At 72.7% G+C, this 57,553-nt stretch carries 48 protein-coding genes and 1 pseudogene (1 of these 49 running past the window's edge); 23 read left to right on the top strand and 26 right to left on the bottom strand.

Annotation, left to right across the window (positions count from 1 at the left end):
• Nucleotides 1–30: 30 nt before the first annotated feature.
• Complete coding sequence (locus CXR44_RS25820; protein ID WP_101788717.1) at nucleotides 31–1,863, top strand: S9 family peptidase; 1,833 nt, start codon at nucleotides 31–33, stop codon at nucleotides 1,861–1,863.
• 12 nt (nucleotides 1,864–1,875) lie between these two features.
• Here the strand turns inward: CXR44_RS25820 and CXR44_RS25825 are convergent, their stop codons facing one another.
• From CXR44_RS25825 to CXR44_RS25840, 3 genes are all read right to left on the bottom strand, one after another.
• Nucleotides 1,876–2,676 carry an SDR family oxidoreductase gene (locus CXR44_RS25825; RefSeq protein ID WP_101788718.1) on the bottom strand — a complete coding sequence of 267 codons (801 nt, stop codon included), beginning with the start codon at nucleotides 2,674–2,676 and terminating at the stop codon, nucleotides 1,876–1,878.
• Between the two features lie 97 nt (nucleotides 2,677–2,773).
• Nucleotides 2,774–4,390: a ribonuclease Y gene (rny, locus tag CXR44_RS25830; protein WP_101788719.1), complete on the bottom strand. Its 1,617-nt coding sequence runs from the start codon at nucleotides 4,388–4,390 to the stop codon at nucleotides 2,774–2,776.
• A gap of 532 nt (nucleotides 4,391–4,922) precedes the next feature.
• The gene (locus CXR44_RS25840; RefSeq protein ID WP_245899409.1) at nucleotides 4,923–10,019 is read right to left on the bottom strand and encodes an Lhr family helicase; all 5,097 of its coding nucleotides are present in this window, start codon (nucleotides 10,017–10,019) and stop codon (nucleotides 4,923–4,925) included.
• 87 nt (nucleotides 10,020–10,106) lie between these two features.
• Here CXR44_RS25840 and CXR44_RS25845 point away from each other — a divergent pair, with 87 nt between their 5' ends.
• Nucleotides 10,107–10,595: a VOC family protein gene (locus tag CXR44_RS25845; RefSeq protein WP_101788720.1), complete on the top strand. Its 489-nt coding sequence runs from the start codon at nucleotides 10,107–10,109 to the stop codon at nucleotides 10,593–10,595.
• A 263-nt stretch (nucleotides 10,596–10,858) separates the two neighbouring features.
• On the top strand, nucleotides 10,859–11,053 hold the full coding sequence (locus CXR44_RS25855; protein ID WP_101788918.1) for a DUF3046 domain-containing protein: 195 nt from the start codon (nucleotides 10,859–10,861) through the stop codon (nucleotides 11,051–11,053).
• 12 nt (nucleotides 11,054–11,065) lie between these two features.
• On the opposite strand, the gene CXR44_RS25860 is transcribed toward CXR44_RS25855, so the two are convergent.
• The gene (locus tag CXR44_RS25860; protein ID WP_101788722.1) at nucleotides 11,066–11,341 is read right to left on the bottom strand and encodes a hypothetical protein; all 276 of its coding nucleotides are present in this window, start codon (nucleotides 11,339–11,341) and stop codon (nucleotides 11,066–11,068) included.
• A gap of 556 nt (nucleotides 11,342–11,897) precedes the next feature.
• Between CXR44_RS25860 and recA the strand changes: the two genes are divergently transcribed.
• Nucleotides 11,898–12,989, top strand: a complete 1,092-nt coding sequence (gene recA, locus CXR44_RS25865; protein WP_101788723.1) for a recombinase RecA — start codon at nucleotides 11,898–11,900, stop codon at nucleotides 12,987–12,989.
• Nucleotides 12,990–13,897: 908 nt separating this feature from the next.
• Nucleotides 13,898–14,374, top strand: a complete 477-nt coding sequence (locus CXR44_RS25870) for a regulatory protein RecX (protein ID WP_342748600.1) — start codon at nucleotides 13,898–13,900, stop codon at nucleotides 14,372–14,374.
• A 360-nt stretch (nucleotides 14,375–14,734) separates the two neighbouring features.
• On the opposite strand, the gene CXR44_RS40270 is transcribed toward CXR44_RS25870, so the two are convergent.
• The 3 genes from CXR44_RS40270 to CXR44_RS39675 are packed head-to-tail and all read right to left on the bottom strand — an operon-like array spanning nucleotide 14,735 to nucleotide 17,795.
• Entirely contained in the window at nucleotides 14,735–16,144 is a 1,410-nt protein-coding gene (locus tag CXR44_RS40270; protein WP_219601993.1) for a (Fe-S)-binding protein, read from the bottom strand.
• Entirely contained in the window at nucleotides 16,141–17,544 is a 1,404-nt protein-coding gene (locus CXR44_RS25885) for an FAD-binding oxidoreductase (RefSeq protein ID WP_219601994.1), read from the bottom strand. The genes CXR44_RS40270 and CXR44_RS25885 overlap by 4 nt, the downstream gene beginning before the upstream one ends.
• Complete coding sequence (locus tag CXR44_RS39675) at nucleotides 17,541–17,795, bottom strand: hypothetical protein (RefSeq protein ID WP_180903704.1); 255 nt, start codon at nucleotides 17,793–17,795, stop codon at nucleotides 17,541–17,543. The genes CXR44_RS25885 and CXR44_RS39675 overlap by 4 nt, the downstream gene beginning before the upstream one ends.
• Before the next feature lie 412 nt (nucleotides 17,796–18,207).
• Here CXR44_RS39675 and melA point away from each other — a divergent pair, with 412 nt between their 5' ends.
• Genes melA through CXR44_RS25910 form a run of 4 tightly spaced genes read left to right on the top strand, consistent with a single transcriptional unit; the run spans nucleotide 18,208 to nucleotide 22,524 of the window.
• Entirely contained in the window at nucleotides 18,208–19,497 is a 1,290-nt protein-coding gene (gene melA / locus CXR44_RS25895) for an alpha-glucosidase/alpha-galactosidase (protein WP_101788725.1), read from the top strand.
• Entirely contained in the window at nucleotides 19,494–20,783 is a 1,290-nt protein-coding gene (locus CXR44_RS25900) for an ABC transporter substrate-binding protein (RefSeq protein WP_101788726.1), read from the top strand. The genes melA and CXR44_RS25900 overlap by 4 nt, the downstream gene beginning before the upstream one ends.
• Complete coding sequence (locus CXR44_RS25905) at nucleotides 20,780–21,709, top strand: carbohydrate ABC transporter permease (RefSeq protein WP_101788727.1); 930 nt, start codon at nucleotides 20,780–20,782, stop codon at nucleotides 21,707–21,709. Before CXR44_RS25900 ends, CXR44_RS25905 begins: the two co-directional genes overlap by 4 nt.
• Nucleotides 21,706–22,524, top strand: a complete 819-nt coding sequence (locus tag CXR44_RS25910) for a carbohydrate ABC transporter permease (RefSeq protein WP_219601995.1) — start codon at nucleotides 21,706–21,708, stop codon at nucleotides 22,522–22,524. The genes CXR44_RS25905 and CXR44_RS25910 overlap by 4 nt, the downstream gene beginning before the upstream one ends.
• A gap of 50 nt (nucleotides 22,525–22,574) precedes the next feature.
• Here CXR44_RS25910 and CXR44_RS25915 read toward each other — a convergent pair whose 3' ends face one another.
• The gene (locus CXR44_RS25915; RefSeq protein WP_101788728.1) at nucleotides 22,575–23,339 is read right to left on the bottom strand and encodes an SDR family NAD(P)-dependent oxidoreductase; all 765 of its coding nucleotides are present in this window, start codon (nucleotides 23,337–23,339) and stop codon (nucleotides 22,575–22,577) included.
• 46 nt (nucleotides 23,340–23,385) lie between these two features.
• Nucleotides 23,386–24,483 (bottom strand): alanine racemase, encoded by a 1,098-nt coding sequence (locus CXR44_RS25920; protein ID WP_180903705.1) that lies wholly within the window; start codon nucleotides 24,481–24,483, stop codon nucleotides 23,386–23,388.
• A 260-nt stretch (nucleotides 24,484–24,743) separates the two neighbouring features.
• On the opposite strand from CXR44_RS25920, the gene CXR44_RS25925 reads away from it, so the two are divergent.
• Together CXR44_RS25925 and CXR44_RS25930 are read left to right on the top strand one after the other, a co-directional pair.
• Nucleotides 24,744–25,586, top strand: a complete 843-nt coding sequence (locus CXR44_RS25925; protein ID WP_101788730.1) for a fumarylacetoacetate hydrolase family protein — start codon at nucleotides 24,744–24,746, stop codon at nucleotides 25,584–25,586.
• Nucleotides 25,583–26,533: a zinc-dependent alcohol dehydrogenase gene (locus tag CXR44_RS25930; protein ID WP_180903706.1), complete on the top strand. Its 951-nt coding sequence runs from the start codon at nucleotides 25,583–25,585 to the stop codon at nucleotides 26,531–26,533. Before CXR44_RS25925 ends, CXR44_RS25930 begins: the two co-directional genes overlap by 4 nt.
• Nucleotides 26,534–26,582: 49 nt before the next feature.
• On the opposite strand, the gene CXR44_RS25935 is transcribed toward CXR44_RS25930, so the two are convergent.
• The 7 genes from CXR44_RS25935 to CXR44_RS25970 form a co-directional block, all read right to left on the bottom strand.
• Nucleotides 26,583–27,455, bottom strand: a complete 873-nt coding sequence (locus CXR44_RS25935) for an SMP-30/gluconolactonase/LRE family protein (RefSeq protein ID WP_101788732.1) — start codon at nucleotides 27,453–27,455, stop codon at nucleotides 26,583–26,585.
• A 99-nt stretch (nucleotides 27,456–27,554) separates the two neighbouring features.
• Nucleotides 27,555–28,313 (bottom strand): IclR family transcriptional regulator, encoded by a 759-nt coding sequence (locus tag CXR44_RS25940; RefSeq protein WP_101788733.1) that lies wholly within the window; start codon nucleotides 28,311–28,313, stop codon nucleotides 27,555–27,557.
• 103 nt (nucleotides 28,314–28,416) lie between these two features.
• Complete coding sequence (locus CXR44_RS25945) at nucleotides 28,417–29,493, bottom strand: carboxylate-amine ligase (RefSeq protein ID WP_245899410.1); 1,077 nt, start codon at nucleotides 29,491–29,493, stop codon at nucleotides 28,417–28,419.
• A 404-nt stretch (nucleotides 29,494–29,897) separates the two neighbouring features.
• The gene (locus CXR44_RS25955) at nucleotides 29,898–31,046 is read right to left on the bottom strand and encodes a cation:proton antiporter (protein WP_101788735.1); all 1,149 of its coding nucleotides are present in this window, start codon (nucleotides 31,044–31,046) and stop codon (nucleotides 29,898–29,900) included.
• 4 nt (nucleotides 31,047–31,050) lie between these two features.
• Nucleotides 31,051–31,527, bottom strand: a complete 477-nt coding sequence (locus CXR44_RS25960; protein ID WP_101788736.1) for a cation:proton antiporter regulatory subunit — start codon at nucleotides 31,525–31,527, stop codon at nucleotides 31,051–31,053.
• A gap of 142 nt (nucleotides 31,528–31,669) precedes the next feature.
• Nucleotides 31,670–32,320, bottom strand: a complete 651-nt coding sequence (locus tag CXR44_RS25965; RefSeq protein WP_101788737.1) for a M15 family metallopeptidase — start codon at nucleotides 32,318–32,320, stop codon at nucleotides 31,670–31,672.
• A 149-nt stretch (nucleotides 32,321–32,469) separates the two neighbouring features.
• A complete protein-coding gene (locus CXR44_RS25970) occupies nucleotides 32,470–33,702 on the bottom strand; it encodes an ROK family transcriptional regulator (protein WP_101788738.1) in 1,233 nt (410 codons plus the stop codon).
• A 167-nt stretch (nucleotides 33,703–33,869) separates the two neighbouring features.
• On the opposite strand from CXR44_RS25970, the gene CXR44_RS25975 reads away from it, so the two are divergent.
• From CXR44_RS25975 to CXR44_RS25990, 4 genes are all read left to right on the top strand, one after another.
• On the top strand, nucleotides 33,870–35,189 hold the full coding sequence (locus CXR44_RS25975; protein WP_101788739.1) for an extracellular solute-binding protein: 1,320 nt from the start codon (nucleotides 33,870–33,872) through the stop codon (nucleotides 35,187–35,189).
• 2 nt (nucleotides 35,190–35,191) lie between these two features.
• Nucleotides 35,192–36,202, top strand: a complete 1,011-nt coding sequence (locus CXR44_RS25980; protein ID WP_101788740.1) for a carbohydrate ABC transporter permease — start codon at nucleotides 35,192–35,194, stop codon at nucleotides 36,200–36,202.
• Nucleotides 36,199–37,050 (top strand): carbohydrate ABC transporter permease, encoded by an 852-nt coding sequence (locus CXR44_RS25985; protein WP_101788741.1) that lies wholly within the window; start codon nucleotides 36,199–36,201, stop codon nucleotides 37,048–37,050. Before CXR44_RS25980 ends, CXR44_RS25985 begins: the two co-directional genes overlap by 4 nt.
• Before the next feature lie 110 nt (nucleotides 37,051–37,160).
• Nucleotides 37,161–38,600, top strand: a complete 1,440-nt coding sequence (locus CXR44_RS25990) for a glycoside hydrolase family 3 protein (protein ID WP_101788742.1) — start codon at nucleotides 37,161–37,163, stop codon at nucleotides 38,598–38,600.
• 10 nt (nucleotides 38,601–38,610) lie between these two features.
• Here the strand turns inward: CXR44_RS25990 and CXR44_RS25995 are convergent, their stop codons facing one another.
• Nucleotides 38,611–39,789 carry an ROK family transcriptional regulator gene (locus tag CXR44_RS25995; RefSeq protein ID WP_101788922.1) on the bottom strand — a complete coding sequence of 393 codons (1,179 nt, stop codon included), beginning with the start codon at nucleotides 39,787–39,789 and terminating at the stop codon, nucleotides 38,611–38,613.
• A gap of 234 nt (nucleotides 39,790–40,023) precedes the next feature.
• Here CXR44_RS25995 and CXR44_RS26000 point away from each other — a divergent pair, with 234 nt between their 5' ends.
• The 3 genes from CXR44_RS26000 (at nucleotide 40,024) to CXR44_RS26010 (ending at nucleotide 42,359) form a co-directional block, all read left to right on the top strand.
• A complete protein-coding gene (locus tag CXR44_RS26000; RefSeq protein ID WP_101788743.1) occupies nucleotides 40,024–40,473 on the top strand; it encodes an RrF2 family transcriptional regulator in 450 nt (149 codons plus the stop codon).
• Between the two features lie 42 nt (nucleotides 40,474–40,515).
• Complete coding sequence (locus CXR44_RS26005; protein ID WP_101788744.1) at nucleotides 40,516–41,091, top strand: TetR/AcrR family transcriptional regulator; 576 nt, start codon at nucleotides 40,516–40,518, stop codon at nucleotides 41,089–41,091.
• Between the two features lie 77 nt (nucleotides 41,092–41,168).
• On the top strand, nucleotides 41,169–42,359 hold the full coding sequence (locus CXR44_RS26010) for an MFS transporter (RefSeq protein WP_101788745.1): 1,191 nt from the start codon (nucleotides 41,169–41,171) through the stop codon (nucleotides 42,357–42,359).
• A gap of 16 nt (nucleotides 42,360–42,375) precedes the next feature.
• Here CXR44_RS26010 and CXR44_RS26015 read toward each other — a convergent pair whose 3' ends face one another.
• Entirely contained in the window at nucleotides 42,376–43,563 is a 1,188-nt protein-coding gene (locus CXR44_RS26015; RefSeq protein WP_245899411.1) for an MFS transporter, read from the bottom strand.
• A 79-nt stretch (nucleotides 43,564–43,642) separates the two neighbouring features.
• On the opposite strand from CXR44_RS26015, the pseudogene CXR44_RS41990 reads away from it, so the two are divergent.
• The 3 genes and pseudogenes from CXR44_RS41990 to CXR44_RS26025 form a co-directional block, all read left to right on the top strand.
• Nucleotides 43,643–43,756: pseudogene (locus tag CXR44_RS41990) on the top strand (TetR/AcrR family transcriptional regulator); the annotation flags it as partial.
• Between the two features lie 370 nt (nucleotides 43,757–44,126).
• Nucleotides 44,127–44,285 (top strand): hypothetical protein, encoded by a 159-nt coding sequence (locus CXR44_RS41995; RefSeq protein ID WP_342748603.1) that lies wholly within the window; start codon nucleotides 44,127–44,129, stop codon nucleotides 44,283–44,285.
• Nucleotides 44,286–44,306: 21 nt separating this feature from the next.
• Entirely contained in the window at nucleotides 44,307–45,104 is a 798-nt protein-coding gene (locus CXR44_RS26025; RefSeq protein WP_101788747.1) for a DNA-formamidopyrimidine glycosylase family protein, read from the top strand.
• Here the strand turns inward: CXR44_RS26025 and CXR44_RS26030 are convergent.
• The 6 genes from CXR44_RS26030 to CXR44_RS26055 form a co-directional block, all read right to left on the bottom strand.
• Complete coding sequence (locus CXR44_RS26030; RefSeq protein ID WP_101788923.1) at nucleotides 45,101–45,457, bottom strand: helix-turn-helix domain-containing protein; 357 nt, start codon at nucleotides 45,455–45,457, stop codon at nucleotides 45,101–45,103. The genes CXR44_RS26025 and CXR44_RS26030 overlap by 4 nt on opposite strands.
• 286 nt (nucleotides 45,458–45,743) lie before the next feature.
• Nucleotides 45,744–46,235, bottom strand: a complete 492-nt coding sequence (locus tag CXR44_RS26035; RefSeq protein ID WP_101788748.1) for a CinA family protein — start codon at nucleotides 46,233–46,235, stop codon at nucleotides 45,744–45,746.
• A gap of 37 nt (nucleotides 46,236–46,272) precedes the next feature.
• Complete coding sequence (pgsA, locus tag CXR44_RS26040; RefSeq protein ID WP_101788749.1) at nucleotides 46,273–46,845, bottom strand: CDP-diacylglycerol--glycerol-3-phosphate 3-phosphatidyltransferase; 573 nt, start codon at nucleotides 46,843–46,845, stop codon at nucleotides 46,273–46,275.
• Entirely contained in the window at nucleotides 46,842–48,251 is a 1,410-nt protein-coding gene (rimO, locus tag CXR44_RS26045; RefSeq protein ID WP_101788924.1) for a 30S ribosomal protein S12 methylthiotransferase RimO, read from the bottom strand. Before rimO ends, pgsA begins: the two co-directional genes overlap by 4 nt.
• A gap of 46 nt (nucleotides 48,252–48,297) precedes the next feature.
• Nucleotides 48,298–49,044 carry a helix-turn-helix domain-containing protein gene (locus tag CXR44_RS26050; RefSeq protein ID WP_101788750.1) on the bottom strand — a complete coding sequence of 249 codons (747 nt, stop codon included), beginning with the start codon at nucleotides 49,042–49,044 and terminating at the stop codon, nucleotides 48,298–48,300.
• Nucleotides 49,045–49,122: 78 nt separating this feature from the next.
• Complete coding sequence (locus CXR44_RS26055) at nucleotides 49,123–51,483, bottom strand: DNA translocase FtsK (protein ID WP_245899412.1); 2,361 nt, start codon at nucleotides 51,481–51,483, stop codon at nucleotides 49,123–49,125.
• 419 nt (nucleotides 51,484–51,902) lie between these two features.
• Here CXR44_RS26055 and CXR44_RS26060 point away from each other — a divergent pair, with 419 nt between their 5' ends.
• Nucleotides 51,903–54,689 carry a SpoIIE family protein phosphatase gene (locus tag CXR44_RS26060; protein WP_101788752.1) on the top strand — a complete coding sequence of 929 codons (2,787 nt, stop codon included), beginning with the start codon at nucleotides 51,903–51,905 and terminating at the stop codon, nucleotides 54,687–54,689.
• Between the two features lie 66 nt (nucleotides 54,690–54,755).
• Here CXR44_RS26060 and CXR44_RS26065 read toward each other — a convergent pair whose 3' ends face one another.
• Together CXR44_RS26065 and CXR44_RS26070 are read right to left on the bottom strand one after the other, a co-directional pair.
• Entirely contained in the window at nucleotides 54,756–55,697 is a 942-nt protein-coding gene (locus CXR44_RS26065) for an aldose epimerase family protein (RefSeq protein ID WP_101788753.1), read from the bottom strand.
• The gene (locus tag CXR44_RS26070) at nucleotides 55,694–56,665 is read right to left on the bottom strand and encodes a LacI family DNA-binding transcriptional regulator (RefSeq protein WP_101788754.1); all 972 of its coding nucleotides are present in this window, start codon (nucleotides 56,663–56,665) and stop codon (nucleotides 55,694–55,696) included. Before CXR44_RS26070 ends, CXR44_RS26065 begins: the two co-directional genes overlap by 4 nt.
• A 226-nt stretch (nucleotides 56,666–56,891) precedes the next feature.
• Between CXR44_RS26070 and CXR44_RS26075 the strand changes: the two genes are divergently transcribed.
• Nucleotides 56,892–57,553 carry the 5' portion of an NAD-dependent epimerase/dehydratase family protein gene (locus tag CXR44_RS26075; RefSeq protein WP_101788755.1) on the top strand. It continues 226 nt past the right edge of the window, so the window shows 662 of its 888 coding nt (coding positions 1–662); it begins with the start codon at nucleotides 56,892–56,894; the stop codon falls past the right edge of the window.

The raw sequence follows: 57,553 nt of genomic DNA on the forward strand, positions 1-57,553 counted from the left end.
CTCGCGCCGATCTTCCGGCAGGATTCGTCTATGCCCTTCTGGCCGTCCCCCATCTCCACGACCGACGTCGCCCGCTCCGGTCTCCGCCTGGGCTGGCCCACCGCGCTCGACGGCCAGGTGTGGTGGACGGAGGACCGGCCCGACGAGGGCGGCCGCACGACGGTCATGCGCCGCGCCACCGACGGCACCCGCGCCGAGCTGCTGCCCGCCCCGTGGAACGCCCGCACGCGCGTCCACGAGTACGGCGGACGGCCCTACACGGTGACCCCCGCCGGCGAGGTCGTCTTCGCCAACCTCGCCGACCAGCGCCTCTACCTGCTGCGCGACGCCACGCCCGACCCGCTCACCCCCGACGACGGCTGCCGCTACGCCGACCTGCTCGTCCACGACGGCCACGTGTGGTGCGTCCGCGAGCACCACCACGACGACGGCAAGGTGTCACGCGCCATCGTCTCCATCCCGCTCGACGGCGGCCAGGCGCGCGAGCACGCCGCCGGCGCCGACTTCTACGCCTCCCCCGCGATCTCCCCCGACGGGCGGCATCTCGCCTACGTGTGCTGGAACCATCCGCGCATGCCGTGGAACGGCACCGAGGTGCGCGTCACCCGCCTGGCCGACGGCGCGTCATGGACGGTCAGGGGCGGCACGGCCGAGTCGGTCCTCGCACCGCAGTGGAAGGACGACGACCACCTCTACCTGATCTCCGACTGGTCCGGCTGGTGGAACCTCTACCAGATCGGCGTCCACGGCACCTCTCCCCAGGCGCTCTTCCCCGCCGAGGAGGAGTTCGCCTGGCCGCTGTGGCAACTGGGCGGCCGCCCGTACGCGGTGCTGCCCGACGGGCGGCTCGCGGTGCTGCACGGGCGCGGCGACCTGCGGCTGGGGCTGCTCGATCCGGCCTCCGGCGAGCTGACCGGCCTCGACGTGCCCTACGAGGGCTGGGATCCCGCGCTGGCCGTGGACGGCGCGACCCTCGTCGGGGTGGGGTACGGCCCGGCCGTGCCGCGGTCGGTCGTCCGGGTCGACACCGTGACGGGACGGGTGGAAGGGCTGCGCCGCGATGTGGCCGAGCTGCCCGACATCGCCTATCTGCCCGTGCCGCGCCGGGTGGAGCTCCCCGGGCGGTTCGGGCGCCACGTGCACGCCCGGCTCTACCCTCCGGCCAACCCGGCCGTGAGCCCCTCGGAGCCCCCACCGTACGTGATCTTCGTGCACGGCGGGCCGACCTCGCACGACACCACGGCGCTCGACCTCGGCAAGGCGCTGCTCACCTCGCGCGGCATCGGCGTGCTCAGCGTCGACTACGGCGGGTCCACCGGCTACGGCCGGGCCTACCGCGAACGGCTCAGAGGCCAGTGGGGCGTCGTAGACGTCGAGGACACCATCGCGGCGGCCGAGTGGCTCGCCGCCGAAGGGCTGGCCGACCCGGCCCGCATCGCGGTGCGCGGCGGCAGCGCCGGAGGCTGGACCGTGATGGCGGCCTGCTGCCGGTCCGGTGCGTTCGCGGGCGGCGTGTCCTACTACGGCGTGAGCGCGCTGGCGCCGCTCAACGCCCACACCCACGACTTCGAGTCCCGCTACGTGGAGTGGCTCGTCGGGCCCGAGGACCCGCACCTCTACGCCACCCGCGAACCACTCGCCCTGGTCGACGGCGTGTCCTGCCCGATGCTGCTGTTGCAGGGGCTGGACGATCCGGTCGTGCCGCCCGAGCAGTCGGCCGCCTTCGCCGACGCCCTGTCGGAGCGCGGCGTGCCGTGCACCTACCTGACGTTCGAGGGCGAGTCGCACGGGTTCCGGCGCGCCGAGACCCGGGCCACCGCCCTTGCCGCCGAGCTGGCCTTCTACCAGCAGATCTTCACCTGAGCGTCGCCGGGCCTAGCCCTTGCGCCACTCTCCCGAGCTGAGGGCGCCCGCGGCCTGGGGACCCATCAGCCCGAGGCCGCCGTCCACGAACAGCGACGCCCCTGTCACGTACGAGGCGCCCGGACCGGCCAGGAACGTCACCACCGCCGCCACCTCGCGGGCGTCACCGGCACGCGCGATCGGGTAGCCGGGCCGGGTGCCCGTCTGCGGAGGCAGGTCCTCCTGACCCGTCATCGGTGTGGCGATCTCCCCGGGCGCCACGGTGTTGACCGTGATCCCGAACTCCGCCAGCTCCAGCGCCAGCACCCGGCTCAGCATCCGCAGCCCGCCCTTGGCCGCGCAGTACGGCCCGGACCCCACGCGGGGATACTCCTCGTGCACGCTGGTCACGTTGACGATCCGGCCGCCGCGCCCCGAGCCGATCATGCGCCGGGCGGCCCGCTGCGCGCACAGGAACGGTCCGTCGAGGTCCACCGCGACGACCTCCCGCCACCGGTGGTAGCTCATGTCCAGCACCGGCTCGGCACTGCCGGTGCCGGCGTTGTTGACCAGCACTCCCAGCCCGCCCAGTTCCTCGGCCAGGTCGTCGACCACCGCCGCGGCGCGTTCGGGGTCGGTCAGGTCGTGGCGGCGCAACGCGGCGGCCTTGCCCAGCTCGCGTACCGCGGCGGCCGTGTCCTCGGCCCCGTCGCTGTCCTCGTGGAACGTGATGCCCACGTCGAACCCCTGCTCGGCCAGCGCCACGGCCGTCGCCTTGCCGATGCCGGAGTCGGCGCCCGTGACGATCGCGACCCGGTCGTACCCCTCGCTCATGTCCTCCCCCTTCGGAACGGACGGTCAGATGCGGGGCTCCTGCCCCGGATGCGACCCTCCACCCGTAGGGGGCGGCCTTCCGCGATCCGCTGGACGGTCAGCGGGCGAACTCTGTGGCGCGGGACTCCCTCACCACGGTGATGCGGATCTGGCCGGGGTAGGTCAGCTCCTCCTCCACCTGCTTGGCCACGTCGCGGGCGATGACCTGCGCCTGGATGTCGTCGATCGCGTCGGGCTTGACCATGACGCGGATCTCCCGCCCGGCCTGCATGGCGAAGACCTTGTCGACCCCGTCGTAGGACTGCGCGATCTGCTCCAGCCGCTCCAGCCGCTTGACGTACGCCTCCAGCGACTCACGCCGGGCCCCGGGGCGGCTGCCGCTGACGGCGTCGGCCGCCTGGGTCAGCACCGCCTCGACGGTGCGGACCTCCACCTCGTTGTGGTGGGCCTCGATGGCGTGCACCACGTCCTCCGACTCGCCGTAGCGGCGGGCGATCTCCGCCCCGATGAGCGCGTGGCTGCCCTCCACCTCGTGCGTGAGCGCCTTGCCGATGTCGTGCAGCAGCGCACAGCGCTTCAGCAGCCGCTGGTCCAGCTTGAGCTCGGCCGCCATGATGCCGGCGATGTGGGCCGACTCGATGAGGTGCTTGAGAACGTTCTGCCCGTAGGAGGTGCGGTAGCGGAGCTGGCCGAGCAGCAGCGTCAGCTCCGGATGCATGTCGGTGATGCCGAGCTCGACCAGGGCGTCCTCGCCGGCCCGGGCGCACAGGTCCTGGACCTCGGCCCGGCTGCGCTCGTGGGCCTCCTCGATGCGCTGCGGGTGGATGCGGCCGTCGAGCACCAGCTTCTCGAGGGTCAGCCTGGCCGTCTCCCGTCGTACCGGGTCGAAGCACGACAGCAGCACCGCTTCGGGGGTGTCGTCGATGATCAGGTTGACGCCGGTGGTCGACTCGAACGCCCGGATGTTGCGCCCCTCGCGACCGATGATGCGCCCCTTCATCTCGTCACCCGGCAGGTGCAGCACGCTCACCACCGACTCCGCCGTCTGCTCGGCCGCCAGTCGCTGCATCGCCAACGTCACGATCTTGGTCGCGCGCTTCTCGCCCTCCCGGCGGGCCTCGCCCTCGATCTGCCGGATGATGAGGGCGGCCTCGCGCTTGGCATGGTTCTCGATCTCCATGACCAGCTCGGCCTTGGCCTGCTCCGCCGTCAGCCCGGCGACCCGTTCGAGGATGGCCCGCCGCTCGTCCTCCACCTGCAGCAGCTCGGCCCGCCGGTCGGCCAGCTCGATCTCGGTCTCGGCCAGCTTGCGCTCGCGTTCGGCCTGCCTGCGGGCCTCCTCGTCGAGCCGCTGCTCACGCTCGGCCAGGCGGCCCTCGCGGCGTTCGAGGTCGGCCCGCAGTTCCTTGAGCTCGGACTTGAGTATCCGGCTCTCCCCCTCGACCTCGCGCCGCATCTGCACGGCGCTCTCGGCCGCCGCCTCCGACCGGCGCAGGATCTCCTCGGCGTCGGACCGGGCCTTCCCGCGGATCTCACCGGCCTCCTGGCGGGCCTGCTCCAGCTCCTCGTTGACGGCCTGCACCTGCTCGGGGGTGGGTGTGAACGCCTGGGGAACGCCGCCGGACGTCCGCCGCACCACCACCCACAGCGCGCCGATCATCCCGAACGTGAGCAGGAGCACCGCCACTGAAAGCACCACGACAAGCGGCCCCATGTGCGCCCTGCCCTCCTCGCCTCGTCACACCTCGAAAGGCGGCCGGTCAATTGCGGGAGGGGTCACCTGTGCACAGCGGAAAGCCGGTCGGCGGCAACGCCGCGCCGACACAGCGACGCGTGTCACGCACGCCAAGGCTGACCGGGCGCCGACCTGGGCCACCGGCACCTCGTCTGTCTCGATCGACCAAGCTCGTTCGTCTGTCAGTTCACCGGTATGGCAATCCGCTGCGCGGAGTAACTCCCTCACTGCCGTCGAGGTTATGCGTCGAACAGGTCACGAGCAAGCAAACGCGTTATCAAGCGTGTCTTATGGGTCATCATCTCTTCATTCGACTGGATATTCCCGGCCGCACGAGAATTGCCCACATACATCCGCAAAGGCTCCCGTTCGCGCGTCGCCACTCCCCCGGTCCGCCCACCCCGGCACACCCGGGCCCCCGCACCGCAGTGCCCCGCCTCGGGCGTCCCCGAAGACTCCCAGGCCCTCAGGGACGCCTCCGGAGCCCCGGGTCTCAGCGGGTCGCAGCCGGTCAGGCCCGCAGCCGCAGCCCTCGGGGTGTCGGGTGGAACCCCGCCTCCTCCAGCGCGGCGCCCAACGGCGTGTCCACGATCGAGGCGCCGTCGGCCCGCTCGACCGTCAGCTTGCCCAGCGCCCCGTCACGCACGGCCAGCGCGAGCGCGTCCACGGCGGGCCTGAGCCGCTCGCCGTCGGTGAACGACAGCAGCGTCTTGCCGCCGCGTTCGACGTAGAGCACCAGGAACCCGTCGACCAGCACGACGAGCGCCCCCGCCTTACGGCCGGGCTTGTGCGAGACGTCACCGGGATGCGCCGGCCACGGCAACGCGGCTCCGTACGGGTTCGCGGGATCGGCGGCGGCCAGGACCACCGCCCTGCGGGCCCCGCCGGGACCCGCAGGGCGGTGGTGCTGCCGGGACCCACCGGGACCCGCGCCACGGCTACCGTCATCACGGCCACCGTCATCACGGCCACCGTCGTCACGGCCTGGCACCCGCGGCGACAGGCCGTCCCCGTCGGCCCAGCCCTCCGACGCGCCCGCGCCGCCCCGAGCCCCCGGCGCGATCCCCGGCGCCATGGCGCGCATGCGGTCCACCGCCCCCGGCAGCGCGAACTGCGCTCCCCCGAGCCCTTCCACGAAATAGCCCCGGCGGCACCGCCCGCTCTCCTCATAGGCGCGCAACACCTGGTAGACCGGCGTGAACCCGCCGGGCAACCGCTCGGACGTCACCGCTCCCCGGGTCACCACGCCGTGCCGTTCGAGCAGCACCTCCGCCTGTGCCTGCGCCCGCATCGTCGCGTCGCCGCCCGGCTCGGGCAGCAGCCACCACCGCCCGCCCACGGTCGGCGGCCCGCTCCGCGTGGGCAGCACGGCCCGGCGCCGCCGCGTCGTCGCCGGGCGGTGGGCGGGCCGCCCGGAGCCGAGCGTGGCCCGCAGCGGCGCCAGCGTGTCACCCGACACCCGCCCCGCCCATACCAGGTCCCACAGCGCCGTGGTCAGCGCGCCGTCGTCGAGCGAGCCGAGCCGGTCGGACAGGCCGCGGAAGAACAGCGCCCCGCCCCCGCCGAGCGCCTCCAGCACCTGTTGGTGCAGCGGCGTCATGGTGACCTCGCCCGGCTCGGGCAGCAGCAGCGGCGCCGTGTCGGCGAAGTAGAGGCACACCCATCCGTCACCGCCCGGCAACGACCCCTGCCCCGTCCAGATCACCTCTCCGGAGGAGGTCAGCTCGTCGAGCAGTGCCGGATGGTAGCCGGGCACCCTTGACGGCAGCACCAGCGTCTCCAGTGCCGAAGCCGGCACGGCGGCGCCCTGGAGCTGCTCGATCGCGTGCACCAGCGCGTCCATCGCCCGAGCGGCCCCCACCCCACCGGCGCCAGGCGGCTCACCGTACGGGCCACCGACGGCACCGGCTCTGCCTTGCGGACCGCCCCACGCTCCCACGCCACCTGCCGGACCGCCGCCCGCCAGACCGGCACCTGCCGACCCACCGCCCGCCGGACCGGCACCTGCCGAACCACCACCCGCCGAACCACCACCCGCCGAACCACCACCCGCCGTGCCGGACCCGCCCGGAAGGCCGGAGGCCCCCACGCCGGACACGCCGGTGACGCCGTGCCAGGCGGACAGGAAGACGGCGAGCGTCTCCGCCGGGACTGGCTCCACCTCCTTGCGCAACCGGGCCAGCGACCTGCGCCGCAGCATGCGCAGCACCCCGGCGTCGCACCACTCGGCACCCCGGCCGCCCGGCCTGAACTCGCCGGCGACCAACCGCCCCGAGGCGGCCAGACGGTGCAGCGCGTCGCCGACGACCGCCACCCCCAGCCCGAACCTGGCCGCCGCCGTGCCCGCCTCGAACGGGCCACGCGTCCGGGCGTGCCGGGCGAGCAGGTCGGCCAGCGGGTCGGGCACGGGCTCCAGGAACGCGTGGGGAACCCCGACCGGCGGCGGCACGCCCAGCGCGTCACGCATCCTGGCGGCGTCCTCGATGGCCGCCCACTGCTCCTCACCCGCGATCCGCACCCGGATGGCCCGCCGGGCCCGTTCGAGCTCCTCCAGCCAGGCCGGGTCGCCGCCACGCACGCTCACGTCGGGAGGCAGCAGCGGGCCGTGCGAACGGAGCAGGTCGGCGAGGTCCTCCACGTCGCGCAACGGCCGGTCGAGCCGGGCCAGCTCACGCTCGGCGTCGGAGATCACGTCAGGGTCGAGCAGCTCCCGCAGGTCGGCCTGGCCGAGCAGCTCGGCCAGCAGCGTGGTGTCGAGCGCCAGTGCCTGCGCCCGGCGTTCGGCCAGCGGCGCGTCGCCCTCGTACATGAAGGCGCCCACGTAGTGGAACAGCAGGGACGCCGCGAACGGCGAGGCCTGCGACGTCTCCACCTCGACGACGCGCACGGTGCGCGCGGCGATGTCGCGCATGAGCCGCACCAGCCCCGGCACGTCGAACACGTCCTGCAGGCACTCGCGCATCGTCTCCAGCACGATCGGGAACGAGGCGTAGCGCGAGGCCACCCCCAGCAGGTGAGCCGCCCGCTGGCGCTGCTGCCAGAGCGGGCTGCGCCGCCCGGGCGTGCGGCGGGGCAGCAGCAACGCACGGCCGGCGCACTCCCTGAACCGCGACGCGAACATCGCCGACCCGCCGAGCTCCTCGGTGACGATCTGCTCGATCTCCTCCGGGTCGAACGCCGCCACGTCGGACGGCGGCTCGGCCAGCGTGTCGGGGATGCGCAGCACGATCCCGTCGTCGGAGTGCACGGCCTGCACGTCGACGCCGTAACGCTCGCGCAGCCGCCGGTTGATCGCCAGCGCCCAGGGGGCGTGCACCCGGGCCCCGTACGGGGAGTGGATGACCACGCGCCAGTCGCCCAGCTCATCATGAAAGCGCTCCACGAGCAGGGTCCGGTCGTCTGGCACATAGCCGGTGGCCTCGCGCTGCTCCGCCAGGTAGGACAGCAGGTTGGCCGCGGCGTACGCGTCGAGACCCGCCGCGCGCAGGCGCTCGCCGGAGCCGCCGCCCGCGTGCTCGCGCAGGAAGGAGCCGATGGCGCGGCCCAGCTCGGCGGGACGCCCGGGGGCGTCGCCATGCCAGAAGGGCAGCTTGCCCGGCTGGCCGGGAGCCGGCGAGACCAGCACCCGGTCGGCCGTGATGTCCTCGATGCGCCACGACGTCGCGCCGAGCACGAACACGTCGCCGACCCGCGACTCGTAGACCATCTCCTCGTCCAGCTCGCCGACCCGGGAGGCCTTCTCCCCGACGAGGAACACGCCGAACGTGCCGCGGTCGGGGATCGTGCCGCCGTTGGTGACCGCGAGCCGCTGCGCGCCGGGCCGGCCGCGCAGCGTGCCCGTGACCCGATCCCACACCACGCGCGCCCGCAGCTCGGCGAACTCCTCGCTCGGATAGCGCCCGGCCAGCATGTCGAGGGTGGCCTCCAGCGCGGACCGCGGCAGCGTCGCGTAGGGGGCGGCCCGCTTGACCACGCTCTCCAGCTCGTCGACGGTCCACTCGTCGAGCGCGGTCATCGCCACGATCTGCTGCGCCAGCACGTCGAGGGGGTTGCGCGGATAACGCAGCTCCTCGATCTCGCCGCTCTTCATCCGCTCGGCCACCACGGCCGTCTGCACCAGGTCGCCCCGGTATTTCGGGAAGATGACGCCCTTGGACACGGCACCCACCTGGTGACCGGCACGGCCGATGCGCTGCAGCCCGCTGGCCACGCTCGGCGGAGCCTCGACACAGGCGACCAGGTCGACGGCGCCCATGTCGATGCCGAGCTCCAGGCTGGAGGTGGCGACCACGGCCGGCAGCCGGCCCGACTTGAGCGCCTCCTCGATCTGCGCGCGCTCCTCCTTCGACACCGAGCCGTGGTGGGCGCGGACGATCTCGGAGAGCACTCCCCTGCTCGCGCCTGCCTGGGCCATCATCTCGGCGGGCGTCCGCCGCGCGGGCTCGGACGCCGCCTGCCCGCCGGCCGCACCGCGCCCGCCCGCCGCATCCCTGCCCGCTGCGTCCCTGCCCGCCGGGCGCCCGGTCTCATGGCCAGGGCGCTCGGTCCCCTCACCAGCGCGCTCGGTCTCGCCAGGGCGCTCGGTCTGATGGCCGGTGCGCCACGAGGACCCGTCGGCCGGGGTCTCCCAGATCGACAGGTCGACCTGGTCCGCCCCACCCCGCGCCCGGTCGTAGGCCAGCTCGTTGAGCCGGGCGCACAACCGCTCGGCGAGCCGCCTGGAGTTGGCGAACACGATCGTCGAGTCGTGGGCCGCGATCAGGTCGAACAGGTGCTCCTCGACATGCGGCCAGATGGACCGGTTGACCGGCTCCGCGGCGAACTCCTCGCCGTCGGCGGGGCGGGGCGCCCCCTCGGTCTGCGTCATGTCCTCGACGGGGACGACGACCTCGATCTCGATGCGCTTGTCGGAAGGCGGCTGCACCACGGTCGCCGGCCGCGAGCCGCCGAGGAAGGCGGCGACCTCGCTCACCGGACGGACGGTCGCCGACAGCCCGATGCGCTGCGCCGGCCGGTCGAGCAGCGCGTCGAGCCGCTCCAGGCTCAGCGCCAGATGGGCGCCGCGCTTGGTGGCGGCCACCGCGTGCACCTCGTCCACGATGACCGTGCGCACGCCACGCAGCGCCTCCCGCGCCTGACTCGTGAGCAGCAGGAACAGCGACTCCGGCGTCGTGATGAGGATGTCGGACGGCTTGGCGGCGAAGCGCCTGCGGTGGTCGGCCGGCGTGTCACCGGACCGGATCGCCACCGAGATCTCCGGCACGGGCAGCCCCAGCCGCCTGGCCGTCTGCTCCAGACCGGTCAGCGGGGCGCGCAGGTTGCGCTCGACGTCCACGGCCAGCGCCTTGAGCGGCGAGACGTAGAGCACCTTGGTGCGACTCCTGCCCGGCGCCGCCTCCGTCTCGCCCTCGGCCTGGCCGGTCGCCAGCCGGTCGAGCGACCACAGGAAGGCCGCCAGCGTCTTGCCCGAGCCCGTCGGCGCGACGACCAGCGTGTTGTCCCCACGCGCGATGGACGCCCAGGCGCCCTCCTGCGCGGCGGTGGGCGCGGCGAAGGCCCCGGCGAACCATTGCCTGGTCACCTGGCTGAAGTGGTCGAGCGAGCTCACCTGCCCATAGTGCCTCGCCGTACCGACAGAAAAGCACTGTGCCCCCGGCGGGCGGTTGAGCGCCGGCGCAGCGGACATACAGCCACCGTGGGCATTGACTACGCAGCCATCGAAGCTCGCCGCGAGGGCATCAAGGAGCGCCACCTCTTACCGCGCCGGCCTCCGAGCAGCGCCCGCGGCCTGCACCACGTCGCCCTGCTCTCGTCGGACGTCGAGCGGACGATCAAGTTCTACCAGGAGCTCCTCGAGTTCCCGCTCACGGAGATCTTCGAGAACCGCGACTACCAGGGTTCCAGCCACTTCTTCTTCGACATCGGCAACGGCAACCTGCTCGCCTTCTTCGACTTCCCGGGGCTCGACCTCGGCCCCTACCGGGAGGTGCTCGGCGGGCTGCACCACATCGCGATCTCCGTCGATCCGGCCACCTGGGAGCGGCTGCGCGGGAAGCTGGAGGTGGCCGGCGTGCCGCACCAGATCGAGAGCGGCGCGTCCATCTACTTCCGCGATCCCGACGGCGCCCGTCTGGAGTTGCTCGCCGACCACCTGGGAGAGATGTACGGCTCACGCGTGCTGTGACCCGTCGTGACGGGCCGGGCCCCGGCTAGCGCCGTGACGCCCTGCGAGTCCTCGGCCTGCCCGCCCGCGGCGTGCTGTCGACGGCCGCGTGCCGTTCGGACCTTTCGGCTTTCTCCTTCTGTACGGCGAGGCGCCGGGCGAGCCGCAGCACGCGGCGCCTGGCGCGGTTGGCCTTGATCTTGGCTGTCTTCGGGGGTGAAGGCTTGGACGACTTGGCCATGGGGATGTCCTACCCACGCCGGTCGCCGTTCCATACTTGAGTGATGCGCCTGACCGAGTTCTGGAGACGGATGCGCGCCCACTTCGGCGACACTTATGCCGATTCGTGGGCCCGCGACTACGTGCTGGCCCCGCTCGACGGCCGCACGGTGATGCAGGCGCTGGCCGACGGAGAGAGCGCCAAGAGCGTGTGGCGGGCGGTCTGCCAGGTGGAGGACGTCCCGCCCCGCCTGCGATAGCGGTGTCCGGGCTCATCCCGGCGGCGGCGTGTCCAGGGTGTGCCGCAGCGCGCGGGCGGTGCGATCGAGGTCGTCGGCACGTCCCTGCCCGCCCGACGACCACAGGAAGACCCACCCGCCGGGGGTGAGCGTGGCGAAGATGATCGTCTGGCGGCCCGTGCCCGGATGCCAGACCCGCAGCATCGGATCGTCGCCGCCCATCATGCGGCCCACCAGTCCGTGCTCGGGCAGTATCTCGGCCAGAGCCCGCAGATGGGTGCGCCGTTCCCCGGTGTACGTGCTCGACACGTCGCCGCCTCCAACCCTCAACGGATCTGTCCCCGGCAGGGCGGCGCCCGCCACCTCCGAACACCGAAATAGCGGGAAATATCGGGAATGAACGTCGGCCGCGGCTCCGAACCGGCACAGCGGGTCCGCGCGCACGGAAGGGCGGGCGCCGTCCTGCGCGCCACCGTCCCCGGAGACGAAGCGGGTCCGCGCGCACGATAGGGCGGGCGGGGCGCGGGCCCGCCCCGACGCTCCTCCGGCGAGCCGACCCCGCCGCACGACCTCGCCCGTGAACACAGGGTCCGGCCGACTCCGCGGCACGGCCTCGCCCGTGAGCACGGGATCCGGCTGACGCCGCCGCACGGCCTCAGCGGTGAACACAGGGGCCGGCCGATCCCATGGCAGAGCCTCGACCGGACCCTGTGTTCCGCAGCGTGTTCACGGCGTGATCGAACAGTCGTTCGGCTACCATGGAACGCGCCGGGCCACGTCTTCCTCGGCATCGACGGAAAATGTCGGTGGCAGGCCGTAGCTTTCACTCGACTGACCGAACACGACCCTGCAGGGGGAGTTCCCAATGGCTATCAACGACCGCGAGAAGGCCCTCGAGACCGCCCTCGCACAGATCGAGAGGCAGTTCGGCAAGGGCTCCGTCATGCGCCTCGGCGATGACGCCCGAGCTCCCATCGAGGTGATCCCCACAGGGTCGATCTCCCTTGACGTCGCGCTCGGCATCGGCGGGTTGCCGCGCGGCAGGATCGTGGAGATCTACGGCCCGGAGTCCTCGGGCAAGACCACGATCGCGCTGCACGCGGTGGCCAACGCGCAGCGTGCGGGCGGCATCGCGGCGTTCATCGACGCCGAGCACGCCCTCGACCCGGAGTACGCCAAGAAGCTCGGCGTCGACACCGACGCGCTGCTGGTCTCCCAGCCCGACACCGGTGAGCAGGCGCTCGAGATCGCCGACATGCTGATCAGGTCGGGCGCCGTCGACATCATCGTCATCGACTCGGTCGCCGCGCTGGTGCCCAAGGCCGAGATCGAGGGCGAGATGGGCGACAGCCACGTCGGCCTCCAGGCCCGCCTGATGTCGCAGGCGCTGCGCAAGGTCGCCGGCGCGCTCAGCAGCACCGGCACCACCGCCATCTTCATCAACCAGCTGCGCGAGAAGATCGGCGTGATGTTCGGCTCGCCGGAGACCACGACCGGCGGCAAGGCGCTCAAGTTCTACGCCTCGGTCCGGATGGACATCCGCCGCATCGAGACGCTCAAAGACGGCACGGAGGCGGTCGGCAACCGCACCCGCGTCAAGGTCGTGAAGAACAAGATGGCCCCGCCCTTCCGGGTCGCCGACTTCGACATCCTCTACGGCGTGGGCATCTCGCGCGAGGGCGGCCTGATCGACATGGGCGTCGAGCACGGCTTCGTCCGCAAGTCCGGAGCCTGGTACACCTACGAGGGCGACCAGCTCGGCCAGGGCAAGGAAAACGCCCGCAACTTCCTGAAGAACCACCCCGACATGGCCAACGAGATCGAGAAGAAGATCAAGGACAAGCTCGGCGTGGGCCCGCGTCTCGACGCTCCCGCCGCGGCCCCCGCTCCGGCTCCGGCCGCCGCTCCGTCCGGCCGTGGCTCCAAGGCCGCCACGCCGAAGCCCGGTGACGTCTGATCGATCGCCCCATGAGTGACTCCGATCCGGCAGAGGCGCCTCACAGCCGTGACTGGGGCGCCTGGCCCGACCCCCCTCCCCCGCAGGCCGGCCACTCCCGTCCGTCCCGTGGTGGCAGCCGCCGCCTCCCCTCTCCGGGAGACGACTCATCCGGCACGAAGGGCTCACGCCCCTCGTCCGGCCAGGGTGGTTCCGCTGCGCCGTCCGCGGGTGGCTGGCCGTCGGTGAGCGAGTGGCGCGAACGCAGACGCCAAACGGCGGACAGTCCCGCGCCTCTCGCTCCCCAGGAGCACGACGGGAGCACCGCCTCCACCGGCGCGACCGTTGACCGGGCTCACGGCGGTGTCGTGGCCTCGGGTCACGCCCTGCCCCGAGACGGCGAAGCACCGGCCCACAAAGCACCGGCCCACGAAGCACCGGCCAGCGAGACACCGGCCAGCGAGACACCGGCCAGCGAGACCTCCCTGGCCGGAGCAGCCCCAGGCCAGGAGGCTCGGGAAGCTGATCCCGTCCCGGCCTTCCAGGACACGGGGCCGGGCGACGCACCGGGGTTCACACCGTCCAAGAGCGGTGACAGCCCGGGAGGCGGTTGGCGCATGGCCGCCGGACAAACCTCCGAAGCCGGCAGCGACCGGGGCATGGCTGGTTTCGGCACCGGTGCGCCACCCGCGGGTGCGGAGGCTCCCCCGCAGGCCGACGATGCCCCCTGGTGGTCACCGGCCCCCTTGCTTCCCTCCGATGAGGAGAGCGGGCCGGAGGGCGCACCCAAGCCTCGTCGCGGCCGGCGGCCGGGCAGCCGCGGAGGCGGGAAGCGAAGCCGGGCTACGAGCCGAACCACCGGGCGGCTGCCCGACGCACCTGATGAAGACCCGGCGGCCACCACCGCGCCGGACGCCGACCCCGAGGCGGTGGCCCGAGCCATCTGCCTCCGCCTGCTGACGATGGCCCCCAAGACCCGCGCCCAGCTGGCACAGGCCCTGCGTAAGCGCGACGTGCCGGAGGAGGCGGCCGAGGCGGTCCTCGACCGGTTCTCCGAGCTGGGGCTCATCGACGACGAGGCGTTCGCCGAGGCGTGGGTCGACTCCCGCCACCACGGCCGTGGTCTGGCCAAACGAGCCCTGGCCGCCGAGCTCCGGCACCGCGGGGTCGACTCCGAGACGGTCAACGAGGCCGTCGAGCGGCTCGACCCCGACCAGGAGCTCGAGACGGCCCGCCGCCTCGTGGAGCGCAAGCTCGCCTCCACCCGCACCCTCGACACCCAGGCCCGCACCCGCCGGCTCGCCGCCATGCTCGCCCGCAAGGGCTACGCTCCCGGCCTCGCCTTCCGAGTGGTCAAGGAGGCGCTGGAGCAGGAGGGCCTGGAGATCGACGACGACTACCCCTGACGACGCCGAACCCCTCGCGATCGGCTTTCGGGACGATCCCGCGGGCCAGGACCAAGAGCCTGAGCCCGCAGCCGGGGTTCGGGCGCACCTGTCTGACGGCTGCGAGCGGCGGCATGCCAGGAGATCACGTCAGCCGCAGAGGCAAGGGGCACCCAGGTCCGTACGGACGCCCCGTCAGGGGGTGCGGCAACAAGCGTCGAGCCACACGCCGAACGCCAGACGGCACGGCCACAACATCGCATCGACCCACATGACGAACGCCAGACGGCACGGCAACAACGTCGCGCCGATCCGTACGGACGCTGGTCAGGGGGTGCGGCGACAGCTTGTCGTGAGCAATCACATGGGTGGGCGCGGGTGTCACGGTGGCCATCCGTCGTGATGTTCGCACGGGTGGCTGTCGGCCGTGGTGGTAGAGGCCGTGGTGGTAGAGGCCGTGGTGGTAGAGGCCGTGGTGGTAGAGGCCGTGGTGGTAGAGGCCGTGCCGGTCAGGAGTTCGGCGAGGTGCACGGCTCGCACGGCCGATCTTCTGCGGCGCAGGCCCTGGGCGAGCTGCCGGTAGCAGCCGGGGTTGACCACAGCCACGTAGTCGACTCCCGCCGCCTCGATCTCGTCCAGCTTGGCATCGAGGACGCGTCTGCTGTCGCGGGGCCGGACGAGGGCGTAGCTGCCGGCCGCGCCACAGCAGGTGCCGGCCGACGGCAGTTCGACGTATTCACCGATCCGCTCCAGCAGCGCTCGCGGCTCACGCCACACGCCCAGGCCGTTGCGCAGGTGGCAGGAGTCCTGCAGGCCGATTCGCAGCGGTTTCCCGCGCAACGGCCCAGGGCACATCCCGTGCGCCGCTGAAGGCTCCGCCGGCGGACCAGCGAACGACGCCGGTAGCCGACCAGCCGACGACCCTGCTGGCCGGCCACCAGGAGGCTCCAGCGAACGACCACCCGACGCACCCGGCTCACAGCCGCCCGAAGGCAGCGGCGGACGACCAGCAGGCGGCCCCGGCTGGCGACTGGTTGAAGGCTTCGGTGGGTGATCGGTCGGCGGGGTGGGGGGTGGATCGGCGGGAGGCTTCGGTGGGTGGTCGGTCGGGGGGCGGGAGGTGACGTACTCCGACAGTTCCTTGACCCGGTCGCGGCCGAGGGCGTCGGCGAGGTGGGCCGCGCAGCCGCCGGAGGTGGTGACGATCGTGCCCGGCAGTCGTTCGCCCAGTTCGACGGCCATCCTCCGACCGCGTTCGGAGTCGCCGTTGTGCGCGTGCAGGGCGCCGCAGCAGCCCTGGGACGCGGGAGCGGCCAGCTCGGGCAGCAGCCGCAGCGCCGATCGGCTGACCCGCGGGTAGAGCGCCCGTTCGAAGCAGCCGAGCATCAGGTGCGGACCGGCCGGCTTGGCGCGGGTCCGGGCGTGGCGGCGTAGCAGGCCGAGGAGCCGCACGCGCCAGCGGGCGTTCACCGCGAACATCAGTAGCCGCGCGACGAGCGGCCGGTCGGCGCCCTGCCACTGCCGGTCCCGCCACTCCTCCAGCAGCGCCCCGTACCGGACCCCGGCCGGGCAGACCGTCTCGCACGCGCGGCAGCCCAGGCAGAAGCTCGCCTCCTCCCGCAGTCGCAGGTCGTCGGCGGGCAGGGCGCCCTCGTCCAGTGCGCGCATGAGGTTGATGCGGCCGCGCGGCGAGGACGTCTCGTCCTTGGTCAGCGCGTACGTCGGGCACGCGGGCAGGCAGAAGCCGCAGGAGATGCAGCGGTTGAGCAGGTCGGGGGTGAATCCGGTCACGAGCCCACCTTTCCGGGGTTGAGGACGCCGGCGGGGTCGAACGCCGCCTTGATCCGGCGCAGCAGGTCCAGCTGGGCAGCGCCCAGCCGTTCGGCGAGGTAGGGCAGCTTGGCCGCGCCGACGCCGTGCTCGCCGGTGATGGTGCCGCCCAGGCTCATCGCCGTACGGAAGATCTCCGCGAAGGCGCGGTGGGCGCGCTCGATCGCCTCGTCGTCGCCCGCTTCGACGACGCAGGTCGGGTGCAGGTTGCCGTCGCCGGCGTGCCCGAAGGTGGCGATGGTGACGTCGTGCCGGTCGGCGATCGCGTCGATGTGGTCGACCATCGCGGCGATGCGCGGGCGCGGCACGCCGACGTCCTCCAGGAGGGTGATCGAGCCGAGCCGGGACAGCGCCGGGAGCGTGCACCGGCGCGCGGCCAGCAGCGCCTCCGACTCGGCGGCCCGGCCGGCCACGGTGGCCTCGATCGCGCCCCTGGCCTGGCACAGTTCGGCCATGCGCTCGAGCCGCCGGGCGACGGCCGCGGGCTCGCCGTCGTCGCCGAAGATCAGCAGTGCGCCCGCGTCGTGTCGCAGCCCCAGCCGGGCGAACTCCTCGACCGCCCCGATGCACCTGGCGTCGAGGAACTCCAGTGTCGCCGGGACGATGCCCGCGGCGATGATGTCGGCGACCGCGCGGCCGGCGTCGGCGAGGCCGGGGAAGTACGCCAGGCCGTTGCCGCCGGCGGGCGGGGCGGGCAACAGGGCGAGGGTCACCTCCGTGATGACGCCGAGGGTGCCCTCGGACCCGGTGAGGAGGCGGGTCAGGTCGTAGCCGGCGACGTCCTTCCACAGCCGGCCGCCGGTGCGGATGACCTCGCCGCTGGCCAGCACGGTCTCGGTGCCGAGCACGTAGTTGCGGGTCACGCCGTACTTGAGGCCGCGCAGGCCGCCCGCGCAGGTGGCGACCGTCCCTCCGATGGTGGCCACGCTCCTGCTGCCGGGGTCGGGGGCGTACAGCAGGCCGCGCGCGGCGGCGGCGTCGGCGAGCGCCGCGCAGGTCACGCCGGGTTGGCAGACGGCCAGCAGTTCGTCGGCGCTGAGCTCGAGGATGCGGTCGAGCCGGGTCAGCACCAGCACGATGCCACCGGCCACGGGGACGGTCCCTGAGCACAGGTTGGAGCCCGCGCCGCGTGGCACGACGGGGATGGAGCGCGCGCTGGCCAGCCGGAGCACGGCCGCGACCTCCTCCGTGGAGGCCGGGTGGACGACGGCGCTGGGGCGGGAGTGGAAGAGCGGGGTGGCGTCCTGGGCGTAGGCGGTCACGTCACCGTCGGCGTGCCGTACATGGTCCGCGCCGACGATGGCGCGCAGCTCGCGCAGCACGGCGGCGTCCATGGGCTCCCCGGCTGGGGCTGTCTTCATCGGCGGATCTCCTCTGGAGCGGGCGCAGCGGTGCGGGTCCCGAAGCCGCCGCCGCGACGGTGGTGGTCGCGCGGGTCGCGCGCAGTGCGGGCCGTGAGGGTGCGGATCGCGAGGGTGCGGGCCGCGATGGTGCGGATCGCGATGGTGCGGGCCGCGAGGGTGCGGGCCGCGATGGTGCGGGCCGCGATGGTGGGTCGCAGCGGCGCGGGGGTGGCGGTGGCGCGCCCGCACTCGCCAGGAGAACCTACCAATATTCCTCATAGCGGTCTAGCATTCCATTATTCGGAACAACAGCAGCTTCTTGGTCATCCAGGCTCGGCGTAGCGGCTTCTTGACACGCTCAGGCCGTCATGATGTCCTGTTCCAGATTCAGAACCCTGTTCTGCAATGCGGAATACAAGGGCATGGAGGGAAGATGACGCCGTGCAGGCAGCCCGCCGGGCGCGACGAGGGCGGGACGCCGCCCCCTCGAAGCCCCCGGGCTCCGCGCGCGGGTCAGCGTGAACGACACCGTGAAGAGCGAGCGGCGGTTCGGGGCGCCGCGTCGCCACCCTGTGACAGAGATTCCGCACAGCGGAACGACCGCTGGAAAAACGGACAAAAGGCTATACTCGCCAGTTCAGCGGGCCGCGCGCCCGCCGTGCTCCACAAGGGAAGAGCCCCATGGCACGCATCGTGTTCCTCGGCGCCGGCAGCGTCGAATTCACCAAGAACGTCCTCTCGGACATCCTGACTTTTCCAGAACTAGGGGATTCCACCCTCGTCCTGCACGACATCGACCCCGACCGCCTCGCGACCGCCGAGGCGATGGCCACCTGGATGGCCGGCGCGCTGGGCAGGCCCGCCAAGGTGGAGGCCCGCCTCGACCGGCGTGCCGCGCTCGACGGCGCCGACTACGTCATCAACGAGATCGCCGTCGGCGGTCACGCCGCCACCCAGACCGACTTCGAGATCCCCCGCCGCTACGGCCTGCGCCAGACGATCGGTGACACGCTCGGCATCGGCGGCATCTTCCGCGCCCTGCGCACCATCCCGGTGATGGTGGCCATCGGCGAGGACCTGGCCGAACTCGCGCCGCACGCGCTGCTGCTCACCTACACCAACCCCATGTCGATGATCCCGCGAGCCGTCTACGAGGGCACCTCGTTCCAGCGGGTCGTCGGCCTGTGCCACTCGGTACGCGACACCCAGGCCCGCCTCGCCTCCCTCGTCGGCGTGCCCGAGGAGGAGATCTCGTACGTCACCGCCGGCGTCAATCACCAGGCGTTCGTGCTGCGCTTCGAGCACCGCGGCGAGAGCCTCTACCCGGTGCTGGACGAGGTCATCGCCCGCGACCCCGAACTGCGCAGGACCGTACGGGTGGAGCTGTACCGCCGCCTCGGCCACTTCCCCACCGAGTCCAGCGAACACGGCTCCGAGTACCTGCCGTGGTTCCTGCGCCACGACGACCAGGTCGAGCGGTACCGCATCCCCGTCGAGATCTACCTGCAGTGGTCCCGGGAGAACCTCGACACCTTCGCCGAGACCCGGGCGCGCCTGGCGGCCGGTCAGGGGGTGGAGATCACCCCCGTCATGGAGCTGGCCTCGGAAGTGATCCACTCCATCGAGACGGGCACCCCCCGGGTGGTGCACGGCAACGTCCGCAACGACGGCCTTATCGCCAACCTGCCGGCCGGGGCCTGCGTCGAGGTGCCCTGCCTGGTGGACCGCGCCGGAATGCGGCCCACCCGCGTCGGAGCCCTGCCCCCGCAGCTCGCCGCGCTCAACCAGACCTTCCTGAACGTCGGCGAGCTGACCGTGCGGGCAGCCCTGGAGGGCCGCCGCGACCACGTCTACCACGCCGCCATGCTCGACCCCAACACCTCGGCCACGCTCACGCTCCAGCAGATCCACGACCTCGTCGACGACATGATCGCCGCCCACGGCGACCTGCTTCCGGAGGGCATTCGATGAGAATCAGCACCGTGACCGCGGCGGTGGCCGCCACAGTCCTGCTGGCGGCGGGCTGCGGCGGCGGCGCGAAAGAGCAGGCGGGCGGCCCGGTCGAGATCGTCATGTGGCACGGCCAGGAGGACGCCTCCGCCAAGTCCGTGGAGAAGCTCGTCACCCGCTTCAACGAGACCCACCCGGACATCAGGGTGAAGACCACGTCCGGCGGCGTGACGGCCGACGGCATGCTGCCCAAGATCACGGCGGCGCTGACCTCGGACGCCCACCCCGACATCGCCTACCTGTACGGCTCGTGGGCGCCCAACATCGCACGCAACCCCAAGACCGCCGACCTCACCGAGTTCGTCAAGGACCCCGGCATCCGCTGGGACGACTTCTGGGCCAGTGAGCGGGAGGCGGTCACCGTCGAGGGCAAGGTCATCGGCTTCCCCGCCGTCGTCGACAACATGGTGGTGCTCTACAACGCGAAGCTGCTGGCCGAGGCGGGGCTCGAACCTCCAGGCCCCGACTGGACCTGGGACGACTTCCGCGCCATGGCCAGGAAGACCACCGACGCCAAGGCCGGCGTCTTCGGCGCCACCTGGGCCATCAGCGGCAGCGAGGAGGCCGTGTGGGGGCTGTGGCCGATGCTGTGGCAGGCCGGCGGCGACATCCTCACCCCCGACCGCAAGAAGGCGGCCTTCCACGGCGACGCCGGGCTGCGCGCGCTGGGCCTGCTGCGCGACATGGCGATAACGGATAAGTCCCTCTATCTCGACTCCAGCCCGGCGGAGAAGGGACAGAAGCTCTTCGAGTCGGGCCGGCTGGCGTTCTTCATGTCCGGCCCCTGGGTGCTGCCCGACCTGCAGGCCGCCGGGCTCGACTACGGCGTCGTCCCCCTCCCCGGCACCGGCGGCAACCACGAGACCATCTCCGGACCCGACAACTGGGTGGTCTTCGAGCACGACGAGCGGCGGGTGCGGGCCTCCGCCACCTTCCTCGCCTGGCTGACGGCCGCCGAGCAGCAACTGCAGTGGATGACCGACACCGGGTCGCTGCCGATCCGGGCCTCGATCAGCGAGCTGCCGGGCTACCAGGACTACCTGAAGAAGTACCCCGGCATCGACGTCATCTCGGCCAACCTGGCCAACGCCAAACGGGTGCGGCCGCCGACCACCAAGTATCCGCGCGTCTCGTCGTTCGTCGCCGACGCCATCGCCAAGACCCTGCTGGGCAAGGCCGACGCCAGGGCGGCGCTGACGGAGGCGGCGGCCAAGACCGACGCGGCGCTGGCCGTACCGGGATCATGACGAGCACCGCGCCGGCGCTCGGCCGGGCGACCGGCCGGGCCCAGCCGCGGGACCGGCGCAAGCTGGCCGACAACCTCACCGGGTGGGGGTTCGCCGGCCCCGCGACGCTGATCATCCTCGGTTTCTCGCTGATCCCGATGGTGTGGGCGCTCGCCCTGTCCTTCACCGACTCCGACCTCATGTCGAGCGGCCGCAACGTCGGCCTGGACAACTACCGGGCCCTGGTCGCCGACCCGGTCTTCCACCAGGCGCTGCGCAACACGGGGCTGCTGCTGTTCTGCTACCTGCCGGCGTCGCTGGCGGCGGGGCTGCTCGTGGCGGTGCTGCTGAACCGCAGGGTGCGCGGCATCGGCTTCTACCGGACCTGCTTCCTGGTGCCCTACATCGCCTCGGCCACCTCGGCGGGGCTGCTCATGGGCTACATCTTCGACCGCGACTTCGGGCTGCTCAACGGCATGCTGGTCAAGGTGGGGCTGCCCGCCCAAGGTCTGCTGAGCAGCCCGTCGCAGGCCATGCTGGTGCTGACCGCGATCTTCTTCTGGACCCGGTTCGGGTTCACGGTGGTGATCTACCTGGCGGCGCTGCAGGAGATCAACAAGGAGATCCTGGAGGCGGCCGCCATCGACGGGGCGGGCCGGTGGGCCGTCTTCCGGCACGTCATCGTGCCGTCGGTCCGCCATATGACGGTCTTCCTCGCCATCTGGGGGGTCATCGACGTGCTGCAGTTCTTCGACCTCGTGATGACGACCACCAAGGGCGGACCGGCCAACGCCACCGTCACCATCGTCTACTACATCTGGCAGCTCGCCTTCACGTACTTCACCGCGGGCTACGGCGCGGCCGTCGCCTACACGCTGTTCGCCGGCACGCTGCTGCTCGTCGTCACCGGACTGCTGGTGGCCCGCCGGAGAGGGGCGATGCGGTGAGACGTCGTCTGCTGCCCAGCGGGTGGCACCTGCTGCTGCTCCCGATGTCGATCGTCACCGTGCTGCCGTTCGTGTGGATGGTGCTCAGCTCGCTGATGAGCCAGGCGGAGCTCAACCGCTTCCCGCCGCCGATCTGGCCGGAGGCCGTCGACCTGGGCGGCTACCGCACCGTGCTGGAGGGTTCCGACTTCCCGCGCTGGTTCCTCAACAGCGTGCTGGTCTCGGGCTCCATCGTGGCGGCCCAGGTGGTGCTGTGCGGGATGGCCGGGTACGCCTTCGCCCGCATCCGCTTCGTCGGCTCCCGGCTCGTGCTCGTCCTGGTCATCGCCACGGCGCTGATCCCGTTCCAGCTCACCGTGATCCCGACGTTCCTCATCTTCAACGAGGCCGGGCTGACCGACACCCTGGGCGCGCTGATCGTGCCCCAGCTGAGCTCGGCGGTCGGCATCTACCTGATGACGTCGTTCTTCCAGTCCTTCCCCAGGGAGCTGGAGGAGGCCGGCCGGATCGACGGTTGCTCCAGGTTCGCGGTGTTCTTCCGGGTGGTGTTGCCGGTGGCCAAACCGGCCCTGGCGGCCCTGGCCGTGATCACCTTCATCACGGCATGGAACGACCTGTTCTGGCCGCTCGTCGTGATCAACTCCGAGGAGAAGTACACGGTGCAGGTGGGGCTGACCACCTTCCAGGGGCAGCACCGGGCCGACTGGCCCGCCGTCATGGCGGGCACGGTGCTCACGACGCTGCCGGTGCTCGGCGTGTTCCTGTTCGGCCAGCGCCGCTTCATCCAGGCGCTGACCGGCGCGGTCAAGGGCTGAGCACGGCCGTCCGCGCCGCCCACGCGTGGGCGGCGCGGACGGCGCGCGGGTCACATGACGGCGAGCTGGCCGCCGTCGATCACCAGCTCGGTGCCGTGCACGAACGCCGCGTCGTCGGAGGCCAGGAACGCGTACCCGGCGGCGACCTCCTCGGCCAGCCCGGCCCGGCCGAGCGGGATGTGCTCGCGCTCGTACGCCGAGACGAAGTCGCCGTCCAGCGTGGCGGCGATGGCGGAGTTGAGCGGCGTGCGGATGTAGCCGGGACACAGCGCGTTGACCCGGATGCCGTGCCGGCCGAGTTCGACCGCCATGGTCCGGGTCAGCAGCAGCACGCCGCCCTTGGAGGCGTTGTAGTGGGCGTAGTCGGCCTCGCCGCCGATCCCGTTGGTGGAGGACATGTTGAGGATCACCCCGCCGCGGCCCTGCGCCACCAGGTGGCGGGCGACGGCCTGGGCGACCAGGAACATGCCGCGCAGGTTCACCGAGATCATCGTGTCCCAGTGCTCGGCGGTGATGTCGAGGAACGGCTCCCGCCAGGCGATGCCGGCGTTGTTCACCAGCACGTCGAGCCCGCCCAGGGCGGCGACCGCGCCACCGACCAGGCTCTCCACGTCCGCCTCGGAGCTGACGTCGCCGGCCAGGCCGCTGATCTCGCCCAGGGGGGCCAAATCGGTCACCGTCCGGTCCACCTCGGCGGGGTCGAGCCCGCCGATCACCACCCGGGACCCCTCCTCCAGGAAGCGCCGGGCGGTGGCGGCCCCGATGCCGCTGCTGCCTCCGCTGACCAGCACCCGCTTGCCCACCAGTCCTCGCATGACGATCCCTTTCTCCTTCTCGACAGCCTGGTGCCCCGTCCGGGGCTCAGCGCACGGCGCCGCGGGCGGCCACGCGCAGTTCGGTGGTGACCCGGCCGCCCTCGACACCGTGGGCGACGTCGAAGAGGTTCGTGACGGAGCAGGCGTGGCCGGGGATGAGCTGGACCCGCGTACCGACCGGAAGCTCGCCGTAGCGGGCGTGCTCCGGGTCGAGGCGGGCGACCGCGTGCTCCTCGTTGAGGAAGTCCATCCGCAGCCACGGCAGCCCGGCGGCGCGGATCCAGCCGGGCGTGCCGGCCCCGTCGGAGCTGAGGCACTTGGTGCCGGCGTCGAACACGACCCGGTCCGGCGACGGCCTGGCGACGACGGTCGTCAGCACGCGGGAGGCCGCGGTCTCCTCGGTGGCGACGCCGAGCCGGATCATCGCGGTGTCGTTGAAGATGTACGTGCCGGGCCTGATCTCGGTCACGCCGGCGACCCCGGCGACGTGCCGGGCGGTGGGTGTGCTGCCGACGCTGATCACGGGCAGGTCGATGCCGTCGCGCGCGCACAGCTCGGCGGTGGCGACCAGGTCGGTCCCCTCGCGGCGGGAGATCTCGGCGAGGTGGCCGGGCGTGCGCGCGTGGTAGGCGTGCCCGGCCAGGGTGAGCAGCCCGACGACGTCGATCCCGGGGATCGCGGCGATCTCGGCCACCAGGTCGGCGGTGGGCCGGCCGGGCGGACGGCCCAGCCGGTGCTGGCCGGTGTCCACCTCCACCAGCACCTCGACGGGCGCGCCGGTGCGCAGCCCGAGCCGGCCGAGGCCGGCGGCGACGTCCGGGGAGTCGAGGCTGACCCGCACCTTGGCGCGCTCGCGCAGCGCGGCCAGGCGGCGCAGCTTGGGCTCACCCCAGACCGGATAGGCCAGCAGGACGTCCTCGATGCCGGCGTCGGCCATGATCTCGGCCTCGCCGAGCTTGGCGCAGGTGACGCCGGTCGCGCCGGCCTCCAGCTGCAGGCGGGCCAGTTCGGGCATCTTGTGGGTCTTGATGTGCGGGCGCAGCGCCACGCCGTGCGTGGCGGCCACCTCCGCCATCTCGGCCACGTTGGCGCGGACCACGTCGAGGTCGATCAGCAGGGCCGGGGTGTCCAGCTCGGGGTACATGAGGTCCTCTCGGACGCGCGGCGGATACGGCTCGAAGTTAGCATTTGTTCCGCTCAACGGTCTAGCGTTCCGCATTTCGGAAACCCTCGTCAGGTCGGCTACCTGGGCGGTGACGGTGCGCCGTTGAGCTGCGAGGACGCGACAACACCGGCACCGCCCAGAGGCCCGAGTCGCCATCCGGTCTTGACAGGCGCCGCGAGCGGGTGATGTTCTGTGCGCGTATTCAGAATAGCATTTCGCAATACGGAACGGAGTCAGGAATGAGGCTAGGTACGGTCCGCGTGGGCGACGGGGCCAGGCTCGCCGCCGTGGAAAGGGACGGGCTCTGGCACGCCCTCGACGTCCCGGCCGGGACGGCCCTGGAGACGGTGCTGGCAGCGGGCCCTCAGGAGACGCTGCGCGCGGCCCGCGGCGCGGTCGGGCCGCTGCCCGACGCCGTGCCTCTCGCCCCGCTGCGCCCGGGCAAGATCGTCGCGATCGGCCTGAACTACCTGGACCACATCCGCGAGGCCGGCATGGACAAACCGGCCCGCCCGCTCATGTTCGCCAAGTTCCCCTCCAGCGTGATCGGCCCCGGCGACCCGATCGTCATCGACGGCGAGCTGACCGAGCGCGTCGACTGGGAGGTGGAGCTGGCCGCCGTCATCGGCACGCCGCTCCGGCACGCCGGCCCGGCGCAGGCCCTGGCCGGCGTGGCGGGTTACACCGTGGCCAACGACGTGTCCGCCCGCGACCTGCAGTTCGCCGACGGACAGTGGACGCGCGGCAAGAGCCTCGACACCTTCTGCCCCCTCGGCCCGGCCATCGTGACGCCCGACGAGCTGGGCGACCCGCAGGCGCTACGGCTGCGCACGACCGTCAACGGCGAGACCGTGCAGGACTCCACCACCGCCGAAATGATCTTCGGTGTGGCGGAGCTGCTGGCGTTCTGCTCCCGCTCCTTCACCCTCCAACCGGGGGACGTGGTGCTGACCGGCACCCCGTGGGGCTGCGGCGAGTTCATGGATCCGCGGCGTTCGCTGCGTCCCGGAGACGTCGTCGAGGTGAGCGTCGAGGGCATCGGCGACCTGCGCAACCCCGTCGTGGCCGGGACCTCCCGGTGAAGGCTCTGGTGTTCACCGCACCCGGCACCGTCGAGCTGCGCGAGGTGCCGGAACCCGTCCCGGGCCCCGGCGAGGTGCTGGTCCACGTGGCGGCCTCCGGCATCTGCGGCAGCGAGCTGCACGGAGTGCGCAACCCCGGCTTCCGCGTGCCGCCCCTGGTGATGGGCCACGAGTTCGCCGGCCACACCGACGACGGCACGCGCGTCGTGGTCAACCCGATCCTGTCCTGCGGGCGCTGCGACCTGTGCGCGCTCGGCGGCCGCAACGTCTGCCGGGAGCGGCGCATCATCGGCGTCCACACGCCCGGCGCGTTCGCCGAGCGGGTCGCCGTGCCGGCGGACACGCTCGTGACGCTGCCCGGCGGGCTCGGCTGGACGGCCGCCGGCGTCGTCGAGCCGGCGGCCAACGCGGTGCACGCCTGGGCGCTGGCCGGCGCTCCCGAGGGCGCCCGGGTCGGCGTCATCGGCGCCGGAGCGATCGGCCTGACCTGCATGCTGGTCGCCGCGTCCGGTGGGGCCGCCCGGATCGAGGTCGCCGACCGGTCCGCGGACCGCCGCGAGATCGCGGCCCGGCTCGGCGCCGACGCGGCCGGGCCCGAGCTGACCGGCGAGTACGACGTGATCTTCGACGCGGTGGGGGCCGCCGCCACCCACGAGCAGTCGCTGGCCTGCCTCCGCCCGGGCGGGGTGGCGGTCTGGCTGGGACTGGCCGACAGCACCGCCGGCTTCGACGCGGCCCACCTCGTCCGCGGCGAGAAGCGGGTGCTCGGCTCCTTCGCCTACCAAGGCGCCGACTTCGCCACGGCCGTCGACCTGGTCGGCGGGTGGGACCTGAGCTGGGTCGAGACCTTCCCGCTCACCGAGGGCGCCGAGATCTTCACCGCGCTGATGAACGGCCGCGCCACCCCCGTCAAGGCGCTGCTCGCACCCGGGTCGAGGCACCCGTGACCCCGAGCGCCCGGCCGGGCCAGGTCGGGCGTGCTCGCCGCACGGCCGGTCAGGCGTGGTCGCGGTACGGATGGGACGGCAGGCCCTCGACGGACGTGCGGCAGCGCAGCAGCTCGCCACCGCCCGTGCCGTCCCACGCGGTGGTCACGTACAGCACGTCCAGGTCCGGCCCGCCGAAGGCGCAGCTCGTGACGTTGCGGGCGGGAATGTCCACGGTCAGGTCGACGCCGCCGTCGGGGCGCAGCCGCAGCACCGCGCCGCCACCCCACAGCCCGACCCACACGTGCCCGTGCGCGTCCACGGTGATGCCGTCGGGCATCCCCCGCGTGATCTCGGCGAACGTCCGGCGTCCCGCGATCAGCCCGCTGCCCGGGTCGTAGTCGAAGACGTCCACCCGGCCGGTGGGCGTGTCCACGTAGTAGCACAGCCGCTCGTCGGGACTCCACGCGATGCCGTTGGAGACCGTGACGCCGTCCAGCACCCGCTCGGCCCGGTGGCCGGGTCCCAACCGGTAGAGGGCACCGGCTCCCGGCGTGTCGTCCTCGGCCTTGGTGCCGGCGAAGAACCGCCCGGCACTGTCGCACGCCCCGTCGTTCATCCGGTTGCCCGGCCGCTCGCCGGCGGTCACCGGCGCGACGACCTCGGGAACGGCCGCGGGCGCCGCCCACACGTCGCCGGCGAGCAGCGCGAAGCCGTCACGGACGGCCAGCGCCAGCCCTCCCTCGGCGCGCGGGACGGCCACGCCGACCGGCTGCCCGACGTCGAGGACGCCGTGCGAGTCGTCGGCCGGGTCAAGGCGGTGCACCCGGCCCGCCGGGATGTCCACCCACAGCAGCGTGCCGGTGCGCTCGTCCCAGCGCGGCCCCTCGCCGAGCCGGGCCGCCGGCACGGGGACGGCCTCTGGTGCGGAGACCCTGGTCATCGGGACCTCGCACGGGAGCCGGCAGAAGAGATCGCCACGTGAGCCTCATTCCGTCATACAGAACACGTTTCCCACAAACCGGCCGCCTTGGGCCGCGGGTCAGAACTGCTCGGCGACGGCCTTGCACAGGGCCGCGCCGATCTCCTCCATGCGCGCCGGCGGCATCCGATCCTTCAGGGCCGTCACGCTCACCGCGGCGACGGGGGTCGGCTTGCCCATGAACACCGGGGCGGCCACGCACCGCACGCCCGGCTCGTTCTCCTCGAGGTCGAGGGCGTAGCCGCGCTCGCGCACCAGCGCCAGGTGGGCGGCCAGTTTCACCGGGTTGGTGATGGTGGCGCGGGTGGGCGCGGCGAGCGGGGTGTGGCGCTCCGCCCACGCCCTGATCGCCTCGTCGGTGGGGTAGGTCCACGCCAGCAGCGCCTTGCCGACGCCGGTGGCGTGGGCGGCGTTGCGCCCGCCCACCACGGACGTCATGGTGATCGCCCGCACGGTCTCCACCTTGTCGAGGTAGACCACCTCGGCCCCGTCGAGCGTGGCCATGTGCACCGTCTCGGCGAACTCCTCGCTCAGCCGCAGCAACAGCCGGTGGACCACGGCGCGCACGTCCATGTTCTCGTAGAACCGGAACGCCGTGGCCAGCATCTCCGTGCCGAGGAAGTAGGGCCCGCCGGGCTCGGGCTGCGCGGCGAAGCCACGGTGCTTGAGCGCGCCGAGCAGGCGGTGCAGGGAGCTCTTCGGCAGGCCGAGCCGGGCGGCCAGCTCGTCGATGGTCATCCCCCTGCTGTGTCTGCCGATCTCCTGCAGGATCAGCAGGGCGCGATCGACACTGGTCACCGGCGACTGCGTGCCGCTCACAAGGCCTCCTCGATTTATTCCGAGCTATGGAATGCTATAGCGTTGGACGGAATAAGGCCACTCGGATGGCGGCGTGGAGGAGCGATGTCAGCGGCCGCGCGGGTCAGGCCACGGTCGCCTCGATGAGGTCGTCCACCACCCCCGCCAGGTCGCCGTGGCGGGCGTGTGTCCGGCGTTGGCGCATGGCGCCCGACCCTCTGCCGAGCAGCCGGTCCAGCCCCTCCTCCACGAAGCCCAGGTCGCCCGCGTCCGCGAGCGCCCTCCGTACGTGCTGGAGGAGACGGCGCGCCATCACCGGGGCCGGCACGAGCGTGCCCGAGCGGACGTCCAGGCTGTCGCCCGCCAGCCCGTCACGGGCGGCCCGCCAGTAGGCGGCGCGGAGCACCTCCGTCGGGATGGGCAGCCCTCGATCTCCCCTGGCCACGTCCGCCAGCGCCGTCACCACCAGGGCGCGGATCAGCCCGATGAGGGTGAGGCTGTCGCTGACGTCGAGCGGGACGTCGGCGACCCGCACCTCCACGGTCGGCAGCCGGGGTGACGGACGCGCGTCCCAGTACACCGTCTTCGCGTCCATCAGCGCGCCCGACTCCGTCAGCGCCCGCAGCGCCCCCTCGTAGTCGGCGAAGGACGGGAAGTACGGCGGCGCGCCGGACACCGGCCAGCGTCCCCAGCTGATCACCCGCCACGAGGCGTAGCCGGTGTCCCGGCCGACGAAGAACGGGGAGTTGGCGGCGAGCGCGATCAGGGTGGGCAGCCAGGGGCGCAGGTGGTTGCCGACGTAGACGGCGTGTTCCTCGTCGGGCACGTCCACGTGCACGTGGAGGGCGCAGATGCTGATCTCGTCCTGGAGGGCGCGGTAGAGCACCCGGCCCTGCCGGTAGCGGACGTCGTCGCTGAGCGGCGGCCGCATCACGTCCCCGAGCACGGGGATGCCGCTCGCGACGACGGCCAGCCCGCACGAGCGGGCCGCGCCCGCCACCTCCTTGCGCGCCAGTCGCAGACTCGCGCCCAGCTCGCCGAGGTCCGGGGAGGGCGCCGTACGGGCTTCGATCTGGAAGCGCGTCACCTCCTGCTCCACGTCCAGGACGTCGGTCGCCGCGGCCAGGACGTCGGCGGCCCGGGGGACGACGTGGCGGGTGCGGGGATCGACGACGAGGTACTCCTCTTCAATCCCGATCATCGGAACCACGAACCACCTCGCAGGGTAGTCAGGGAGCATCCGTACGGTTTGTGCCCCTCCGTGCGCCCGCGGGAACTGGCCCTCCCCGCGCACAACTGCTCTCCGCGGGGCAGCAAAACCCGCCGTTTACGGCAGCCGCGGGCCCGCGCTCCTGCACCCTTGCGTGTCTTCCACCCCTCCATGACGGCCGGCACGGAAGGGCCCACCCGCCGCACGGGGCGGATTCCGTCCGGATCCCGCCGATCCGGTCGCGCGGGTCACTGTAGCGGTGCGGGCCGCGGCCCAGCCCGAACACCACGACCACCGACCAGGTGCCGGCGATGAGTTCCAGCGTGCTGCGGGCGGGACAGTCGGCGAGGAACACGTCGTAGTCACTCGTGCCCACCACGCCTTTACGATGTAGATCAAACAGCTGGCCGGGCAGAGGTCGTGCCGGTGAAGCGGGTGATGAACGGCCCGGCGGTGGCCAGCAGGAACACGTAGGCCGCCACCAGGGGCGCCAGGATCGGCTGGCCGACCCCGGCCAGTCCGACGATGACGATGGAGAACTCACCCCGCGCGATCAGGGCGGTGCCCGCCCGGAGCCTGCCTCGGCGGCCGACCCCGTCGCGGGAGGCGGCGTAGCGGCCGGTGAGTACCTTGGTGAAGGCGGTGACCACGGCCAGGGCCAGGGCGGCCGGCAGCACCGGCGGCAGTTCGGCCGGGTCGACCGACAGGCCGATGGCGACGAAGAACACGGCGGCGAACAGGTCGCGCAGCGGCGCGATGACGGCCCGCCCGCGCTCGGCCGTCTCGCCGGTGAGGGTGAGCCCGACGAGGAAGGCGCCGACGGCGGCCGACGCGTGCACGTACTCGGCCAGGGCGGCCACGACGAGGGTGATGCCGAGCAGGCGCAGCATGAGCTGTTCGGCGTCGGGGTGGGAGACGAGCCTGCCGATGTGGTGTCCCCACCGGTAGGAGGCGACGAAGGCGGCCAGCACCGCGCCGACCGCGATGAGCACGCCGGCGACCGCCTGCCACCAGGTGCCGCCCGAGGCCAGCACGGCCAGCACCGGCAGGAAGGCGGCCATCGCGAAGTCCTCCAGGACCAGCACCGACAGCACGGCGGAGGTCTCCCGGTTGCCCAGCCGCCGCAGGTCGGCGAGCAGCCGGGCGATGATGCCGGAGGAGGAGACGAACGTGGCGCCGGCCAGGGCGAGAACCCCGACGGCGTCCAGGCCGAGCAGCAGGCCCGCGGCCGCGCCGGGCAGCGCGTTCAGCACGAAGTCCACGCCCGCCGACGGGACGTGGCGGCGCATCCCGACGGTGAACTCGGCGATGGAGAACTCCAGCCCGAGCGCCAGCAGCAGCAGGACGAGGCCGATGGTGGCCGCGGCGCCGACGAACTCCCCCGCGGCGGGCAGCGGCAGGACCGACCCCTCGCCGAGGGCCAGGCCGACCAGCAGGTAGAGGGGGATGGGCGAGAGGGTGAGGCGGCGGGCCAGCGTGCCCAGCAGGCTGAGGACGGCCAGGACGAGGCCGAGTTCGAGCAGCAGGGCGACGGAGACGTGCACGCGGTCAGCCCTGCAGGATCCGGTTCACGCCCGCGATGCCCTCGTCGGTGCCGATCACCACGAGGACGTCGCCGGAACGCAGGAGCCGGTCGGGGCCCGGCGAGGCGACGACCTCGTCGTCGCGCACGATCGCCACCACGGACGCGCCGGTGCGGGTGCGGGCCCGCGTCTCCCCCAGCAGGCGACCGGCGAAGGGTGAGCCCTCGGGGATGCGCACCCAGCCGGAGCTCAGTCCGGGCACCTCCCTGCTCAGGTCCGCGAAACGCTCGGCGATCCGCGGCGCGCCGAGGATCTGGGCCAGCGCCTCGGCCTCGTCCTCGTTGAGCCGGAAGACCGGCCTGGCCTCGTCGGGGTCGTCGCCGTAGACCACCACCTCGAAGTCACCCGAGCGCAGGGCCACCACGCCGATGCGCTCGCCCTCGTGGTTGGTGAACTCGTAGCGCAGCCCGACACCGGGCAGGAGCACCTCGTTGACGTCCATGTGACCATCATCGCGCCCGGCCGCGCCCGGGGACGGCCGCGAGGATCAATCCGGCGTAACCGCGTGGTCGGCTGTTCGCAAGGTCCCATCAGGAGCCGGGCTCAGAGGACGGCTGTTCGCGAGGCCCCGCCGGGAGCCGGGCTCAGAGGGTGGCGGGGCCGTAGGTGGCGTGGGAGGCGCCGGTGGTGTAGGCCCAGTAGCGGTCGCCGTAGGACCAGTGCCACCATTCCGTCGGGTAGTTGACCAGGCCGGCGGGCTCCAACGCCGCGGCGAGGATCTTGCGGTGCTCGCGGGCGGTGTCGGACAGGCCCGGTGCGGCCGTGTAGCAGGCGCCCTCGCTCTGCTCCGGGGTGTCGTCGACGGCGGTGCCCATGTCGTACTCGGTGCCGTCGGGCGCGCACAGGGTGAGGTCCACCGCGGCGCCGGCGGTGTGCGGCGCGATCTCGACGGGCGAGACGTACCTGCTGGTGGCGGCGGTGAGCTCGGCGGCGTCCAGGCCGGGGAAGCGGGCGGCCAGCTCGGCCCGGTAGCCGTCGAAGATCGCCCGCTGGTCGGCGATCGAGCGGTAGCCCTCCACGATGAGCAGGTGGTAGCCGCCGGGCAGGCTGCGCTCGGCGCGTTCGAGGCGGGCGAGCAGGCCGGCACGCACGTGGGCGTGGTCGCCGTCCCGGTCGCCGGGCCGCACCCGGAGCCTTCCTCGCACGTCGACCAGGGGCTCGCCGCTCTCGTGGACGGGGATCGCCGCCACGCGAGCGTCGGAGATCAGCACGATGTCGCCGGGAGGATGCCACATGTGCAGACATTCTCCCACAACCGTCGCAGGCGGCGGTGCTCCGGCGCCGGCGACCGGTGGCGGGCGGCGGTGCTCCGGCGCCGGCGACCGGTGGCGGGCGGCGGTGCTCCGGCGCCGGCGACCGGTGGCGGGTGCCGGCGCGGCGGGCTTCAGACGGTGTCGGAGAACACCTGCTCCCGGGCCTGCTCCAGCGCGGCCACCAGGGCTCCGCGCAGCACGGGGTTCCCCGTCAGGCCCGTGGTGACGACGCTCGGCCGGCCGGGGCACACCTTGGCCACCGCCTGCTCCACCCGGCCGGCCAGCTCGGCGCCGCCGGCCCGGCCGATGTCGCCCGCGAGGACGACGAGGCCGGGGTCGAGGACGACGGTGACGGCGGCGACGGCCACGGCCAGGCGGGCGGCGAGCGCGTCGAGGAACCCGCCGCAGCCCCCGGCGACGGCCGCGCCGACCAGCTCGGCGGCCGAGCCGCCCGCCGGACCGCCTCCGAGCGGGCCGATCAACGGCGCGCCGGCCTCGGACGCGCCGTCTGCGGCCACGCCCGAGGTCAGGGCGTGCTCGGCGGCGAGCCGTACCACCGCATCGTGCCCGATGAGCCGCTGGTACGAGCCCGACTGCGGCCGGCTGACGTCGGCGGGAAGCGGCTCGCCGGGCACCGGCAGCCAGCCGATCTCGCCCGCGCCGCCGCTGATGCCCCGGTGCAGCCGCCCGCCGAGCATGACGCCGAGCCCCTGCCCCACGCCGGCCCAGACGACCACGAAGTCGTCCTGGCCGGCCGCGGCGCCGTAGCGGTGCTCGGCCAGCGCGACGAGGTTGACGTCGTTCTCGATGGTGACCGACGCGTCGAGCGTTCGGCGCAGGCTGGCGAGCACGCCGGTGTGCCAGGCGGGCAGGTCGTAGGAGAAGCGCACGTCGCCGGTGCCCGGGTCCACCACGCCGCGCGTGCCGATGACGAACGAGCGCAGCCGCGAGATGGTGATGTCGGCCGAGGCGCACGCCCGGCGCACGGCCTCGTGCACGGCGGCGACCGGGTCGGCGTGGCCGGCCGGGTCCACGACGATCTCGACGACCACCCGGCCGGTGATGTCGGCGACGCCCACGGTGATCGCGTCGGGCAGCACCTCCAGGCCGGCGACGTGCGCGCTGGAGGGCACCACGCCGTACAGGGCGGCGTTGGGGCCGCGCCCGCCGGCCCGCTCGCCCGCCACCTCGACGAGGCCGCGCTCCTCCAGCCGGGACAGGAGCTGTCCGGCGGTCACCTTGGACAGGCCGGTGCGCGCGCCCAGCTCGGCCCGGGTGAGCGGCCCCTCCGACAGCAGCAGCTCCAGCGCCGAGCGGTCGTTCAACCGGCGCAGCAGCCTCGGGACACCCGGGTTCCGTGTCACGGGCGCTCTCCCCTCTCGTCACGATCCGCTAACGCCAGTTTCTTTTAAGAAAGTTTCTTGTTAGTTTAGCACCATTCAACCCTGACGATCAGCCTGGTGCGGACCACAGGCCTTGCACCCGACGAGCGCAACCCCCCACGCTTAACAGCCGGGAAGGGAGAACCCTAGTGAGGATCGCGACGATCTCGGTCACCACGGCCGCCTTGGCCCTGGGCCTGGCCGCCTGCGGCTCCAGCGGCGACGAGCCGGACACGAGCAACCCGCAGGCGTCCACCGCGGCCTCCGGGCCCAAGCACGCGGGCCAGAGCCTCACCGTCTGGCGTCTCGGCGACCCCAACGAGCCGTCCCAGAAGTACATGAACGACCTCGTCGCCGCGTTCAAGACGCAGACCGGCGCCGACGCCAAGGTCGAGTGGATCCCGTGGCCGCAGGTCAACGACAAGTTCACCGCCGCCGCGGCGGGCGGCGAGGGCCCCGACGTGACGGAGATCGGCAACGACCAGGTGCCGCTCTGGCAGAGCCAGGACGCCCTCGCGCCGGTGACCACGATCACCACCTCCGGCGAGCACGCCCAGATCCCCAAGAACCTCTTCGGCCTGGAGACCATCGACGGCGAGATCTACGCCATGCCGTGGGGCGCCGGCACCCGCGCGGTCATGTACCGCAAGGACTGGTTCGAGGACCTCAAGATCGAGGTGCCGAAGACCTGGGACGAGGTGCTGGCCGCCGCCAAGAAGATCCAGGACGAGAAGGGCAAGGACGTCGACGGCTTCGCCTTCAACGGCGGTTCCGACGCCAACCACCTGCTCGGCGCGCTGGCCTGGTCGGAGGGCGGCGAGTACGCGGTCAAGGAGGGCGACAAGTGGGTCGGCAAACTGACCGACCCGGCCTTCAAGACCGGCTTCGAGACGTACACGGGCATCGTGACCTCGGGCGCGTCCAGCAAGTCGCGCCTGACGCAGAACACCACCGACATCCGCACCCGCTTCTCCAACGGCAAGGTCGGCATGTACCTCACCGCGTCGTGGGACATCGCCACCATCAAGGAGGAGAGCAAGGGCAAGATCAAGGACGACGCGATGGCGTTCTTCCCGCTGCCGGCCAAGGCGGGCGGTGAGACCCCGGCCTTCTTCGGCGGCAACGACATCGCCGTCTGGAACGACGCCAAGAACAAGGAGCTCGCCACCGAGTTCGTGAAGCTGGCCACCTCCAAGAAGTGGGCCGACCGGTACGCCCTGGACGGCGGCCTGCTGCCCGTCTACCCCGACACGCTCATGGAGCTGGCCAAGGACCCGGCCCAGGCGCCGTTCGCCGCGGCCTTCGCCAAGGCCAAGGCGTTCCCGGCCGACCCGCAGTGGACCGAGGCCAACGAGACCAAGGCGGTCCTGCAGAACGCCGCCCGCTCGGTGATCGAGAGCAAGGCCACGGCGGACGAGGCGCTCGCCAAGGCCAACAAGGAACTCGAAGACATCCTCAACCAGTCGTGACCATGACGAACACCCCAACGCTGGCCAGGGGCGGAGCCGGCACCTCCGCCCCCCGGCGACGCCGTGGCCCGCGCAGGGGCCGGCGCGGCGGCCTGCCGCCCTGGGCCCTGCCGTACCTGCTCCTCGTACCGGGGATCGTGGTCATCGCGGGCCTGCTGCTCTACCCGATGATCCAGATGTTCGTGATGTCGTTCCAGAACATCAACCTCCGGGTGATCCGCGGCGTCGCGGAGCCGGAGTGGGTGGGGCTGGACAACTACACCCAGGTGTTCGGCAACGACGTCTTCTGGTCCTCGCTCCGCAACACGGTCGTCTTCGCCGCCGTCACCGTGACGCTCACGCTCGCGGTCGGCACCGCGGTGGGCGTGCTGCTGCAGCGGCTCGGCAGGGGCATGTCCACCTTCGTGGTCATCGGGATCATGTGCGCGTGGGCCGTCCCGCCGGTGGCGCAGGGCACGATCTGGCGCTGGCTGTTCGACGCCGAGGCGGGCATCATCAACTGGGCGCTCAACCTGCTGCCCGACGGGCTGTCCACCCTGGTCCTCGGCCGCGCCGACTGGACGGGCGAGCCGTGGCTCAACGACGCCTGGTCCGTCTACGTGGTGCTCGTGCTCACCGTGGTCTGGGCGTCGTTCCCGTTCGTCGCGGTGTCGGTGCTCGCGGGGCTGAAGGGCATCCCGGCCGAGCTGTACGAGGCGGCGCGGGTCGATGGCGCGGGCGCGTGGCACACGTTCCGGAAGATCACCGTCCCGTTGCTCAGGCCGGTCTTCGCGGTGCTGACCGTCCTGTCGATCATCTGGGACTTCAAGGTGTTCAGCCAGCTCTACGTGCTCCTCAACGGGCCGACCAACCGCGAGGCGTTCAACCTGTCGCTCTTCTCCTTCGCCGAGGCGTTCAAGGCGCCCCCGAAGATGGGGACGGGCGCGGCGATCGCGGTGGTGCTGACGGTCATCCTGCTCCTCGTCACCGCCGTCTACACCCGCCAGATGGTCAAGCAGGAGGACCTCACATGACCCCCCTGGCCCGCAAGCGGCTCACCCGGATCGCGCTGAACGGGGCCGGCGTCCTGGTCTTCCTGTTCGCGATCTTCCCCGTCTACTGGATGGTCTCGACCTCGTTCAAGGCCAACGACCAGATCTTCACCACGGACTTCATCCCCTTCCCCACCCACTTCACCTTCGAGCACGTCACCAAGGTGCTCACCGACGGCGTGGCGGGCAACTCCATCTGGGTCTACATGCGCAACAGCGCCGTCGTGGCGCTCGGCACCGTGCTCGTCGGGTCGCTGTTCGCCCTGCTGGCGGCGACGGCGGTGGCGCGGTTCCGGTTCAAGGGGCGCACCAGCTTCCTCATCACGCTGCTGGTCGTGCAGATGATCCCCTGCGAGGCGCTGCTCATCCCGCTGTTCCTGAACGTCCGGCGGCTCGGCCTGTACGACCAGCTGCTCGGCCTCATCGTCATCCAGGTGGGCCTCACCCTGCCGTTCGGCATCTGGATGCTGCGCACGTTCGTCGCCGCGGTGCCCAGGTCGCTGGAGGAGGCGGCCTGGATCGACGGGGCGACCCGGTTCACCACGTTCTGGAAGGTGCTCTTCCCGCTGGTGGCGCCCGGCCTCGTGGCGACGAGCATCTTCTCGTTCATCACCGCATGGAACGATCTGATCTTCGCCCTGGTGCTGATGAAGGACACCGCCGGCTACACCATGCCGGTGGCGTTGCAGTTCTTCTTCGGGCAGCGCGGCACCGACTGGGGCGCCATCATGGCCACCTCGACGCTGATGACACTGCCGGTCATCGCCTTCTTCCTGGTGGTGCAGCGCCGCATGGTCTCCGGCCTGGTGGCCGGGGCCGTCAAGGGCTGACCTTTCCCACGCGCGGGCCGTCCGGCCCGTTCCTTCGACGCGGGCCGCGCACGGCCGGCGCCTCCCGCGCCGGCCGTGTCCACGGCCTGCCCTGCACGTGATGAGGAGTCATGGGTCACAGCGATCGGGGGCTGCGGCGTCTCGCGGCCGGCACGCTGCTCGCCGCCTTCGGCGGGACGAGCGCGCCGGACTGGGTGCTGAGAGGGCTGGAGGACGGCCTCGGCGGCGTCACGCTCTTCGGCTTCAACGTCGGCGAGCCCGCCGCCCTGGGCGCGCTCACCGCGGCGCTGCGGGCGGCCGGCGACCCCGTCATCTCCCTGGACGAGGAGGGCGGCGACGTCACCCGGCTCGCCTACCACGTGGGCAGCCCCTATCCGGGCAATGCCGCCCTCGGCGCCGTGGACGACACCGGGCTGACCCGCCGCGTCTACCGGGCGATCGGGTCGGAGCTGGCCGCCTGCGGGGTGACCCTGGACATGGCGCCGGACGCCGACGTCAACACCGCCGCGGACAACCCCGTGATCGGCACCCGGGCGTTCGGCGACGACCCCGCGCTGGTCGCCCGGCACACGATGGCCGCCGTCGAGGGGTTGCAGGCGATGGGCGTGGCGGCCTGCGTCAAGCACTTCCCGGGCCACGGCGCGACCACGGTCGACTCCCACCTGGCGGTCCCCGTCGTGGACGTGCCGCTGGACGTGCTGCGCTCGAGGGAGCTCGTGCCGTTCCAGGCGGCGATCGCCGCCGGCACGAAGTCGATCATGACGGCGCACGTGGCGGTGCCGGTGCTGACCGGTGACCGGCCGGCGACGCTCTCCCCCGCCGCGATCACCGGTCTGCTGCGCGACGACCTCGGCTACCGCGGGGTGGTGATCTCCGACGCGCTCGACATGCAGGCCATCACCGACGGGGTCGGCCTGGCGGGCGGAGCGGTGCTGTCGCTGGCGGCGGGCGCCGACCTGCTGTGCCTGGGGCCCAAGCCCGGCCCGGACGACGTCGAGCGGATCATCGCCGAGATCGTGGCCGCGGTACGCGACGGCAGGCTGGCGGCCGCCCGCCTGGAGGAGGCCGCGGCCCGCACGCAGGCGCTGCGCCTCTGGTCGGGGTCGCGGGCGGGCGCGCCCGCCGAGCCGGTCACGGTCGGGCTGGACGCCGCGCGGCGCGCGGTGCGGCTCGACGGGTCGCCGGGACCGCTGAAGGACCCGCTGGTCGTCGAGCTCGACACGCCACCCACGATCGCGGTCGGCGACGTGCCGTGGGGGGTCGCGCCGTGGCTTCCGCAGGCGGAGGTCGTCCGGGTCCGGCCGGCCGAGGCGAGCGCCGCCGACCTGCTGGGCCGCGCCGTGGACCGCTCGCTGCTGGTGGTCGTCAAGGACGCGCACCGCTACGCCGACAGCCGGGCACTGGTCTCGGAGCTGGTCACCGCCCGGCCGGACGCGATCGTGGTCGAGATGGGGCTGCCGGTCTGGCGGCCGGGCGGCGCCGCCTACATCGCCACGTACGGCGCGGCCCGCGCGAACGCCCAGGCCGCGATGGAGCTGCTGGCCGTCTGAGCGGCGCGGGTCAGGAGCTGAAGAGCTCCTCCCGCGCCTCGTGGAGGGCGGCCAGCACGGCGCCGCGCAGCACGGGATTGCCCTCCACGGTGCTGGTGGCCACCTCGGGCCGTACCGGGGAGATGCGGGCGACGGCCTCCTCCACGCGGGAGGTGAGCGCCCGCCCGCCCGCGTGCCCCACCTCGCCGCCGAGCACGACCAGGCCGGGGTCGAGGATCACGCACACGGCCGCCACGCCCAGCGCCAGCCGCTGGGCCAGCTCGTCGAGCATCGGCTCGCCCTGCTCGCCGGCGGCGACGGCCAGCTGCACGCACTCCCCCGCGGTGCCGGCCGCGAAGCCGTGGGCTCGGGCCAGCTCGGTCACCGCCTCGGCGCTGACCAGCGACTGCAGCCCGCCCGCCAGCGAGGGCAGCCGGCCGGGCGCGGTGCGGATCTCCTCGGGCAGCGGCACGCCCGGGACCGCCAGATAGCCGATCTCCCCCGCGCTGCCCGACCGGCCGCGGTGCAGTTTGCCGCCGAGCATGACGGCGAGGCCGAGGCCGCGGCTGGCCCACAGCAGCACGAAGTCGTCGACGCCCTTGGCCGCCCCGTCGGTGCGCTCGGCGACGGCGGCCAGGTTGACGTCGTTCTCGATGGTCACCGCACGCTTGAGGTCGCCGGCCAGCGCCTCGTGGCTGCCCTCGTGCCAGCCCGGCAGGTCGAAGGCGTAGCGGACGTCTCCGGTGCGCGGGTCGACCACGCCGGGCGTGCCGATCACCACGCCGCGCAGCCTGGCGACGCCGAGCTTGGCGCTGCGGCACGCCTTCATGATCGCGGCGTGGATGACGGGGACGAGGTCGTCGTGGCCGTTGGGGTCGAACGTCACCTCTGCCACCGTGCGCCCGTTGATGTCGGCGACCGCCGCCGAGACCAGGCCCGGCCCCACCTCCAGCCCGGCCACGTAGGCGCTGGACGGCACGACCGAGTAGAGGGCGGCGCTGGGGCCGCGGCCTCCCGCCTGGGTGCCGACCACCTGGACCAGCCCGCGCTCCTCCAGCCTGGCGAGCGTCTGGGAGGCGGTGACCTTCGACAGGCCGGTCAGCTCGCCGATCTGGCCGCGCGTCATCGGGCCGGTGGCGAGCAGCAACTCCAGCGCGGCCCGGTCGTTGATCTCCCTGAGCAGTCTGGGCACACCAGGGCGTCGCTCCACGCTGAATCCCACCGTCTGATCGAAAAGGTTGTTGGCAGTTTAGCGCTCCTCCTGGCGTCGATCAGTGCCGGCTTTCCCCTGCGTACCGGGGCTGGTATCGCTCCCACCCGCGGCTCGCCGCAAACCCGGGCGAAACGACCTTCGTCGCGTCCGCGCAGGCCGCGGGCGGATCATGGCCCCCGACCCGCCACCCGGCAGCCGAACCACTGTTGACCAGGAGGGATAATCGACAACATGCGCCTTTCCGCTCGTGTCGACTACGCCCTCCGTGCCGCCGCCGAACTCGCCGCAGCCGGTGCCGGCCCGACCACCGTGGGCGAGCTCGCCAAGGAGCAGGACATGCCGCCCAAGTACCTGGAGAACATCCTGCTGCAGATGCGCCGGGCCGGTCTCGTACGCGGCCAGCGCGGACCGGAGGGCGGCTACGTGCTGGCCAGGCCGGCCGGGGAGATCTCCCTGGCCGACGTGATCAGGGCCGTCGACGGGCCGCTGGCCAACGTCCGCGGCGAGCGTCCCGAGCACGTCGGCTATCGCGGTCCGGCGGAGTCGCTGCAGCAGGTGTGGATCGCGCTGCGGGCCACCGAGCGGTCCATCCTGGAGGAGGTCACCCTGGAGCAGGTGGCGAACGGTGAGCTGCCCGAGCGCGTCCGCCAGCTCGCCGCCGACCCCGCCGCCTGGGACTGACGGTTCTTGACCGAGCCATACAAAACGGGCTAGCTTCGTCTCGTGGGCAGGCCTCGGGAGTTCGACGACCAGACGGTGCTGGACGCCGCCATGGACGTGTTCTGGGAGAAGGGATATGAGGCCACCACGACCGAAGACCTGTGCACGCGCACCGGGCTCGGCCGCGGCAGCCTCTACAACGCCTTCGGCAGCAAACACCGCCTGTACGCGGAGTCGATCCGCCACTACGGGGCCAGGGCGGGCGCGCAGCTCGCCGTCCTCGACGAGGACCTTCCGGTCCGGGAACGGCTGCGGGCCCTCATGCTGGCCGTGATCGACGCCGACCTGACCGATCCCGGCCGGCGCGGCTGCCTCGCGCTCAACGCCGCGACCGAAGCCGGCGGCCGCAGCGAGGAGGTGGCGGCCCTGCTCCGCCGGCAGTTCGCCGACCTCGAACAGCTGTTCACCGACCTGGTGGCCGTCGGCCAGAGCACGGGCGAGCTGCCCGCCGGCCGCCCGCCCCGGCAGGTGGCGCGCACCCTCCAGAGCACCTACTACGGCCTGCGCACGCTGGCCAAGGTCACCGACGACCGGGATGCCCTGCTGGACGTGGTGGAGGGCGCGATCTCCGCCCTGTGACCGGCGGCGCCGCGTGCCCGCCGGCTTTTTTCGGCCCATATTTTGTACTGGTCCATCAAGAATTTGGGGTGAGCTCCATGCGCACGAGTGGCCCGGGTACCGTCCCGGCTCTGATGGTGTGCGTCTTCGGCATCACGACCGGCGAGTTCGTCGTGGCGGGAATCCTGCCGGACATCGCCGGTGACCTCACCGTCTCGATCCCGGCCGCGGGCCTGCTCGTGACGGCGTACGCGCTCGGGATGATCGTGGGCGGCCCGGTGGTGACCGCGCTGACGGCCCGGTTCCCGCGCCGGCCGCTCATCCTGGCCCTCCTCGGCATCGCCGTCCTGGGCAACGCGGCGTCGGCGCTGGCACCGGCCTACTCCGTGCTCTTCGCGGCCCGGGTCGTCACCGCCCTGGTGACCGCCACGTTCTTCGCCAACGCGATCGTCATCGCGGCCTCGACCGCCCCGCCCGGCAGGCAGGCGTCCACGGTGTCCAAGCTGGCCTTCGGGATGAACCTGTCGATGATCCTCGGCGCGCCCCTGGGCACCTTCATCGGCGACGGTCTCGGCTGGCGCGCCACCTTCGCCGCGGTCGCCGCGTGCTGCGCCCTGGGTCTCGCGCTGGTGCTCCGGCTCGTGCCGGACGTCCGCGACGCGACGCCCGCCACCTCGGCCGTGGCCGAGCTGGGAGTGTTCCGCAGCCGGGACGTGCAGATCGCCATCGCGGTCACCGCCGTCGGCAACGCGGGGCTGCTCATGGTGTTCACCTACTTCGCGCCCCTGCTCACCGGCCTGTCCGGGTTCGCGCCCGGCACGATCGCCGTGCTGCTGCTGGTGTACGGCGTGGGCGCCGCCGTGGGCAACCTCGCCGGGGGGCGGCTGGCCGACCGGGCGCCGATGCCGTCACAGGTGGGCCTGCTCGCACTGCTCGCCGGGGCGCTGCTGCTGATGGGCCTGGCCGGCGGCGGCACGGTGCTGGGCGCGATCATGGTTTTCGTGCTCGGCGCGCTCGGGTTCTCCGTCGTCCCAGGGATGCAGGCCCGGGTGCTCGCCACCGCCGCTTCCGCGCCGACGCTCGCCATGGCCGTGAACGCCTCCGCCTACCAGCTCGCGGCGGCGTTCGCGGCCTGGCTCGGCGGCCGGATCATCGACGGCGGGCTCGGCCTGCCGTCCGTCTACCTCGGCGGGGCGGCGGTGACCGCGGCGGGCATCCTGATGAGCTGCCTCGCCTGGCTCCGGGACCGCAGGGCGGCGAGGGCGGCCCCGGCCACCGTGACGGCCTGACCTGATGCGGAAGCGGTCACGGGCGGAGGCGGCCGGCGGTCCAGAACAGAGCCAGGGCTGCCAGCTCGACCACGGCCGCCGCGGCGGGGAGGACGCCGCTGCCGTACATCTCGAGCACGATCCCGCCCGCGACCCCGCCGGCCGACACGCCGACGTAGACGGCGCTGCTGTTCAGCGCCAGAGCCTGCGGCCCCGCAGGGCCGGCCAGCGCCAGCAGGCGGGTCTGGGCGGGCGGCGGCATCCACCAGGAGACGGCCGCCCACACGAGCAGCGGCGGCAGCAGCGCCACCAGCGCCAGGGGCCGCAGCCACCAGCAGACGGTGAGGGCGCCCATCACCGCGGTGAACCCCCCGACGCCGGCGAGCAGCGCCCGGTCGGCGCCCCACCGGTCGGCGGCGCGTCCGCCGAGCTGCCCACCGACGAATCCGGCCGCTCCCGCCATGACGAACACCCACCCCAGCTCGGCCGGCCCGGCGCCGGCGAGGTCCCGCAGGAACGGCGCGAGGTAGGTCAGCAGCATCATGCTGCCTGTCACGCTGGCCACGATGCCCAGCAGCCCGAGCACCACGGGCGCGGAGGCCAGCGGCCGGAGCGAGACGCGAGGCCGTGCCCCCTCGGGGAGGCCGGGCTCCCGGCCGGGCAGGGTCGCGCGGACCGCCACCAGCGACACCGCCCCGAGCAGGCCACCCAGACCGAACGTGGCCTGCCAGCCCAGCACGCCGCCGACCCAGGTGCCGATCGGCACGCCGAGCACGAGCGAGCCGGTGAGCCCGCCCATCACCAGCGCCATGTAGCGCCCCTGCCGCCCGTCGGGCGCCCGCTGGGCGGCGACGGCGTAAGCGGCGGGCACCACGGACGCGGCGGCCAGCGCGGCCAGCACACGCAGGCCCATCAGCACGGGATAGCTGGTGGTGAACGCGGCCGCGACGTTCGCCACCACGAACAACGACAGCGCGGCAGTGAGCAGCCTGCGGCGCGGCCAGGAGGCGGTCACCACCGAGGCCACCGGAGCGGCCAGGGCGAACGTGAGTGAGAAGCCGGTCACGAGCTGCCCGGCGGCGGCCTCGGTGACGCCGAGGTCGCCCGACAGGGCCGGCAGGATGCCGGCGATCATGTAGTCGTCGGTGGCGAAGGTGAACGTGGTGAACGCCAGGGCCCACAGCCATGCGGGCAGCCGGGGCCTCACCTCGGCGGAGACGGACACGGCACTCCCTTCGTCGGGTGACAGTCGTCGGCCGGATAAGGCAACAGTTGTCACCCTTATGACGTCAAAGGGATTTCGGATGGCCAGTACCGCCGATCCGCGACGCCGAGCCGAGCTGCTCGACCAGATCATCGACTGTCTCGCGGCTCACGGCCTGTCGGCCCTGTCCTTGCGGCCGCTGGCCGAGCACCTCGGCAGGTCCACCCGTGTGCTCACCCACCACTTCGCCGACAAGGAGGAGCTGCTGTCGGCCACGCTGGAACGCCTGGACGAGCGGCACCGCGCATGGCTGCGCGCGCTGCCCGGCCGGGACGGCTCCAGCAGCGTGGGCGCGATCATCCGGCGGACGTGGGAATGGCAGCTCCGCGAGGAGAACCTGCCGATCGTCCGCCTGGTGCACGAGATCGAGGGGCTGGCGGCCGGGGGACGACTCGTGGGCAACGTGCCCCGGCTGCGGGCCGGCCGGTCGGCGCTCGTGGCCGCCGTTCCTGCGCGAGCGCGGGGTGCCGGAGGCCGACGCCCTGGACGTCTCCACGCTGACCAGCTCCACGTACACGGGACTGATGAGCGACTACCTGATCACCGGCGACCGCGAGCGGGTCGAGACGGCCCTCGACCGGCTCGCCATCCTGGTGGACGAGTGGATCGCCGCGTGCTCGGGCCGACCGGCTGAGCGCTCCCTGCCCGGCCCCGGGGTGACCTCGGCGGAGGCGGCCGGCTGAGCGGGTTTCTAGACTGGACGCATGCCCGAGGGAGACGCCGTCTACCGCACCGCCGCGCGCCTGCGGGAGGCGCTGGACGGGCGGGTGCTGACGCGCTCCGACTTCCGGGTGCCCCGCCACGCCACCGCCGACCTGACCGGCCGGACCGTGCTGACGACGGTCTCGCGGGGCAAGCACCTGCTGACGCGGGTGGAGGGCGGGCTGACCGTGCACACGCACCTGCGCATGGACGGGCGCTGGCGGGTCGGCCCGGCGGGGCGGGGGCCGCGCGGGGGGCCGCACGGCGGCGGGGGCGACACGGTGCGGCTGGTGCTGGCCAACGCCGAGTGGGAGGCCGTGGGCATCAGGCTGGGGATGGTCGACCTGCTGAGGACGGACGACGAGTCACGCGTCGTGGGGCACCTCGGCCCCGACCTGCTCGGCGCCGACTGGGACCCGGCCGAGGCCGTGCGACGGCTGCGGGAGGACCCGGCGAGGACGATCGGGGAGGCGCTGCTCGACCAGCGCAACCTGGCCGGCATCGGCACGATCTATCGCGCCGAGACACTCTTTCTGCGCGGTGTCTGGCCGTGGCGGGCGGTCGGGGACATCGCGGACGTGGAAGGGATCGTGACGCTGGCGCACCGGCTGCTGGACGCCAACAAGGCCCACGCGGGCACCGTGACCACGGGAGACCGCCGGCCGGCCGCGCAGACCTGGGTCTACGGCAGGGCAGGACGACCGTGCCGCCGATGCGGGATGCGCATCAGGCGTGGAGAGATGGGGGCGCAGGCACAGGAACGGCTGATCCTGTGGTGCCCGGGCTGCCAGCCGCCCTAGGCGGCCACCATGTCCTTGACTTCGGGGAAGACCGTGTCGGAGATGGAGCCGGGGACCGACTCGGCCAGCGGGATGCGCTCGTGCTCCGGCACGTCGGCGAGCACCGGTGCGGCCTGCAGCTCCGCCAACGCGAACTGGTCGGACACCTCACGCAACACCTGCGACAGCGGCACTCCGAGAGCACCACAGATGGATGCCAGCAGCTCGGAGGATGCCTCCTTCTGGCCACGCTCCACCTCGGACAGGTAACCGAGTGAGACACGCGCCAGCGTGGACACCTCACGGAGAGTGCGCCCCTGCCGCACGCGCAACCGCCTCAGCACGTCACCGAGCAGCTGACGCAGCAAAATCATCTGTCGCTCCCTCCCCGGCGTGGATGTCTTCACCACGCCCCGCGCGATCGGGTCGTGCCGCCCATCCTTCTTCTTGACTTCGTACATGCTCCTCGCCGTCATCATCGGGCGCTGCCGCCCATGGCCCGCAACACGTGGCTCGTCGCGCGACACATCAGGCCCGCCTGCCGGGCGCTCGCTGCTTGCAGTTGGCTCACGGACCTCACTCACAGCTCCACCGTACCCGCATCCACCGACACCGCGTCAGACCGTGCCTGGCATGTTCGCTCGGGACGTAACACGGTAATCACCCGGAATGTTCCCCCTTGCTCGACTTCAGCACACGTGTCAGGAGATCGACTGCCTCGTCCACCGTCTTTACCCGGATACGTTCGCGCGACCCCTGAAGTCTCAGATCACGGGACCATATTTCTCCGTCGGGGCCGCTCACCGCGACGTGCACCGTGCCGACCGGCCGGCCGTCCTGCGGCTCCGGCCCCGCCACCCCCGTCACGGCCAGCCCGTACGTCGCCGCGCACAACCGCGCCACGCCCGTCGCCATCGCCGCCGCGACCTGCGGATGCACCGCCCCCTCGCGCCGCAGCAGCTCGTCGGGCACGGCCAGCAGCGCGTGCTTGAGGTCGGTGGCGTAGGAGATGACCCCGCCCCGGAACGCCTTCGACGAACCCGGCACCGAGGTGAACGCCGCGCCGATCAGCCCGCCCGTCAGCGACTCGGCCACGGCCACCGTCGCCGACCGCCCCGTCAGCAGGGAGATCGCCTCGTCCACCGTCGCCATGCCGTCGCCTCCTTCGTGCCGGGCGTGTGTGATCTGTCTACTCCCCGCGCGCGCGCCGCGCCACCTGGCGCAGCTTGACGGCGCGCACCACGTAGTCGACGCCCGTGGCCACGGTCACGACGAGGGCGGCGCCCATCACGGTCCAGCTGAGCGGGTCGTAGCCGACCGGCAGGATGTAGAGGACGATCGCGGCGATCTGCAGCACGGTCTTGACCTTGCCGCCGTAGCTCGCGGGGATCACGGCCCGCCGGATCAGCACGAACCGCAGCACCGTGATGCCCAGCTCGCGGCCGAGGATCACCAGCGTCACCCACCACGGCAGCTCGCCCAGGACCGACAGCGACACCAGGGCCGCGCCCGTGAGCGCCTTGTCGGCGATCGGGTCGGCGATCTTACCGAAGTCGGTGATGAGCCCGTAGCGCCGGGCCAGCTCGCCGTCGAGATGGTCGGTGATGGACGCCACCGTGAAGACGGCCAGGGCGCCCAGGCGCCAGCCCGTGCCCGGCAGGAAGAGACAGACGACGAAGAAGGGGACGAGCGCCAACCGGAGAACCGTGAGGATGTTGGCGATGTTCCACGGGCTCACCACGCGGCGCTCGTCCTTGGTCATGGACCGGCCTTGATGCGCGCGATCAGGTCGACCCCCTCGGCGTCGACCACGACGGCGCGCACGATCTGCCCGCGGACCAGGCCGATGCCCTGGACCGTGACGGACCCGTCGACCTCCGGACCCTGGTGGGCGGCCCGTCCCTCGTAGCCGCCGTCACCCAGGTCGTCGTCGATGAGCACGTCCACCTCGGTGCCGATGCGCTCCTCGGCCCGCTGCGCGGTCAGCTCCTCGGCCAGCTCGGTCAGGACGCGCACCCGCTCGTCGACCACCTCCTGGTCGAGCTTCCCGTCGAAGCCGGCCGCCTCGGTGCCGTCCTCGTCGGAGTAGCCGAACACGCCGATCACGTCGAGCCTGGCCTGCTCCAGGAAGCCCACGAGCTCGCCGAACTCCTCCTCGGTCTCCCCGGGGAAGCCCACGATGAAGTTGGAGCGCACACCCGCCTCGGGGGCGCGCTCACGGATCGACTCGAGCAGCCCGAGGAAGCGCTCCGGGTCGCCGAAGCGGCGCATCCTGCGCAGCACGGTGCCGCTGGCGTGCTGGAACGACAGGTCGAAGTAGGGGACGACACCCTCGGTGCCCGCGATCACGTCGATCAGCCCGGGCCGCAGCTCGGCCGGCTGGAGATAGCTGACCCGCACCCGCTCGATGCCGTCGACGGCGGCCAGCCGGGGCAGCAGCTTCTCCAGCGCCCTGAGATCGCCCAGGTCCTTACCGTAGGAGGTGGAGTTCTCGCTCACCAGGACCAGCTCGCGGACGCCGCGATGGGCCAGCCAGTCGGCCTCGGCCACCAGCTCCTCGGGGTCGCGGGAGACGTAGGCGCCGCGGAAGGCGGGGATGGCGCAGAACGTGCAGCGCCGGTCGCAGCCGGAGGCCAGCTTGAGCGAGGCCACGGGGCTCTCGTCGAGCCGCTTGCGCAGCACGCGCGGGCCGCTCGCGGGCGCGAGCCCGGCGGGCAGGTCGCCGTGGCCGGGGATGGGCGCCTTGGGGGCGCTGGCACGATCCACCGGCGAGATGGGCAGCAGGGTACGGCGGTCACGCGGCGTGTGCGGCTTGAGCGGCCGGCCCGCGAGCACGTCGTCGAGACGGCCCCCGATCTCGGCGTAGTCGTCGAAGGAGATCACCGCGCTGGCCTCGGGCAGCGCCTCGGCCAGCTCGTTGCCGTAGCGCTCGGCCATGCAGCCGGCGGCGACCACCTTGGCGCCGGAGTCGGCCGCGGCGAGCAGCGTGTCGATGGAGTCCTTCTTCGCCGAGTCGATGAAGCCGCACGTGTTGACGACGACGACGTCGGGGTCGTCGTCGCCGAGCTGCCAACCGGCAGCCTCGAGTCGCGCGGCCAGCTCCTCGGAGTCGACCTCGTTGCGGGCGCAGCCCAGCGTGATCAGCGATGCGGTTCGGCGGGATGACATGGTGAACACTACGGTATCGGGAGTTGGCCACCGCCCGATGCACCGGCTACCGGGCTCGCGACTTGGGCGGCCCGAAGGAGCGCCGCACCGCCTCTCCGTTCGCGCCCGGCCGGCCGAGGTCCTTGCCGTTGACCTGCAGCGTCACGGCGCCGCCGTCGCCGAGAAGCAGATTGATCCGCTTCTTGGCCCGCCAGGTCACGGTCTTGCCGGCCGCCAGCGTGCCGGCGAAGATCCTGCGGCCCTCGGCGTCGCGGACGTCGACGTAGGAGGAACGCTCGGCGCTGGCTTTGACGACGACCTGGCCCTTGACGGCCGTGGCGGGCTTGGCGCGGCCCGCGCCCTGCGCCGCGGGCGCGGTCGGCGCGACCGAGACCTGGACCCCGGCCGAGCGCACCTTCTCCGGCTCGCCGCCCATCACCCTGGCGACGCCGAAGACGACCACGATGGCCAGCGCCACGCCGAGCGCGGTGGTCCAGTTGGGTCCGCGCCGCTCGGCCAGCCTGATCCGGCGGTCGGCCTGGAACACCGCGGCCGCCCGCACCGGGGCGGGCGCCCCGCCGTTCTGCTCGTCGAAGAGATGGGCCATCGCCTCGGGATCGAGCCCGACGGCCCTGGCGAGCGCCTTGACGTGCCCGCGCTCGTAGAAGTCTCCTCCGCACTGCGAGAAGTCGTCACGCTCGATCGCGTAGATGATGGCCTCGCGGATGCGGGTGGCGGCGCTCAGCTGCGCGACCGTCATCCCGGCCGCCGCCCTGGCCGCCGCCAGCCTGGCCCCTATGCTCTGCTCCTCCACGACACGCGCCTCCCAGCCCCCGACGATGCGTAGTTAGTCATATTCAACCAGTAATCATCGGGCAGGGGAGCATCGGGGTCATTCGCCACGCAAGTCGGCCAGCAGCGCCGGCAGATCGTCGGGCTTCACGAGCACCTCACGGGCCTTGGAACCCTCGCTCGGGCCGACCACCTCGCGGCTCTCCAGCAGGTCCATCAGCCGTCCGGCCTTGGCGAAGCCGACGCGCAGCTTGCGCTGCAGCATCGAGGTGGAGCCGAACTGGGTCGTCACGATCAGCTCGGCCGCCTGGACGAGCAGGTCGAGGTCGTCGCCGATGTCCTCGTCGATCTCCCGCTTGGTGGTGGCCGCCGCCGTCACGTCGGGCCGGTATTCGGCCTGCATCTGCGTCTTGCAGTGCATGACGATCTCGGTGATCTCCTTCTCCGACACGAACGCGTTCTGGATGCGGATGGGCTTGCTGGCGCCCATCGGCAGGAACAGCGCGTCGCCCTGGCCGACGAGCTTGTCGGCGCCGGGCTGGTCGAGGATGACCCGCGAGTCGGTGAGCGAGGAGACGGCGAACGCCAGCCGCGACGGCACGTTGGCCTTGATGAGGCCGGTGACGACGTCCACGCTGGGCCGCTGGGTGGCGATGACGAGGTGGATGCCGGCGGCGCGGGCGAGCTGCGTGATGCGCACGATCGAGTCCTCGACGTCGCGCGGGGCGACCATCATGAGGTCGGCCAGCTCGTCCACGATGACGAGGAGGTAGGGGTAGGGCTGGTAGACCCGCTCGCTGCCGGGCGGCGGCTGGAGCTTGCCGGCCCGCACGGCCTTGTTGAACTCGTCGACGTGCCGGAACCCGCTGGCCGCCAGGTCGTCGTAGCGGCGGTCCATCTCGCCCACCACCCATTCGAGGGCCTCGGCGGCCTTCTTCGGGTTGGTGATGATGGGCGTGATCAGGTGCGGGATGCCCTCGTAGACCGACAGCTCCACGCGCTTGGGGTCGACCAGGACCATCCGCACCTCGTCGGGCGTGGCCCGCATGAGAATCGAGGTGATGAGGCCGTTGACGCAGACCGACTTGCCCGCGCCCGTGGCGCCCGCGATCAGCAGGTGGGGCATCTTGGCGAGGTTGGCGACGATGGTGCGACCCTCGACGTCCTTGCCGAGCCCCACGATCATGGGGTGGTGGTCGGCCTGCGCGACCTGCGCCCGCAGCACGTCGCCGAGCGCCACGAGATCCTTGTCGGCGTTGGGGATCTCCACGCCGATGGCGGACTTGCCGGGGATCGGCGACAGGATGCGCACGTCGGCGGACTTGACGGCGTAGGCGATGTTCTTGGTGAGAGCCGTGACCTTCTCCACCTTGACCGCCGGACCGAGCTCGATCTCGTAGCGGGTCACGGTCGGCCCGCGGGTGAACCCGATCACCTGCGCGTCGATGGCGAACTGCTCCAGCACGCTGGTCAGCGCGTTGACCACGACGGTGTTGGCCTTGGTCTGCGGCTTGGGCGGACTGCCCGGCTTGAGGAGCTGCAGGTCGGGCAGGCTGTAGGGCCCCGCCTGCGGCGACAGCACGAGCTGCTCCACCTTACGCGGGGCGGGGGTCGGCTCGGGCGGCTCCGGCGCCTCCGGCCTGCGCTCCGCCGGCGCGGGCGCCTGCGGCGCCGGCGCCTCGTCGACCAGACCGGGCACGATCTCCGGCGAATGGGTGTCGCGCTTGTCCTGGTCGGACAGCACCGGCGTGTCGTACGGCTTGACCAGGTCGCCCGCCTCCGCGTCGGGCTGCTTCTTGGGCCTGGACCGCTTCCTGGCCGGCTGGCCCGGCTCCCCGCCCGGCGCGTGCCGTTCGAAGAGCATGTGCCTGAGCTCCGCCAGCCGTTCGGGGATGCGGTGGACCGGGGTCGCGGTGATCACCAGGACGCCGAACCCGGACAGCAGCAGGAGCAGCGGGATCGTGATCCAGGACGGCAGGATGCTCATCGGCGGCGCCGAGACGATGAAGCCGATGAGGCCGCCCGCCTGCGAGACCCGGTCCATGCCGTCGTTGGCCGTGCCGGCGGGGTTGGGGTAGGGCACGTCGTTGGCCACGTGGATGACGCCGAGCACGCCGACGAGCAGCGCGCTCCAGCCGATGGACATGCGGCCGGTGTCGGCGTTCTGGTCGGGGTGACGCAGGTAGCGCCAGGCCAGCAGGCCGAGCAGCAGGGGCAGGGCCCACGCCAGCGAGCCGAACACGCCGCGCACCACGGTGTTGACCACGGTGGCGACGGTCCCTTCGGAGGTCCGCCAGGTCATCGCGGCCAGCACGATCGCGCCGGCGAGCACGGTCAGCCCCACGCCGTCGCGCCGGTGGGCGGGGTCGAGCTCGCGGGCGTTCTTGCCCAGGGCCCGAGCCATGCTGCCGACGCCGCCCGCGAGCAGCATCCACAGCCCCACGACGAGCTTGCCGATCATGGTGAACACCCAGCTGATCGGGTCGGGGTGGGTCAGGCCCGGCTTGCGGGAGGACGCCGAGCCCCTGGCCGGTCCCTTGGCCCTCGGGCGCGCCGGCGACGCGGATCCCCGCTTGGCGGAGGTCGTGCGAGACGAGGCCGACCGCTTCGCCGGCCCCTTCGGTGCGCTTTTCGGCGTACGGGTGGCCATGGTGCCAAAGGTACGTCGGAGACACGGCGGACGCACTCAGGCTCGCCGATGTCCTCGCCGATGTCCTCGCCGGTCTCCTCACCGGTGTCCTTGCCGGTGTCCTCGCCCGCTCTCAAGACCGGGAGCCCCAGCTCGGCTCTTCTCGGCAACCAGCAGGTGCCGGGCGGTCACAGTCTGACACCCTGAGAGTAACCGCAATACGACGCCGAGTAATGTTTCTAGGACGCACAGTGGACCCGACCCGCGTGTCGAGCAGGGCCTTCGACGGCACCCCGCACGCCCCGGCCGCCGCCCGGAGGTTCGTCCGCCGGGTGCTGGCCGACTGGCGCCTCGGCCACGTGGCCGACGACGCCGTGCTGTTGACCAGCGAGCTCGTCACCAACGCGGTGGTGCACGCGGGCACCGCCGTCGAGCTGACCTGCCGCCTCGTCCCGCACGCCGACCCGCCCGCGCTGGAGATCGAGGTCGGCGACCGCCGGCCGGCGCTGACGGTCGCCGAGCCCGGGCGCGGCCTCACGCTGGCCGGCATGCTCGCCGACGGCTGGGGCGTCACCTACACCGGCACCCGCAAGCGGGTGTGGGTGCGCCTGGAGCTGCCCGGGGGCCCGGACACCCGCCACGCGGAGCCGGAGCCGGCAGCGCCGCTGGAGACCCTCCACGTGGGCGTCGTCGTGACAGGGGCCGACGGGCGCGTGCTCTCCTGGAACCCGGGGGCGCGGGCCCTGCTCGGCTGGCCGCCGGAGCAGGTGGCGGGTCGCCCGCTGGGCGGCCTCCTCGCCCGCGACCGCACCGGCCTCCTGTCCCCCGGCCCGCCGTCGCCTCCGGCCGGGGCGTTCGCCGGCGGGCTGTCCTCCCTGGACCCGTCGCGGCTGGGGCGGTGGCGGGGTGAGGCGTGGATGCGGCACGCCGACGGCCGGCCGGTGCAGGTCTACGTGTCCCACGTGCGCGCCCGTGAGGGCTGCTCGGTCTGGATGGTGGTGCCGCTGGAGCATCGCTACGTCCTCGCCACCCCGGCGGCTCCGCTGCGGCGTGAGACGGCCGGCCGGATCAAGGACGTCCTCGGCCACGACCGGCCCCTGGCGGAGCTGCTCGACACCGTCGCCCAGATCGTCCACGCGGCCGGCGGGGGCGATGCCTCCTACGTTCTGCTACGCGACGACGACAACCGCTTGCCAGCCACGGGCGCCCCGCCCAGGACCGACGGGCGCGGCGCCGGCGGGACGCCGCCGCGTCCGCCTGACGGACGCCCGGCGGACGCGCGCGTGACCGGGCAGAGGGGCTCGCGGGCCGGGCACGCCGGCAGGGGGTTCGGGGTGGCGGCGGGGGCCGGGGCGACGGCCGGGCTCGTGGGCGTGCTGAGCACCGGGGTGTTCGGCACGGACCATCGCTCGCCGGTGGTCGTGGGCGACGTGCTGACGGTGGACGTGGAGCTGGCCCAGCGGTTGCGGGCCAGGTCGCTGGCGTGCGCCCCGCTCGTGGTGGCGGACGAGGTGATCGGCCATCTGGTGGTGACGGCCGCGGAGCCGTTCCGGTTCGACGACGAACTGGCGGAGGTGCTGGGGCACATCGCCGGCCAGGTCGCCGCCACCGTGCACCGGGAGCGGGCGGCCGAGCGGGAGCGGGCCCGGCACGGACGGCTGTCGTTCCTGGCCGAGGCCGGGGAGCTGCTGGCGGGCGCTCGCGACGAGGAGCTGATCGCCGCCCTGACGGCCCAACTCGTGGTCCCCAAGATCGCCAGCTGGGCGGCGGTCTACCTCACCGACCTGGCGGGCATGACGCGGCTCGCCCACGCCTGGCACAGCGACGAGCGGCTCAACTCCGACCTGCGCCACTCCCTGCCGGCCATCCCGGCCGTCCCCGTCCCACCGGGAGCGTCCGCGCCGGCCCCCGACCAGGACCGGGAGGCGATGACGCCCTCCGAGCGGGGCGCTCAGGCGGCGTCCCTCGCCCGGGCGGACGACGGGCCCCCGCCCGCGCGGCCTCTCGCCGGGCCGGACGCGCCGGTGGAGACGCTCCCGGGGCGGCGGGAGGAGGGGGCGTGGCCGATCGGGGAGGAGACCGTGCTGTCGTTCCCGCTGCTGACGCAGGGACGCTCGTACGGCGCGCTGGTGATCGGGCGGGTGGAGCCCACGCTGCCGCTGGAGCTGGCCGGCCTGCTGACCGACCTGTGCCGCCTGGTGGCGCTCAACCTGCACACGGCGATGCTGTACGCGCGCCAGGCCACCACGTCGCGGGCGTTGCAGCGTGGCCTGCTGCCGGGAGATGTGGCGAGCATGCCGGGGGTGGAGTCCGCCGTCGTCTACCAGCCGGCCGAGGAGGGCGCCGACGTGGGCGGCGACTTCTACGACCTGTTCGTGGTGGGCGACCACTGGTGCTTCGCGCTGGGCGACGTGTGCGGCTCGGGACCGGAGGCCGCGGCGGCCACGGGGCTGGCCCGGCACGCCGTCCGCCTGCTGGCCAAGGAGCGTTACACGGTGGCCGACATCCTGCACCGGCTCAACCGGACGCTGCTGGAGGACGTCGAGGAGGGACGGTTCCTGAGCCTGCTGTGCGGCGAGCTGGCGCCGCTGCCGGGCGGCGGCGCGCTGTGCACGGTGGCGTGCGCCGGGCATCCGCCGCCGTTGCTGCTGCGGGCGGACGGCACGGTGCGGGCGGTGGCCACCCCGCAGCTGCTGCTCGGGATCGAGCACGACGTGCGGTTCTTCGCCGAGACGTTCGAACTGGCGCCCGGCGAGGTGCTGCTGTGCGTCACCGACGGCGTGACGGAGCGCCGCTCGGGCGGGCGCCTGCTGGATGACGACGACGGCCTGGCGCGACTGCTGGCGGGCTGCGCGGGGCTCAGCGCCCACGCCGTCGCCGAACGGGTGCGGCAGGCGGTCGAGGAGTTCGCCGCCGAGCCGTCGAACGACGACGTGGCGCTGCTCGTGCTGAAGGCGACGGCGCCCGCCGGGACGCGGGCGCGCGCCGTGCCCGCCGACTCGCCGCCCGGCCTGGCCGCGCCGCCTGCGGCGCCGTGACCCGGCGGAGGGCGACGGCCCGCCTTCGGCGCTGACCGGGCCGAGGGTGACGGCCTGCCGGGCGAGTCAGGCGGGGAAGCGGTAGGTGGTGGTGGAGGTGTGGCGCTCGCCCGGCCGCAGCACCGTGGAGGGGAAGTGCGGCTGGTTGGGCGAGTCGGGGAAGTGCTGGGTCTCCAGGCAGAACCCGGCGTGCGGCCCGTACGGCGTGGCGACGCCGTCGAGCATGCCACCCGCGTAGAACTGCACGCCGGGCTCGCTGGTGGTGACCTCCATGGTGAGCCCGCTGCCGGGCTCGGTCACCGAGATGCCGCCGTCGAGGACGAAGCAGTGGTCGTAGGCGCCGTCGTAGCGGGCGCCGATGGCGTGCGGCGTGGTGAAGTCGAACGGGGTGCCGTCGACCTTGGCGAGCTCCCCCGTCGGGATCTTGTCGGCGTCGACGGGCAGGTAGTGACCGGCGTCCATCCGCACCACGTGGCCGAGCACGTCGCCGCCGCCGGCGAGGTTGAAGTAGGAGTGGTTGGTCAGGTTGTGCACGGTGGGCGCGTCGGTCTCGGCGGTGTAGTCGAGCCGCAGGGCGTCGCCGTCGAGGGTGTAGGTGACCGTGGCGCGCAGCGTGCCGGGGTAGCCCTGGTCGCCGTCGGGGCTGGTCAGGCTGAGGGTGACCGACGAGTCACCGGCGTCCTCGACGGTCCAGACCTTGCTGTCGAAGCCCTCGACGCCGCCGTGCAGGCTGTTGGGCCCGTTGTTGCGGGGCAGGGTGTAGGTCACGCCGTCGAGGGTGAAGGCGCCGCCGGCGATGCGGTTGCCGTACCTGCCGACGACCGCGCCGAAGTAGCGGCTGCGCGTGCGGTAGTCGTCCAGCGTGTCCAGCCCGAGCACCACGTTCACGCCGGACACCTCCAGCGACTGGAGCACGGCGCCGTAACTGAGCACGGCCGCACGCAGCCGCCCGGAGGACAGCTCGAAGCGCTCGACGCGCTCCCCCGACGGCAGCGTTCCGAACATCATGTATGTGCCTCTCCCGTGGACTCGCGGACGATGAGGGTGGTCTCCAGCATCGTGACGCCCGTGGCCGCCTGCGAGTCGACCGACTGCAGGAGCATGTCGACGGCGATGCGCCCGGCGGCGGCGGTGGGCATGGCGATGGTGGTCAGCTTGGGGCGGCTCAGCCGGCCGGCCACGATGTCGTCGACGCCGATGACGCTGATGTCGCCCGGCACGTCCACGCCCCGCTCGGCGAGCCCTTCGATGAGGCCGATGGCGACCAGGTCGTTGTAGGCGAGGACGCCGGTCGCGCCGGAGGCGATGACGTCGGCGGCGGCGGCCAGGCCGCCCAGCTCCGTCGGCTGGTTGGGGCCGAGGAAGGCGACGTCGACGTCGCGCGTCGCGGCGGCGGCCTCCTGCATCTCCTTGCTGGTCCACGACCCGCTGGGCCCGGTCACCAGGGCCAGCCTGCGGTGGCCGAGGGCGGTGAGGTGCTCGAAGGCGAGCCGGGCGCCGCGCGCCACGTCCATCAGGACCGTCGCCATTCCCTTCACCCTGCGGTTGACCAGGACGAACGGCACCTCCTCGCGGAGCCGCTCGATGGTGCGGTTGGTGAGGCGGGGGCTGCACAGCAGCACGCCGTCGACCTGCTTGGTGAGGGTCTGGATCAGGTCTTCCTCGACCTTGGGGTCCTCGTCGGTGTCGGCGACGAAGACGTGGTAGTCGCGCAGCCTCGCCTGCTCCTGCGCCGCCTTGATGAGCGGCGGGAAGAACGGGTTGGAGATGTCGGCGACGATGAGGCCGAGGTTGTGGGTGCGTCCGGTGGTGAGCGCGCGGGCGGCCCGGTTCGGGCGGTAGCCGAGGTCGTCGGCGACGGCGAGGACGCGGGTGCGGGTCTCGGGGTTGACCAGGTGGGGGGCTGAGAACGCCCGCGACACCGTGGAGACGTGCACACCGGACGCCCGGGCCACGTCGCGAATCGTCACCGCCACGCTGGGCCTCCTCCGACCATGGCTTGTACTTTAGTGCAAGCGTTTGTATCGCTGTCAATGAACCGGCGCCGGGGCCACCGACATCGCCGGTGCCACCCTATCCCTCATCAGTTCGGTGGTGTATGCCCCGTGACAGACGACCATGGCTTGACGTTGCCGGAACCGAACCTCAATACTTTTTGCAACCGGTTGCCGAACCCGAACCCCAGGAGTAGTGAAAGATCCGATGACGCGAACACTGGTGACCGGGAGCGCCGGCCGGCTCGGGCGCAGCGTGGTCACCGCATTGGCGCAGGCAGGTCATGAGGTGATCGGGGTCGACGTCGTGCCCGGCACCCCCGCGGAGGCCGCGCACACGCTGCCGGCCGACCTGACGGACCTGGGCGAGGCCTACGACGTCATGGCGCGCTTCCGCCCCGACGTGGTGGTGCACCTGGCCGCGATCGCGACCCCGTTCAGCCGGACCGAGGGCCGCATCTTCCGCACCAACACCCAGCTCGCCTTCAACGTGTGCGAGGCGGCGGCCCACACCGGGGTCGGCAGGGTCGTCGTGGCGAGCAGCCCGACGGTCATCGGCTACGGCGCGCCGCACGGCTGGCGGCCCCGCTACCTGCCGATCGACGAGGACCACCCCGCCGAGCCGTGGAACGCCTACAGCCTGTCGAAGCTCGTGGCCGAGCAGACGATGGCGGCGTTCGCCCGTAACTCCGAGACGAGGTTCGCGGCCGTGCGGCCGTGCTTCGTCGTCGCTCCCGAGGAGTGGGCAGGAGCCCCCACGCAGTCGGGCCACACCATCGCCGAGCGGCTGGACCGCCCCGAGATCGCGGGTGTCTCGCTGTTCAACTACATCGACGCCAGGGACGCCTCCGACATGATCGGCGTCCTCAT

The organism is Nonomuraea indica (assembly GCF_002850745.1).
Classification (GTDB): Bacteria; Actinomycetota; Actinomycetes; order Streptosporangiales; family Streptosporangiaceae; genus Nonomuraea; species Nonomuraea indica.

Bases quoted from the DNA above. Each gene is read 5' to 3' on its own strand.
- CXR44_RS25820 (WP_101788717.1), top strand. From the start codon at position 31: ATGCCCTTCTGGCCGTCCCCCATCTCCACGACCGACGTCGCCCGCTCC.
- CXR44_RS25825 (WP_101788718.1), bottom strand. From the start codon at position 2,676: ATGAGCGAGGGGTACGACCGGGTCGCGATCGTCACGGGCGCCGACTCC.
- rny (WP_101788719.1), bottom strand. From the start codon at position 4,390: ATGGGGCCGCTTGTCGTGGTGCTTTCAGTGGCGGTGCTCCTGCTCACG.
- CXR44_RS25855 (WP_101788918.1), top strand. From the start codon at position 10,859: ATGCGCCTGACCGAGTTCTGGAGACGGATGCGCGCCCACTTCGGCGAC.
- recA (WP_101788723.1), top strand. From the start codon at position 11,898: ATGGCTATCAACGACCGCGAGAAGGCCCTCGAGACCGCCCTCGCACAG.
- CXR44_RS25885 (WP_219601994.1), bottom strand. From the start codon at position 17,544: ATGAAGACAGCCCCAGCCGGGGAGCCCATGGACGCCGCCGTGCTGCGC.
- melA (WP_101788725.1), top strand. From the start codon at position 18,208: ATGGCACGCATCGTGTTCCTCGGCGCCGGCAGCGTCGAATTCACCAAG.
- CXR44_RS25900 (WP_101788726.1), top strand. From the start codon at position 19,494: ATGAGAATCAGCACCGTGACCGCGGCGGTGGCCGCCACAGTCCTGCTG.
- CXR44_RS25905 (WP_101788727.1), top strand. From the start codon at position 20,780: ATGACGAGCACCGCGCCGGCGCTCGGCCGGGCGACCGGCCGGGCCCAG.
- CXR44_RS25915 (WP_101788728.1), bottom strand. From the start codon at position 23,339: ATGCGAGGACTGGTGGGCAAGCGGGTGCTGGTCAGCGGAGGCAGCAGC.
- CXR44_RS25920 (WP_180903705.1), bottom strand. From the start codon at position 24,483: ATGTACCCCGAGCTGGACACCCCGGCCCTGCTGATCGACCTCGACGTG.
- CXR44_RS25925 (WP_101788730.1), top strand. From the start codon at position 24,744: ATGAGGCTAGGTACGGTCCGCGTGGGCGACGGGGCCAGGCTCGCCGCC.
- CXR44_RS25935 (WP_101788732.1), bottom strand. From the start codon at position 27,455: ATGACCAGGGTCTCCGCACCAGAGGCCGTCCCCGTGCCGGCGGCCCGG.
- CXR44_RS25945 (WP_245899410.1), bottom strand. From the start codon at position 29,493: ATGATCGGGATTGAAGAGGAGTACCTCGTCGTCGATCCCCGCACCCGC.
- CXR44_RS25960 (WP_101788736.1), bottom strand. From the start codon at position 31,527: ATGGACGTCAACGAGGTGCTCCTGCCCGGTGTCGGGCTGCGCTACGAG.
- CXR44_RS25965 (WP_101788737.1), bottom strand. From the start codon at position 32,320: ATGTGGCATCCTCCCGGCGACATCGTGCTGATCTCCGACGCTCGCGTG.
- CXR44_RS25980 (WP_101788740.1), top strand. From the start codon at position 35,192: ATGACGAACACCCCAACGCTGGCCAGGGGCGGAGCCGGCACCTCCGCC.
- CXR44_RS25985 (WP_101788741.1), top strand. From the start codon at position 36,199: ATGACCCCCCTGGCCCGCAAGCGGCTCACCCGGATCGCGCTGAACGGG.
- CXR44_RS25990 (WP_101788742.1), top strand. From the start codon at position 37,161: ATGGGTCACAGCGATCGGGGGCTGCGGCGTCTCGCGGCCGGCACGCTG.
- CXR44_RS26000 (WP_101788743.1), top strand. From the start codon at position 40,024: ATGCGCCTTTCCGCTCGTGTCGACTACGCCCTCCGTGCCGCCGCCGAA.
- CXR44_RS26010 (WP_101788745.1), top strand. From the start codon at position 41,169: ATGCGCACGAGTGGCCCGGGTACCGTCCCGGCTCTGATGGTGTGCGTC.
- CXR44_RS41995 (WP_342748603.1), top strand. From the start codon at position 44,127: ATGAGCGACTACCTGATCACCGGCGACCGCGAGCGGGTCGAGACGGCC.
- CXR44_RS26025 (WP_101788747.1), top strand. From the start codon at position 44,307: ATGCCCGAGGGAGACGCCGTCTACCGCACCGCCGCGCGCCTGCGGGAG.
- CXR44_RS26030 (WP_101788923.1), bottom strand. From the start codon at position 45,457: ATGATTTTGCTGCGTCAGCTGCTCGGTGACGTGCTGAGGCGGTTGCGC.
- CXR44_RS26035 (WP_101788748.1), bottom strand. From the start codon at position 46,235: ATGGCGACGGTGGACGAGGCGATCTCCCTGCTGACGGGGCGGTCGGCG.
- pgsA (WP_101788749.1), bottom strand. From the start codon at position 46,845: ATGACCAAGGACGAGCGCCGCGTGGTGAGCCCGTGGAACATCGCCAAC.
- rimO (WP_101788924.1), bottom strand. From the start codon at position 48,251: ATGTCATCCCGCCGAACCGCATCGCTGATCACGCTGGGCTGCGCCCGC.
- CXR44_RS26055 (WP_245899412.1), bottom strand. From the start codon at position 51,483: ATGATCGGCAAGCTCGTCGTGGGGCTGTGGATGCTGCTCGCGGGCGGC.
- CXR44_RS26065 (WP_101788753.1), bottom strand. From the start codon at position 55,697: ATGATGTTCGGAACGCTGCCGTCGGGGGAGCGCGTCGAGCGCTTCGAG.